Annotated in this window: 52 protein-coding genes (1 of these 52 running past the window's edge); 40 read left to right on the top strand and 12 right to left on the bottom strand. The window is 37.7% G+C overall.

The genetic code is table 11. From position 1 onward, the window contains the following. The 4 genes from clpX to lptB form a co-directional block, all read right to left on the bottom strand. Nucleotides 1-847 carry the 5' portion of an ATP-dependent Clp protease ATP-binding subunit ClpX gene (clpX, locus tag OCV82_RS09255; protein ID WP_154044163.1) on the bottom strand. The gene continues 404 nt to the left of window position 1, outside the view, so 847 of the gene's 1,251 nt are visible here — the first part of the coding sequence; its start codon is at nucleotides 845-847; the stop codon falls past the left edge of the window. 51 nt (nucleotides 848-898) lie between these two features. Beyond that, on the bottom strand, nucleotides 899-1,570 hold the full coding sequence (gene clpP, locus OCV82_RS09250; RefSeq protein ID WP_154044162.1) for an ATP-dependent Clp endopeptidase proteolytic subunit ClpP: 672 nt from the start codon (nucleotides 1,568-1,570) through the stop codon (nucleotides 899-901). 156 nt (nucleotides 1,571-1,726) lie between these two features. After that, nucleotides 1,727-3,073: a trigger factor gene (tig, locus tag OCV82_RS09245; protein WP_154044161.1), complete on the bottom strand. Its 1,347-nt coding sequence runs from the start codon at nucleotides 3,071-3,073 to the stop codon at nucleotides 1,727-1,729. Between the two features lie 140 nt (nucleotides 3,074-3,213). Next, on the bottom strand, nucleotides 3,214-3,969 hold the full coding sequence (gene lptB, locus OCV82_RS09240) for an LPS export ABC transporter ATP-binding protein (protein ID WP_154044198.1): 756 nt from the start codon (nucleotides 3,967-3,969) through the stop codon (nucleotides 3,214-3,216). 204 nt (nucleotides 3,970-4,173) lie between these two features. Here lptB and OCV82_RS09235 point away from each other — a divergent pair, with 204 nt between their 5' ends. Further along, on the top strand, nucleotides 4,174-4,917 hold the full coding sequence (locus OCV82_RS09235; protein ID WP_154044160.1) for an MlaE family ABC transporter permease: 744 nt from the start codon (nucleotides 4,174-4,176) through the stop codon (nucleotides 4,915-4,917). Beyond that, nucleotides 4,914-5,684: an ABC transporter ATP-binding protein gene (locus tag OCV82_RS09230; protein ID WP_154044159.1), complete on the top strand. Its 771-nt coding sequence runs from the start codon at nucleotides 4,914-4,916 to the stop codon at nucleotides 5,682-5,684. The genes OCV82_RS09235 and OCV82_RS09230 overlap by 4 nt, the downstream gene beginning before the upstream one ends. 67 nt (nucleotides 5,685-5,751) lie before the next feature. Here OCV82_RS09230 and fucP read toward each other — a convergent pair whose 3' ends face one another. The 7 genes from fucP to OCV82_RS09195 all read right to left on the bottom strand — a co-directional run bounded on the left by fucP (nucleotide 5,752) and on the right by OCV82_RS09195 (nucleotide 13,631). Then, nucleotides 5,752-7,050, bottom strand: coding sequence for an L-fucose:H+ symporter permease (gene fucP / locus OCV82_RS09225; RefSeq protein WP_154044158.1), 1,299 nt, complete (start codon nucleotides 7,048-7,050; stop codon nucleotides 5,752-5,754). Nucleotides 7,051-7,100: 50 nt separating this feature from the next. Then, nucleotides 7,101-7,487, bottom strand: a complete 387-nt coding sequence (locus OCV82_RS09220; protein ID WP_375338127.1) for an L-rhamnose mutarotase — start codon at nucleotides 7,485-7,487, stop codon at nucleotides 7,101-7,103. 12 nt (nucleotides 7,488-7,499) lie between these two features. After that, nucleotides 7,500-8,849, bottom strand: a complete 1,350-nt coding sequence (locus OCV82_RS09215) for a rhamnulokinase (protein ID WP_154044156.1) — start codon at nucleotides 8,847-8,849, stop codon at nucleotides 7,500-7,502. Beyond that, complete coding sequence (locus OCV82_RS09210; protein ID WP_154044155.1) at nucleotides 8,846-9,484, bottom strand: class II aldolase/adducin family protein; 639 nt, start codon at nucleotides 9,482-9,484, stop codon at nucleotides 8,846-8,848. The genes OCV82_RS09215 and OCV82_RS09210 overlap by 4 nt, the downstream gene beginning before the upstream one ends. Continuing rightward, nucleotides 9,481-10,635: a lactaldehyde reductase gene (gene fucO / locus OCV82_RS09205; protein ID WP_154044154.1), complete on the bottom strand. Its 1,155-nt coding sequence runs from the start codon at nucleotides 10,633-10,635 to the stop codon at nucleotides 9,481-9,483. The genes OCV82_RS09210 and fucO overlap by 4 nt, the downstream gene beginning before the upstream one ends. A 107-nt stretch (nucleotides 10,636-10,742) precedes the next feature. After that, a complete protein-coding gene (gene fucI, locus OCV82_RS09200) occupies nucleotides 10,743-12,515 on the bottom strand; it encodes an L-fucose isomerase (RefSeq protein ID WP_154044153.1) in 1,773 nt (590 codons plus the stop codon). 129 nt (nucleotides 12,516-12,644) lie between these two features. Further along, nucleotides 12,645-13,631 carry a GntR family transcriptional regulator gene (locus OCV82_RS09195; protein ID WP_154044152.1) on the bottom strand — a complete coding sequence of 329 codons (987 nt, stop codon included), beginning with the start codon at nucleotides 13,629-13,631 and terminating at the stop codon, nucleotides 12,645-12,647. A 358-nt stretch (nucleotides 13,632-13,989) separates the two neighbouring features. Here OCV82_RS09195 and OCV82_RS09190 point away from each other — a divergent pair, with 358 nt between their 5' ends. Then, on the top strand, nucleotides 13,990-15,174 hold the full coding sequence (locus tag OCV82_RS09190) for a mechanosensitive ion channel family protein (protein WP_154044151.1): 1,185 nt from the start codon (nucleotides 13,990-13,992) through the stop codon (nucleotides 15,172-15,174). 63 nt (nucleotides 15,175-15,237) lie between these two features. On the opposite strand, the gene OCV82_RS09185 is transcribed toward OCV82_RS09190, so the two are convergent. Beyond that, on the bottom strand, nucleotides 15,238-16,836 hold the full coding sequence (locus tag OCV82_RS09185) for an aspartate:alanine exchanger family transporter (protein WP_154044150.1): 1,599 nt from the start codon (nucleotides 16,834-16,836) through the stop codon (nucleotides 15,238-15,240). A gap of 407 nt (nucleotides 16,837-17,243) precedes the next feature. Here OCV82_RS09185 and OCV82_RS09180 point away from each other — a divergent pair, with 407 nt between their 5' ends. From OCV82_RS09180 to tnpC (OCV82_RS09000), 37 genes are all read left to right on the top strand, one after another. After that, nucleotides 17,244-18,467: a site-specific integrase gene (locus OCV82_RS09180; RefSeq protein ID WP_154044197.1), complete on the top strand. Its 1,224-nt coding sequence runs from the start codon at nucleotides 17,244-17,246 to the stop codon at nucleotides 18,465-18,467. A gap of 20 nt (nucleotides 18,468-18,487) precedes the next feature. Next, complete coding sequence (locus tag OCV82_RS09175; protein WP_154044149.1) at nucleotides 18,488-19,837, top strand: site-specific integrase; 1,350 nt, start codon at nucleotides 18,488-18,490, stop codon at nucleotides 19,835-19,837. A 20-nt stretch (nucleotides 19,838-19,857) separates the two neighbouring features. Continuing rightward, entirely contained in the window at nucleotides 19,858-20,829 is a 972-nt protein-coding gene (gene traN, locus OCV82_RS09170; protein ID WP_154044148.1) for a conjugative transposon protein TraN, read from the top strand. A gap of 2 nt (nucleotides 20,830-20,831) precedes the next feature. Beyond that, a complete protein-coding gene (locus OCV82_RS09165) occupies nucleotides 20,832-21,404 on the top strand; it encodes a conjugal transfer protein TraO (RefSeq protein ID WP_154044147.1) in 573 nt (190 codons plus the stop codon). A gap of 6 nt (nucleotides 21,405-21,410) precedes the next feature. Then, nucleotides 21,411-22,289, top strand: coding sequence for a toprim domain-containing protein (locus OCV82_RS09160; RefSeq protein WP_154044146.1), 879 nt, complete (start codon nucleotides 21,411-21,413; stop codon nucleotides 22,287-22,289). A gap of 33 nt (nucleotides 22,290-22,322) precedes the next feature. Next, the gene (locus OCV82_RS09155) at nucleotides 22,323-22,826 is read left to right on the top strand and encodes a DUF3872 domain-containing protein (RefSeq protein WP_032944587.1); all 504 of its coding nucleotides are present in this window, start codon (nucleotides 22,323-22,325) and stop codon (nucleotides 22,824-22,826) included. A 13-nt stretch (nucleotides 22,827-22,839) separates the two neighbouring features. Next, complete coding sequence (locus OCV82_RS09150) at nucleotides 22,840-23,352, top strand: glycoside hydrolase family protein (RefSeq protein WP_154044196.1); 513 nt, start codon at nucleotides 22,840-22,842, stop codon at nucleotides 23,350-23,352. A gap of 71 nt (nucleotides 23,353-23,423) precedes the next feature. Next, nucleotides 23,424-24,632 (top strand): tyrosine-type recombinase/integrase, encoded by a 1,209-nt coding sequence (locus OCV82_RS09145; RefSeq protein ID WP_154044145.1) that lies wholly within the window; start codon nucleotides 23,424-23,426, stop codon nucleotides 24,630-24,632. 272 nt (nucleotides 24,633-24,904) lie between these two features. After that, nucleotides 24,905-25,516, top strand: coding sequence for a UpxY family transcription antiterminator (locus OCV82_RS09140; RefSeq protein WP_262543359.1), 612 nt, complete (start codon nucleotides 24,905-24,907; stop codon nucleotides 25,514-25,516). A 181-nt stretch (nucleotides 25,517-25,697) separates the two neighbouring features. Continuing rightward, entirely contained in the window at nucleotides 25,698-27,017 is a 1,320-nt protein-coding gene (locus OCV82_RS09135) for a hypothetical protein (protein WP_154044144.1), read from the top strand. Continuing rightward, the gene (locus tag OCV82_RS09130) at nucleotides 27,017-30,214 is read left to right on the top strand and encodes an acetate and sugar kinases/Hsc70/actin family protein (RefSeq protein WP_154044143.1); all 3,198 of its coding nucleotides are present in this window, start codon (nucleotides 27,017-27,019) and stop codon (nucleotides 30,212-30,214) included. The genes OCV82_RS09135 and OCV82_RS09130 overlap by 1 nt, the downstream gene beginning before the upstream one ends. 50 nt (nucleotides 30,215-30,264) lie before the next feature. Next, nucleotides 30,265-33,381: a V-type ATP synthase subunit I domain-containing protein gene (locus OCV82_RS09125; protein WP_154044142.1), complete on the top strand. Its 3,117-nt coding sequence runs from the start codon at nucleotides 30,265-30,267 to the stop codon at nucleotides 33,379-33,381. 233 nt (nucleotides 33,382-33,614) lie between these two features. After that, nucleotides 33,615-34,799: a hypothetical protein gene (locus OCV82_RS09120; RefSeq protein WP_154044141.1), complete on the top strand. Its 1,185-nt coding sequence runs from the start codon at nucleotides 33,615-33,617 to the stop codon at nucleotides 34,797-34,799. A gap of 18 nt (nucleotides 34,800-34,817) precedes the next feature. Beyond that, nucleotides 34,818-35,369 (top strand): hypothetical protein, encoded by a 552-nt coding sequence (locus OCV82_RS09115; protein WP_154044140.1) that lies wholly within the window; start codon nucleotides 34,818-34,820, stop codon nucleotides 35,367-35,369. Nucleotides 35,370-35,388: 19 nt separating this feature from the next. Beyond that, on the top strand, nucleotides 35,389-37,008 hold the full coding sequence (locus OCV82_RS09110) for a hypothetical protein (RefSeq protein WP_154044139.1): 1,620 nt from the start codon (nucleotides 35,389-35,391) through the stop codon (nucleotides 37,006-37,008). An 11-nt stretch (nucleotides 37,009-37,019) separates the two neighbouring features. Beyond that, nucleotides 37,020-40,451, top strand: coding sequence for a hypothetical protein (locus OCV82_RS09105; protein WP_154044138.1), 3,432 nt, complete (start codon nucleotides 37,020-37,022; stop codon nucleotides 40,449-40,451). 10 nt (nucleotides 40,452-40,461) lie between these two features. Next, nucleotides 40,462-41,238 (top strand): hypothetical protein, encoded by a 777-nt coding sequence (locus OCV82_RS09100; protein ID WP_154044137.1) that lies wholly within the window; start codon nucleotides 40,462-40,464, stop codon nucleotides 41,236-41,238. Between the two features lie 11 nt (nucleotides 41,239-41,249). Beyond that, entirely contained in the window at nucleotides 41,250-41,765 is a 516-nt protein-coding gene (locus tag OCV82_RS09095; protein ID WP_154044136.1) for a hypothetical protein, read from the top strand. Between the two features lie 10 nt (nucleotides 41,766-41,775). Continuing rightward, a complete protein-coding gene (locus tag OCV82_RS09090; protein WP_154044135.1) occupies nucleotides 41,776-42,837 on the top strand; it encodes a S1 family peptidase in 1,062 nt (353 codons plus the stop codon). Further along, complete coding sequence (locus OCV82_RS09085; RefSeq protein ID WP_154044134.1) at nucleotides 42,824-43,507, top strand: hypothetical protein; 684 nt, start codon at nucleotides 42,824-42,826, stop codon at nucleotides 43,505-43,507. Before OCV82_RS09090 ends, OCV82_RS09085 begins: the two co-directional genes overlap by 14 nt. Further along, a complete protein-coding gene (locus tag OCV82_RS09080; RefSeq protein ID WP_154044133.1) occupies nucleotides 43,498-44,196 on the top strand; it encodes a hypothetical protein in 699 nt (232 codons plus the stop codon). Before OCV82_RS09085 ends, OCV82_RS09080 begins: the two co-directional genes overlap by 10 nt. 40 nt (nucleotides 44,197-44,236) lie before the next feature. Continuing rightward, on the top strand, nucleotides 44,237-44,731 hold the full coding sequence (locus OCV82_RS09075) for a hypothetical protein (RefSeq protein WP_154044132.1): 495 nt from the start codon (nucleotides 44,237-44,239) through the stop codon (nucleotides 44,729-44,731). A gap of 26 nt (nucleotides 44,732-44,757) precedes the next feature. Next, on the top strand, nucleotides 44,758-45,903 hold the full coding sequence (locus OCV82_RS09070) for a caspase family protein (protein ID WP_154044131.1): 1,146 nt from the start codon (nucleotides 44,758-44,760) through the stop codon (nucleotides 45,901-45,903). A 192-nt stretch (nucleotides 45,904-46,095) separates the two neighbouring features. Next, a complete protein-coding gene (locus tag OCV82_RS09065) occupies nucleotides 46,096-47,178 on the top strand; it encodes a PrsW family intramembrane metalloprotease (protein WP_154044130.1) in 1,083 nt (360 codons plus the stop codon). Between the two features lie 82 nt (nucleotides 47,179-47,260). Continuing rightward, nucleotides 47,261-48,061: a BACON domain-containing protein gene (locus OCV82_RS09060; RefSeq protein WP_262543352.1), complete on the top strand. Its 801-nt coding sequence runs from the start codon at nucleotides 47,261-47,263 to the stop codon at nucleotides 48,059-48,061. 129 nt (nucleotides 48,062-48,190) lie between these two features. Continuing rightward, nucleotides 48,191-48,556 carry a hypothetical protein gene (locus OCV82_RS09055; RefSeq protein ID WP_154044128.1) on the top strand — a complete coding sequence of 122 codons (366 nt, stop codon included), beginning with the start codon at nucleotides 48,191-48,193 and terminating at the stop codon, nucleotides 48,554-48,556. Next, on the top strand, nucleotides 48,550-48,882 hold the full coding sequence (gene tnpB / locus OCV82_RS09050) for an IS66 family insertion sequence element accessory protein TnpB (protein WP_154044127.1): 333 nt from the start codon (nucleotides 48,550-48,552) through the stop codon (nucleotides 48,880-48,882). The genes OCV82_RS09055 and tnpB (OCV82_RS09050) overlap by 7 nt, the downstream gene beginning before the upstream one ends. A gap of 90 nt (nucleotides 48,883-48,972) precedes the next feature. Then, a complete protein-coding gene (gene tnpC, locus OCV82_RS09045; RefSeq protein WP_154044126.1) occupies nucleotides 48,973-50,820 on the top strand; it encodes an IS66 family transposase in 1,848 nt (615 codons plus the stop codon). A 178-nt stretch (nucleotides 50,821-50,998) separates the two neighbouring features. Next, entirely contained in the window at nucleotides 50,999-51,592 is a 594-nt protein-coding gene (locus tag OCV82_RS09040; protein WP_154044125.1) for a sigma-70 family RNA polymerase sigma factor, read from the top strand. Continuing rightward, nucleotides 51,582-51,767: a hypothetical protein gene (locus tag OCV82_RS09035; protein ID WP_154044124.1), complete on the top strand. Its 186-nt coding sequence runs from the start codon at nucleotides 51,582-51,584 to the stop codon at nucleotides 51,765-51,767. The genes OCV82_RS09040 and OCV82_RS09035 overlap by 11 nt, the downstream gene beginning before the upstream one ends. Further along, nucleotides 51,760-52,062 (top strand): hypothetical protein, encoded by a 303-nt coding sequence (locus OCV82_RS09030; RefSeq protein ID WP_154044123.1) that lies wholly within the window; start codon nucleotides 51,760-51,762, stop codon nucleotides 52,060-52,062. The genes OCV82_RS09035 and OCV82_RS09030 overlap by 8 nt, the downstream gene beginning before the upstream one ends. Continuing rightward, a complete protein-coding gene (locus OCV82_RS09025; protein WP_154044122.1) occupies nucleotides 52,062-53,492 on the top strand; it encodes a M48 family metallopeptidase in 1,431 nt (476 codons plus the stop codon). The genes OCV82_RS09030 and OCV82_RS09025 overlap by 1 nt, the downstream gene beginning before the upstream one ends. A gap of 840 nt (nucleotides 53,493-54,332) precedes the next feature. Next, a complete protein-coding gene (locus OCV82_RS09020) occupies nucleotides 54,333-54,611 on the top strand; it encodes a hypothetical protein (protein WP_262543347.1) in 279 nt (92 codons plus the stop codon). A 231-nt stretch (nucleotides 54,612-54,842) separates the two neighbouring features. Next, nucleotides 54,843-55,418 (top strand): hypothetical protein, encoded by a 576-nt coding sequence (locus OCV82_RS09015; protein WP_154044120.1) that lies wholly within the window; start codon nucleotides 54,843-54,845, stop codon nucleotides 55,416-55,418. 236 nt (nucleotides 55,419-55,654) lie between these two features. Then, nucleotides 55,655-55,987 (top strand): IS66 family insertion sequence element accessory protein TnpA, encoded by a 333-nt coding sequence (tnpA, locus tag OCV82_RS09010; protein WP_235329819.1) that lies wholly within the window; start codon nucleotides 55,655-55,657, stop codon nucleotides 55,985-55,987. Nucleotides 55,988-55,990: 3 nt separating this feature from the next. Further along, nucleotides 55,991-56,353, top strand: a complete 363-nt coding sequence (tnpB, locus tag OCV82_RS09005; protein WP_154044118.1) for an IS66 family insertion sequence element accessory protein TnpB — start codon at nucleotides 55,991-55,993, stop codon at nucleotides 56,351-56,353. Between the two features lie 80 nt (nucleotides 56,354-56,433). Further along, a partial coding sequence (gene tnpC / locus OCV82_RS09000; RefSeq protein WP_154044117.1) for an IS66 family transposase occupies nucleotides 56,434-57,671 on the top strand: 1,238 nt, incomplete at its 3' end.

Below are 57,671 nucleotides of genomic sequence, written 5' to 3'. Positions count from 1 at the left end.
TCCTGTCAATCTTCACAGACTCTTTTACCGAATTATATCCTACTACATTCGTATTAAGTCTTTGCGCTATTTTACGTTCTATACCTTCGAATGCGCCACCGCATATAAACAGTATATTCTTTGTGTTTACCGGAATCATTTTCTGCTCAGGATGTTTTCTTCCACCTTGAGGAGGAACATTCACTATAGAACCTTCCAACAATTTAAGTAATCCCTGCTGTACTCCTTCTCCACTGACGTCTCTTGTTATTGAAGGATTATCTCCTTTACGGGCTATCTTATCTATTTCATCAATAAAGACGATGCCTCGTTCAGCTTCTTCCACATTGTAATCCGCTACCTGAAGAAGTCTTGTAAGAAGACTTTCAATATCCTCACCTACATAACCGGCTTCTGTCAATACAGTAGCATCAACAATCGTAAACGGAACTTTCAACAGTTTAGCTATAGTTCGTGCCAACAGAGTTTTACCCGTACCGGTACTTCCGACCATAATTATGTTGGATTTTTCTATCTCCACATCATTATTGTCCGATACCTGGAGCAAACGTTTATAATGATTATAAACAGCCACTGATAAATATCTTTTTGCATCATCCTGACCAATAACATACTGATCAAGGAATTCCTTTATTTCTGCAGGTTTTGGCAATTCATCCAATTTCAGATTGCCGTTTTTCCCTGCATGGGAATGCATATTGGCTTCCTTGACAATTTCGTGAGCCTGTTCCACACACGAATCACAAATACAGCCATTCACGCCGGTAATCAGAAAACCTACTTCATTTTCCGAACGTCCGCAAAAGCTGCATTTGTTCCTATTTCTAGTTGTTTTTGAATTTTCCAATGACTATAAATTTTAGTTCTTTAGTTCTTTTTGAGTTTGCAAGTTTTTAAATTACAAAGAAGGCTTGCGAGACATAACTTCATCAATTATACCATATTCCTTCGCTTCCTGTGCAGTCATCCAGTAGTCTCTGTCCGAATCCGCCCAAACCTTGTCAAAATCAGTATGCGAATGTTCAGCCACGATAGTATATAACTCTTTCTTGAGCTTCAATATTTCGCGCGCTGTAATTTCTATATCCGAAGCCTGACCTTGTGCGCCACCCAGAGGCTGGTGTATCATCACTCGTGAGTGTGTCAATGCAGAACGTTTGCCTTCCTGACCAGCCACAAGCAACACAGCAGCCATTGAAGCAGCAAGACCTGTACAGAAAGTAGCCACATCACTGCTGATAAACTGCATCGTATCATATATTCCCAAACCGGCATATACAGATCCGCCCGGTGAGTTTATATATATGGAAATATCTCTTCCTGAGTCTATAGAGTCAAGATACAGCAACTGAGCCTGCAATGTATTGGCTGTGTAATCATTGATTTCTGTTCCCAAGAAGATGATACGGTCCATCATTAAACGAGAGAACACGTCAAGCTGAGTAACGTTCAGCTGTCTTTCTTCAAGGATATAAGGATTAAGATAACCAGCCTGTGACTTTATAACATCATCAAGCACCATGCTGCTCATTCCCAAATGCTTGGTTGCATATTTTCTGAAATCATCCATAAGTTATATTTTTTATCTTTTAAAAATACAGAAAGAGACTTTTAGCCATTTCTTTTCCGAGTACAGGACTAGAGCTTGCACCAACCAGAAAAGCCTCGGTTAAAAGCCTCTTCCATTATAATAAGCCTCAGCAATTAACTTCAGCCTGGAATTATATTACTGAAACATTTTGTTGAAATCTTCTACAGATACAGCTTTGTGGTTCAATGTTACCTGACCCTTAACAGCTGCAGCAAGCTTAGATTCAATAGCTCTGTTTACAAGAGCTTCAACGCTTTCGCGTTTCTTAAGCATTTCTTTAGAGTAGTTTTCAAGCAATTCTTCAGGAACGTTGATCATACCGTACTGAGCGAACTGAGCACGAGTAGCTTCCTTAGCCATATCCTGAATGTCAGACTGTTCAATCTTGATGCCGTTAGCTTCAACAAGTTTTTCCTTGATCAAGTGCCAAGTAAGTTCTTCAAGGCTCTTTTCGTAGTTTTCGTTTACGTATTCTTCACCTTTTTCCTTGTTGTTGTCAAGCATGATACGTTTCATCAAATCGTCAGCAAATTCCAATTTACCAACCTTACCCATAGTGTAAGCACGCAAGTCGATAAGGAACTTATAGTCGCTGTCAGCTACAAACTGAGTAGAGATGCTTTCCTTAACCTGAGCACGGAATTCTTCTTCGTTTGAAGCCTTGCCTTCGCCAAGAACCTGGTCGAACAATTCCTGATTCAATTCACCCGGAATCATACGAGTGATTTCTTCAATCTGGAAGCTGAAGTTACCTTTGTAGTTAGCAACTTCTTCTTTCTTAACTTTCAGAAGAGAAGCAAGTTCTGCTTCGTTGTTATCGAAAGCTACAGAAGGATTGAACACCAATACAGTGTTTACCTTAGCACCGTTGAAGATAGCTTTCTGGTCGTCGTTCTTCATGTATGTAGGCATCATAACTGCACCTTCTACCTGAACACCGCCTTCTTTTGTATTTCCGTTTTCATCAAGCTCAGCCAAAAGACCTTTCAGCATATCCTTTTCCTGATAGTCTTCAACCTTGTCATATTTAGCTGTACGCTGTCTGTACATATTAACCTGCTGTTCTACCATTTCGTCTGTTACATCAATATCATAGTAGTCAACAGTATCATTGTTTGACAATTCTATAGAGAATTCAGGAGCCAAAGCGATATCGAAAGAGAATTCGAAGTTTTCGTCTGTTTCGAAGTTAGCGTTGTTTTCCTTTGGAAGTGGAGTACCCAACATGTTCACTTTGTTTTCGCGGATATATTCACCAACTTTTTCCTGCAACAGTTTGTCAACTTCTTCAAGAAGTACAGAAACACCATACTGTTTCTTGATAAGACCCATCGGAACCATACCTTTACGGAATCCAGGCATATTTACTCTCTGACGAAGTGTCTTCAACGCTTTTTCAACTTTTTCCTGATAATCAGCTTTTTCGATTTGCGCAGTAAGTACAGCACTTACGTTGCTTACATTCTGTAATGAAATATTCATTTCTTAATTGTTTTATATTAATTATTATTCTTATTTTCAAAAGTATAAACTTTTTGGGGTGTGCAAAAATAGTGTTTAATCTTGCAACTACCAAAAAGTCAGGACAAAAAAAATTTCAAACAGGTCTTCACACGATTTCATCAATCACGTTCAGGCTGTATCTGGAAGTCTTTTTTTCTCAACACAAAACTATTGCTCAAATACTTCTCACGCACAATTTTGTTTTCTGCCAACTCCTCTGGAGTTCCCTGAAAAAGAATTCTACCTTCAAACAGCAGATATGCCCTGTCCGTAATGCTCAATGTTTCCTGCACATTGTGGTCGGTAATCAGAATTCCTATATTCTTGTCTTTAAGCTTCCAGACAATATGCTGAATATCTTCAACCGCAATAGGGTCAACTCCCGCAAAAGGCTCGTCAAGCATAATGAATTTAGGGTCAATAGCCAGACATCTTGCTATTTCCGTTCTTCTACGCTCACCACCCGAAAGCTGGTCACCCAAGTTTTTTCTCACTTTCTGCAATCTGAACTCAGCTATAAGACTTTCCAGTTTTTCTTTTTGATATTCCGGACTTTTGTTTGTAAGCTCAAGAACAGAAGCAATATTGTCTTCAACGCTCATTTTTCTGAACACAGAAGCCTCTTGTGCCAAATAGCCAATACCCTTTTGTGCACGTTTGTAAACCGGATATGATGTAATATCTTCATCATTCAAGAATATATGTCCCTCATTTGGAACTATAAGTCCGGTTGTCATATAGAATGAAGTGGTTTTTCCGGCACCGTTAGGTCCTAAAAGTCCTACGATTTCTCCCTGTTTGACATTGATGGAAACATCGTTAACAACGGTTCGTTTACCATATTTCTTGACAAGATTCTCCGTACGAAGCACCATACATTCATTATAATCCGCCTGCGAACCGGCATCAACGGACTTACCTTCGTATTCTTTATCTTTCAATTCTTCCATATAGCTTATTTTGGGCACAAAAGTAGTAAAATTCTTGGGTTATATGGTCATTTACATTAAAATCATCCTATCTTTTATTATTTAATAGCTAAAAAACAGTACTTTTGCAACAAATTATTTTTTGACATCATGATAAAACCAATCAGTATTCTAGGCAAATACGTTATTCTCATGGGCAGAGTTTTTTCACGCCCTGAAAGAGTAAGAATGTATTTCAAACAATATGTAAACGAATTGTACCAACTTGGAATCAACTCCATCGGTATAGTACTCCTGATTTCATTCTTCATCGGAGCGGTTATATGTATCCAGATAAAACTGAACATAGAAAGTCCGTGGATGCCGCGATTTGTAGTAGGATATACCACCCGAGAAATCCTGTTGCTTGAATTTTCTTCAGCCATAATGTGTCTTATCCTTGCAGGTAAGGTAGGTTCCAACATTGCATCCGAATTAGGTACAATGCGTGTCACCCAACAAATAGACGCACTTGAGATTATGGGTATAAACTCGGCATCATACCTTATCCTACCTAAGATACTGGGACTAATGACAATGATTCCGTTTCTTGTCATCTTCAGTATATTCGCAGGAATTATAGGAGCATTCTGTACAGCATGGTTTGCGGGTATAATGAACGCCACCGACCTTGAATACGGTCTTCAATACTGCTTCATAGAGTGGTATATCTGGTGCAGCTTTATCAAGTCACTGTTCTTTGCATTCATTATAGCCAGCGTTTCGGCATATTTCGGATACACAGTTGACGGCGGTTCCATTTCCGTAGGTAAGGCAAGTACAAACGCCGTTGTTTCAAGCAGCGTACTCATTCTATTCTCAGATTTAATTCTTACACAACTATTAATGGGATGATACAGTTAAAATCTATATGTAAGTCATTCGAAGGAAGAACAGTCCTTGATGACATCAATTTCACTTTCGAAAACGGAAAGACCAACCTCATCATAGGTCAGAGCGGTTCCGGTAAAACCGTTCTAATGAAATGTATTGTGGGACTTCTGACACCAGAAAAAGGTGAAGTGCTTTATGACAACAGAAATCTCCTCGGTATGGGAAAGGTCGAAAAGAAAACTCTACGTAAGGAAATGGGCATGATATTCCAAAGCGCAGCATTATTCGATTCACTGTCCGTACTTGAGAATGTCATGTTCCCTCTTGATATGTTTTCGAACGACACATATCGCGACAGGGTAAAACGCGCACAATTCTGTCTGGACAGGGTAAACCTTCTGGATGCACAAAACAAATATCCAGGCGAGATAAGTGGAGGTATGCAAAAACGAGTAGCAATAGCCAGAGCAATAGCATTGAACCCGCAATATCTGTTTTGCGACGAACCAAACTCAGGACTTGACCCTAAGACATCTCTGGTGATTGACGAACTTATACACGACATCACCACAGAATTCAACATGACAACCATAATCAACACTCACGACATGAACTCTGTGATGGGTATAGGCGACAGCATCCTGTACATATATCAGGGACACAAAGAATGGTCAGGTACAAAAGACGAAGTGTTTACGGCAACAAATGAAAGGCTGAACAATTTCATTTTTGCATCCGACCTTTTAAGAAAAGTAAAGACTGAAGAAAATAAAAACAAGAACTTATAAAAACAAAATTTCCCTGCCGATATCTCATGAAAATATTGACAGGGAAATTTTATTTTTTATAAAAGATTTATGCTTCTTTTCTCATTTTATATCCGTAAGCCACTATTACAACAAAACAAATCAACGGAAGTATAAACGAAACATTCACGGCTGGCATTCCAAACAAAGTCTTGCAGTCTATAATGGATGCCTGAAGCGGTGGCAATACAGATCCTCCAAGAATAGCCATAATCAGCCCGGCAGCACCGAATTTGGCGTCATCTCCCATACCCTTCAATGCTATACCATATATAGTAGGGAACATCAGAGACATACAAGCTGAAACTCCGACAAGACAATACATTCCCAAAATATTCTCCAGACAGATAACTCCTGCAGTAAGTACAATTGCCGCTACGGACAAAACCATAAGCAACATTCCTGGCTTTACAAAACGGAGCATAAATGTACAGACGAAACGACTTACACAAAATATAATCATTGCCACTATATTATATTTCTGAGAGAGTACCTCAGCCGCTTGTTCTTCCATTCCCTGTGCCATAAACAGACGTGTACCGTACTGGATAATGAATGTCCAGCACATTATCTGAGCACCTACATAAAAGAACTGTGCTATGACACCATACTTATATCTTCGTCTTGAGAAAATACGCTTCAATGTAGGAATAAAATCGATAGAATGTGACTGATCTGCATTTCTCGGCATCTTCGACATCCTTATAACTATAAGCATAGCTATTATGACCAGACCAATCACCAGATAAGGAGCAATAAGAACAGACAAATCCGAGTCTCTGACTGCTTCAAATTCTGCCTGACTCAACTGTGCCCTTTCTACTGTATCCATTGGATGCAACTTATTCTGGATAAAGTTCATCGCAACATACATTCCCATCAGAGAACCTATCGGATTGAATGCCTGAGCCAAATTAAGACGACGCGTAGCTGTTTCTTCCGGACCCATTGAAAGTATATAAGGATTACAACTTGTTTCCAGAAAAGACAATCCGCACGTCATTACAAAATATGCCAATAGAAACGGATGATAGTCACCTGTCAGTTTTGCCGGAAAAAAAGCCAATGCACCGAGAGCATATAAGCCCAGTCCCAACAGTACTCCGGCCTTATAAGTATATTTCCTTATAAACATGGCTGCCGGAAAAGCCATAGCAAAATATCCGCCATAAAAAGCCACTTGCACCAAAGCTCCGTCGGTAACACTCATTCTGAATATTTTTGAAAAAGCCTTTACCATCGGATTGGTAATATCGTTTGCAAATCCCCACAATGCAAAGCACAACGTAATCAATACAAATGGGAACAAATAGCTTACGCCGTCTTTGCTAATAATAGATTGTTTCATGAATAATTTTAAAGTTTAGGTTAATGAATTAATAGAAAGGTATAAAAAAATCAATACAGGTAAAACATCCTTTCCATAGGCTGCCACTTCTCGGATGATGTACTTCCCGGTTCAGAGCACTGGAATATAGACATATAATCTTCCCACTCCTGCTGTCTTGGCAATACTGCCAGTTTTTCCATTGCCGAATCCCAATCAAAATCCAATGGAGTTTCCACAATCATAAAAAGCCTTGTTCCCAGAATATAAATTTCCATTTCCAATATGCCAACGCTGCGTATGCCTTCAAGTATCTCAGGCCATATTTTTTCTTTGCTGTGACGCAATTTGTATTCGGCTATCAACTCCGGATTATTTCTCAAATCCATTGTTCTACAGTATCTCTTCACATTACAGCCATGATTCTTTGCCGCATATCCAGTATTTTCCATATGTATTACCTTAATATATTATTTATCTAAATTTTGTACTAAAATATTTCCTATGGCAGTAGCCTCAACCGGACCGGCATCTACATCAAGTCCTGTAGCCAAAGCCGTCAGTCGGTTAAGATATTTGTTTTGCGAACCTCCACCAATTATATGTAATTTTTCAACAGAACGGGGCAATAATTTGTTCAATCCCTCTATTCCTTTTCTGTATCTGTCTGCCAATGACAACAATACACATTTCACAAATTCTCCCTGTGTCTGCGGAACATGCTGTCCGCTTTCCTTACAGTAAGAGATTATTGCTTCTGCCATATTCAGTGGACTGGTAAAGACATTATTGTCAACATCTACCATTGATGATATATCCGCTTTCTCTGCTTCAGGAATCAGAATATCGTATTCAGTACATTTACCTTCTTCAGCCCATTCGGACATAAGTTTCTGAAGAATCCACAGTCCGGTGATATTCTGGAGGAAACATATTTTACCATCCACACCACCTTCGTTTGTAAATCCGTTAACTCTGGCTTCTTCAGAAAGAATCGGCTCGTCTGTCACTACGCCAAGCAAAGACCATGTTCCCGAACTTAAAAATGCTGTCACTTTTTCGTTTTCATCAGCAGGAACAGCATATACCGCACTCGCCGTGTCATGCGATGCCACCGCTATAACCTTTACATCATAATCCAGCCCAAGTTCTTCCTTTATCTCAGGTTTCAGCACTCCTCTTTCCTGCCCAGGCATTACGATTTCGCAGAAGATATGTTCAGGCAATCCCAATTGGCGTATAAGTTCATAATTCCACTTACGCGCCTTGATATCCATTAGCTCCGAAGTAGATGCTATGCTATATTCATTATTTGCAACACCGGTAAGGAAATAACTGAACAAATCAGGCATGAACAACAACTTATCTGCCACAGAAAGCAACGGACTGTTTTCTTCTTTCATCGCATAAAGCTGAAACAGCGTGTTTATTGCCATCACCTGTGTGCCACTGACAGAGTAGTGTTCGCTTGGATCAATAATCTTAAAAACCTTTTCAGGCATACCGTCCGTACGACTGTCACGGTAACAGACCGGATTACCTATGAGATTTCCATTCTTATCTATAAGTCCGAAATCAACACCCCATGTATCTATGCCGATACTTTTTATTCTATATCCTTTTTCAACAGCCATACGTATTCCTCTCTTCATATCTTCAAAAAGAGAAAGGAAATCCCAATATATATGGCCACCCATCCTTACCTGCCTGTTCTGAAAACGATATATCGTATCCAGACAAGTTTTACCATCGGAGACGTAGCCGGCAATCACTCGCCCGCTACCTCCTCCGAAGTCTATTGCTAGTCTTACTTCTCTCATTTTGTCTTCTTACCTAAAACGTATGTTTCCAAGTCGTCTATCTCGGCATTTGTCAGTGTCTCATACTTTCCACCTGTAAGGATTATGATTCGGCAAGCCATTTCGAAGAACATCGCTCTTTCAAAAGCCTCGTCAAAATCTTTTCCACAAACCACCTGACCGTGTTTTTTCAGAAGAACAGAGTTATGGTCTTTCAATGCTGATATCACTCCTTCTGCCAACTCTTTTGACCCCGGTCTGTAATATGGAACTACCGGAATATCAGAGCCTACATGACATGGTACTTCTGCTGTAACATTATAATCTTCAGGCAACTCTTTCATACATGCAACTGCTGTTGCGTATGGCGACTGAAAATGAAGAACCACATTTACATCAGGTCTTTCTCTTAATACTCCAAGATGAAAACCGTTTTCCATTGATGGTTTCACCCCATTAAGCACTTCGCCTGTTTCAAGTTTGCATATTGCAACCTTTTCTTTTGGCAACGACGGCACCCATGATCCTGTACCTGAAAGAAGGACTTCATCACCTATTCTCCAGGAGATGTTCCCACTACTACATATTGTCAAACCCGCATCACCTACACGGTGAGCTTCCGAAATGAATTTTTCTATTTGTTCGTTAGTTATCATAATACTTTCTTATATAAACCCAAAATAATTTCTTCTGTCACTTCACGAGGATTTCCCGGTGTACATACATCTGCATAAGCAGCCTTGGCAAGACGAGGAAGGTCTTCTGCCTTGATTCCCAACTCTGACAAATGCTGAGGTATTCCTACACGTACAGACAGTTCCTTAACAGCCTTAACAGCAGCGTCCGCAGCCTCCTCTTTTGTCATTCCTGCTGAATAGACATTCATTGCCTTAGCTATGTCAACATACTTGTCAAGCGCTGCTGGAGCATTGAATTCCATGATTGTTGGCAAAAGCAATGCATTGGCAACACCGTGAGGAATATCGAAGATTGCCCCCAATGGATGAGCCATACCATGCACTACTCCCAAACCTACGTTAGAGAAGGCCATACCGGCTATGTACTGGGCTACTGCCATACCGTTACGGGCTTCGGCGTTGTTTGGTTCATTTACTGCTGTTTCAAGATAGCGTGCTATCATCTCGATTGCCTTGATTTCAAACATGTCACTCATCTCCCAGGCACCTTTAGTGATAAGACCTTCGATGGCATGAGTCAATGCGTCCAAACCTGTTGCAGCTGTCAGACTCTTCGGAAGAGTGTACATAAGTTCGGCATCGACTATGGCAATGGCAGGGATATCATTAGGATCGACACAAACCATCTTCTTGTGGTTTTCCTCATCGGTGATAACATAATTGATAGTAACCTCTGCAGCTGTTCCGGCTGTAGTTGGAAGAGCTATGATAGGCACTGACTTCTTCTTTGTATCGGCAACTCCTTCTAGAGATACTACATCTGAGAACTCAGGATTGTTGGTTATGATACCAATAGCCTTGGCTGTATCCATTGACGAACCGCCACCTATGGCAATAATGAAATCAGCTCCTGAAGCTGAATATGCTGCAAGACCTGCCTTAACGTTTGAGACTGTCGGGTTAGGCTTGATCTCACTGAAAACTTCGTATGGAATATTGGCGTTGCGCAAAACTGACAATACTTTATCGGCAACACCAAACTTTATCAAATCCTTGTCTGTAGCTACAAAAGCCTTTTTCAAGCCAAGACGTGATATTTCTTTTGGGAGAACTTCTCTGGCTCCGGGACCGAAGTAAGATACTTCATTCAATACAAATCGGTTTATCATAATAATCTGATTTTATGAAGTTACGAACAGACAGTGCAATATTCACCGTCTGTTCATAATCCTCAAAATTAACTATAATCTTATAATCACCAACAACAAATCATCAATTACTTGTAAATAGGACCATAATTCTGGCAAGCTCTATAATCTGCACCTTCCTTATCCATTCCGAATGCATTCCATGCAGCAGGACGGAAAATCTTATCATCGTCAACATTGTGCATACATACAGGAATACGGAGAATAGAAGCCAAGGTAATCAGATCCTGACCGATATGACCATAGCTGATGGCTCCATGGTTTGCTCCCCAGTTATTCATTACAGAATATACATCCTTGAACGCAGGTTTGTCGCACAAGCGTGGCACAAACCATGTAGTAGGCCATGTGCGGTCAGTACGTTCGTCAAGAAGTTTATGTATTTCAGGATCAATTTCCACAGTCCAACCTTCGGCTATCTGAAGCACAGGACCAAGGCCTTTCACCAAGTTAAGACGGCTCATAGTGACAGGCATACCACCTTTTGAAAGGAAGTTTGAAGAGAAACCGCCGCCACGGAAATAATCTCTATTTGCAGGATACCATGTAGTAGCTTCAAGACATTTTTCAACTTCAGCATCTGTAATTTCCCAAGCCGGTTTCATTGTAGGATTTCCTTCAGCATCTGTCTGCTGGCCAGTTCCGTCAAGAGTAGTTGCACCTGAATTGATAAGGTGTATGATACCGTTCTTTGCCAAACCTGTAAGTTCTTTTCCTGTCACACGCTTAACTGCTTCAGGACTCCAGTATGTACGTACATCAGAGAAGATCTGTGCACGGTTTGTCAACAAGTGACCGAATAGCATAGCTACACCGTTGCATGCATCGTTTTCTGTTGCCACAACAAATGCCTCACGAATACCGTTCCAGTCGAATGATGTATTAAGCAATGCTTCTGAATAGTCACCGTTTGGATAGAAGTCAGTCCACTGACGCTGTCCCTGGAAACCTGCAGCTATTGCATTATGTCCTAGGGCTTCTTCCTTGAATCCCATTTCCTTCAGTTTAGGATTACCTGTCATAAGATCGCGCATGATGATAGTCATCTTGACAATAAATTCCCAATCGGCATCCTTTTCTTCACGAGTCTTTTTCTTTACATCTACATTGAAATCATTGCCTTCGTTCTTCTTGCAATATTTCTCTGTCCATGCCATAGCCTTGGCAAATTCTTCCTTATCATATATGCCTTCAGTCATACGACGGATAATTTCAGTCAAGTCAACAGACTCATTACGCATTCCAAGGTATTCCTGGAAGAAATCCGGATTTACGATAGAACCTGCAATACCCATTGACACACTACCCATAGAAAGATATGACTTGCCGCGCATTGTAGCCACAGCCTGTGCCGCACGAGCAAAACGAAGTATCTTTTCCGCTACATCAGCAGGGATTGTATTATCTTCAATATCCTGTACATCGTGACCATAGATACCGAATGCAGGCAAACCTTTCTGTGCATGACCAGCAAGTACAGCAGCCAGATAAACGGCTCCCGGTCTTTCAGTTCCGTTAAATCCCCAAACAGCCTTTGGATAATAAGGATTCATATCCATTGTTTCAGCTCCATAACACCAGCAAGAAGTCACGGTGATAGTGGCACCTACACCTTCACGTTCGAATTTTTCTGCGCAAGCTGCACTTTCAGCCACACGTCCTATAGTAGAATCAGCAATTACACATTCAACAGGACTTCCGTCTCGATTTTTCAGATTAGAAGAAATAAGTTCTGCCACTGCTTTGGCAAGATTCATAGTCTTTTCTTCAAGGCTTTCGCGGACACCACCCTGACGTCCGTCGATTGTGGGACGAATCCCGATTTTCGGATAATTTTTCATTGTTTCGATAGTTTATAAAGTTTGTATTTAATATTTTTACTTACATATTCCGGCATGTCACAACTATGCTGAACTATGCTGATTTATCTGTATTAATAAAGGAACTACTGTAAATGAATAAAACTGAAATCATACCGAATTACGTAAATGCACCTCAGTATGGAGATAAGTCCGGACTGCCTCACCCGTAAGTATGAATTTTGCAGCCTGCTTTCCCATCTCATCCCAGTTTACACTCAAAGCAGTGATTCCGTCATCTATAACTTCGTATGCGGGCGTATCATTATATGCAATAATACCAAAGTCGCGTCCGCACTTCATCCCTTTTTCCCTACTTCTCTTTATTATATTCACAACATCTGTCTGACGAATAACTATATAAGCCACGCCATTCTCCACATCTGTGATGTCCTCCTGTTCGGATATTTCAGAAACCATGTCATTATCATGACAGTACTGTCTGAAGCTGTCAGCCGAGACTCTAGGATGTTTTGAATCAGCCGGAAACTGGAATACTATCTTACGGTATTTCTTCAGCCTGTCAGTAAGTTTGGTAAGAGCATTATAGAACTCATCATCAAAATTCTGGCATATATAGGAATAATTCTCCTTCTCGAATTTTCCGAAGTCAAGAAGCAACAGACGTGAAGGGTTTATCTTATTGAACAAAGGCGAGAATTTCTCATTGTCAAAATTCATCACCACATAATAATTGTAACGACCTATAGCTTCATGCAATATAGTATTGAATATGTGTTCATTATATTGATGAAACCACAAATCCACCTTATATGACGTAGAAAGTTTTCTTACGAAACTATTATACAGCGTATTTTTAAAAGGTGAATACTCATCAAGAAGAAGAAATATTTTCTCCTGGCGATTGGTCACATAATATCCCTTACCGGGAGTAGAATCGATAAGTTTCCTCTCGCGCAAATCAGAAAACGCCTTAAAAACAGTATCGCGCGACACATTGTAAGCCTTGCTAAGATAATTTATGGAAGGCAGACTGGTATCTGTCTTGTATTTTCCCATCATGATATCCTGTTCTATGATATCAGACAGTTGCTTAACCTTTGTGGACTGTTGTCCGAAGCTTACTTTATCTTTCATATGCAAAGCATTAACTGTGCTGAACTGTTCTGATGCAAAGGAATGAATTTTATTCTTCACAACCAAAAGAATACTATATGTTTAAAAACACCATAATACATTTTTCACCAAACAAAAAGCTTATTTTTCAAGCGTGCGCACGTTCCACTTAAAGCGTGCGTCCATTCGAATCTAAACGTGCGCACATTTTCCCTTAAACGTGCGCACGTTTTTTTTAACAGATATTTACTTCCAAAATTCATAAATATGTAATGAAATTTTCAACATTGAACAGACAACACATATTTAATGAAAAGTCAAATTTGCACAACTCGGAAAAAATCATTTATATTGCATTAGTTTTTTAATATCAGACAAAATGAATAACGATATAAACAAAGAAATTGCATTGCTGCTTCAAAATATCGGAGTAGAAAAAAATGACATTAATTGGGGGACACAGCTAACAATATTTGCCGCAATAATCATTATAACTTATGCCTGCACAAAACTGTTCAGACATATTATAATACCATTGATACAAAAAATTACAGCACGCACAAAAGCTAAATGGGACGACTATCTGTTCAACACCGAAATGATGAAGGCATTCAGCCGAATGATCCCGCCTATAATTCTTTATGTGCTTCTTCCATTTGCTTTCGGCAAATCGCCTCAATTACTCAATTTCTCGCTTAAGGTATGTCTTATATATCTGGATATAGTAAGTATCCTTCTTATTGGAACATTCCTGAACTCTCTTTACAATATATCCAGCGAGCACGAGAAACTGAGAAACCGTCCTCTGAAAGGTATATACCAGATGATAAAACTAATCACCATCACCATTGGTATAATAATACTGATAAGTATCCTCATGGATCAGGACCCAACTAGCATACTTGCCGGACTTGGTGCATCGGCCGCTGTACTTATGTTGATATTCAAAGACAGTATCCTGGGACTTGTGGCTGGCGTGCAACTCTCAGCAAACGACATGCTGCGTCCGGGTGACTGGATTACAATGACCAAATATGGAGCCGACGGATACGTGATAGAAGTTTCGCTTACTACTGTCAAGGTGCAAAACTTCGACAAGACAATAACCACCATACCACCCTACGCACTGGTGAGCGATTCATTCCAGAACTGGAGGGGAATGCGCGAAACAGGAGGAAGAAGAATAAAACGTTCCGTTAACATAGATATGAACACCGTACATTTCTGTACGCCTGACGAGATTCAAAGTTTCATAGATAAAGGATTGGTGGACAAGAAGACTGACATAAATGAAAAAACCGTAAATCTTGCAATCTTCAGGAATTATATTCTGAACTATCTGAACAATCATCCTAAAGTGAACAAAGACCTGATGATAATGGTACGCCAGATGCAACCGGCATCCGAAGGTATGCCTCTGGAGATATACTGCTTCTCCGATACACCTGACTGGATTCCTTACGAAGCTCTGCAATCGGAAATTTTCGAACATGTAATGGCTATGGTTCAGGAATTCAACCTGCGTATATTCCAGCGCCCGGCCGGTACAGACTTCAAGTCATGAGGTACAGATACATTAATCCCCGACAGTTTGACGAAAACAGACTGCCGGGGATTAATGTTTTTATTATACCACTACAAGTGCAATAAACTGTATGAATAATATCAGAAACACCATCGCTATAGGGTAAACCGTTGCATATGCTACTCCAGGAATATTACTATCCGTCATAGAATCGGCTGCAGCAAGACCAGGCGTACTGGTCATACCACCGGTGATGGTTCCAAGCAGATCAAGCATACTAATCTTGAAGACCAGACGGCCTACTATCGCCGCTACCAGCATAGGAACAATAGTAATCAAAGCACCTACACCGAAAAGCAGGAATCCACTCTCCTGGAATGTAGAAACAAGATTCTTTCCTGCCGATGTACCAACCTCAGCAAGGAACAACAACAATCCCAACTGGCGCAAAAGCTGGTTTGCCGGACCGGACATAGACCAAAGAATAGGCCCCGTCTTTCCTATTGCACTAAGGAAAAGAGCCATCATCAACACCCCTCCTGTAAGTCCCGGAGAGAACGACATTCCGCTTCCGAACGAGATATTGAGTTTACCGAACAATACACCAAGAACAATACCCATAGCTATAGGGAAGAAATCTGTGTCCGACAAACGTTTCTCGTCATTACCCAACAGACGACCTACAGCCTGGACACCATCCTGCTCGCCTACCACCATCAGTTTGTCACCAAATTTCAACGCCAGTTCAGGCGAAGGTGAAAGGTCGATACCGCTTCGTCGGATACGTGTAACAGTACATCCAAAGTTTTTCTGAAGATTGAGGTCGCCCAGCTGCTTGTTTATCATATCCTTCTTTGTCAGCAACAAAGATTCTATCACCTGAGTATTTATCAATGGCAACTCACCTTCCTCACGTTCGCCAAGCATTATTCCAAGATTACTCAAAGATTCCTCGCTACCTACAGCCTGGACTATGTCACCTTTGTTTACAACAACAGATGCTGTAGGAATCACTATCTCATCGCCAATCTTCAGACGAGAAACTACGGCACCTGTAATGGCACGGATATTAAGCTGTGCCAGAGTATGCCCGCATATAGCTTCGTTTGTCACATGAAATATACATGTTTTAAGTTCAGGGAACTGTCCGCGACGTTCTTTTTCAAGGCGCTTTGCTTCCTCATCCAAATCTACACGAAGAAGCTTTGGCAAAAGTTTCACAAAAAGAATCACACCAATAACTCCAAACGGATATGCTATACCGTATGCAATTGAAGCCAATGGTGACTGAGTACTGTCAATAGCCACTGCAAGACCTGGTGTACTGGTAAGAGCTCCTGCCACAAGTCCCACAACACTTGGCGTATCTATTCCGAAAGCATATTTCAGCCCTATGGCCGTAAGACATGCCGACGCAATGATAAGCACTGTAATAAGAATTAGAGTCTTGCCCTTGGTGCGGAAAGAATCAAAGAATCCGGGACCGGCCTGAATACCGATTGTAAAGATAAACAACACTAACCCGAAGTTTCCAAGTTCCTTTGGAATTGAAACTCCCCAATGGCCGAAAGCTAGGGCAATAAAGATCACGGCTGATACATCCAGAGATAATCCCTTTATCTTGATGCGTCCAAGCATAAAGCCTAGGGCAACAATCAGGAATACAGAGAAATAAGACGATTGTAATAAGTCGTTAAACATAAAAATTAAATTGTGATTAATAAGTACGCAAATATACGAAAACTCGCTCAAATACGGATGGATTTAGGAAGAATAATGTAAACTATTGGGTTTTCAGGGAGATAGGCAATATTATTCTACATTTGTAAATGTGTGCTTTGAAGCTGTTTTTTGAATAGTTAAGCAAAAAAATTGCTACCTATCCGTTGCCCATTCCAGTTGTCTGGAGTTGTTTGAAAATCCTTTCTGCTCCGACCATAAAGAACGCAGTTTCATCATTTTAGCTTAGCGAAGGTACTTATTTTTTTGAGATATGAAAAATATAGGTTTCGGAAGTCAATGGTGATAGCTTTGTCTATGTCTGACGATATTTTACATGCCGATGATTAACTCTGTCTCCGTTAATTTTGCAAACAATGGAACAGATTATGAATCAGACAGATGTAAAGGTTTCGTTCTACCTTAAAAAGAGCGAGGTGGATGCCAAGGGAAATTGTCCCGTAATGGCACGGCTTATTGTCGGCAAGTACTCTGAAACAGCATTCAGTGTCAAGCTTCGTGTGCCACAGTCTTTGTGGTTATCTGGACGTGCCTGTGGGAAAAGCGCTGCGGCCAGAGACATAAATAACAAGCTGGATGAAATACGTGCAGCCGCTTTCAGTATCTATGCGGAACAATCCGCAATCCGTGAAGTTGTTACTGCTGAAGAAGTAAAACATCAGCTTTTGGGAATGGCTTCGGAACAGGAGACCTTGTTAAGCTATTTCAGGCTTTTCATGAAAAATTTCGAGAAACGTGTTGGGATTAACCGGACAGAAAGCAGCTTGAACGGTTATCGTAATTCTTATGATCATCTGGTTCGTTTCTTACAGTCACAATACAAGTTGTCAGACATTCCTTTTGCAGCATTAGACCGTTCTTTCATTGAAAAATTCGATTTGCATTTGCGTACGGAATGTCATTTGGCTCCAGGAACGATTGTAAATCTTACTGTAAGACTGAAGACAATTGTCGGTGAAGCGATTGCGGACGGTATCATTACAGTGTTTCCTTTTGTGGGTTATGAACCTATACATCCGCAACCGGAACAAAAATATCTTACAACAGAGGAATTGAACAGAATCATGACCACCCCTTTGCATAGTCGTACCCTTTATCATGTACGGGATTTGTTTTTGTTTTCCTGCTATACTGGTATTCCTTATAGCGATATGTGTATGCTGACAAATGAGAATCTTTCCCTTGCTGAAGATGGCACTTGGTGGATCAGGAGTTCACGCAAGAAAACAGGTGTAGATTTTGAAATACCGCTTATGGAATTGCCGCTTCATATCATTAAAAAGTACCGGGATGTGGCTCCTGAGGGAAAACTTCTTCCTATGTATTCCAACAGTTCGTTGAACCATTATTTGAAACAGATAGCCGTACTTTGTGGTATAGAACGCAAGCTGGTCTTCCACACTGCCCGTCATACCTATGCGACCGAAATCACCCTTTCTCATGGTGTACCACTTGAAACTGTCAGCAAGATGTTGGGGCATAGCAGAATTGGTACTACACAGCTTTATGCAAAGGTTACAGACAATAAGATAGATACAGACACAAAAGCATTGGATAAAAAAATTGCCGAGAGGTTTTCTGTAGTTATTTGATAATGGCAAAAAATAGGATTATGAAAAGAAATACTGATAATATGGAAATCAAACGTCGCAGTACATTTGCGATACTGTTTTATATAAACCGTACCAAAATCCGTAAAGACGGAACATGTCAGCTGCTGTGCAAGATAAGCATAGATGCCAAATGGGAACAGATAGGAACGAAAGTGTCTGTCAATCCTGCCGTCTGGAATCCGGAAAAGGGACGGGCTGACGGCCGCAGTGAGAATGCTATTACCGTCAACCGGGCCATTGATGATCTGACAAAAGAAATCAAGGAGCATTACAGGCGGATTAAGAACAGTCTGGGATTTATTACGGCAGAGCAGGTAAAGAATGCCGTGATGGGAGTCGGTCAGAAACCGCTAACTCTGTTGGCTCTTTTCAGAGAGCATAACGAGGAGTTCAAGAAGCGTATCGGGGTGGACCGGATAAAGGAAAGTTATGATTCCTACTTGCGCTCATATAAGCACCTTTCGGCTTTTGTGCAGGAAAAACGCGGCGTAGAGGATGTTTTGTTACGAAACCTTGACCGTGTTTTTTATGATGATTTTGAACTGTTTCTCAGGACGGACAGGAACTTGAGCCCGAAGACCGTACATGAGCATCTTTACAGACTTAAGAAGATGACCATGCGGGCTGTCAGCCAGGGAACAATTCGCCGTGATCCGTACTGCCGCCTTCATCCTGAATTGCCCAAACGGAAAAGCCGTCATCTCAAACTGGAAGACCTGAAGACACTGCTTACAACACCTGTCGAGAAACCACAGCTTCAGTTTGTCCGAGACATGTTCATCTTCTCCACCTTTACCGGACTTGCCTATGCAGATTTGAAAAGACTGACTGTTAATGATATTACACAGTCAGAGGACGGTTCATGGTGGATTCATATCCATCGCCAGAAAACAGGAACATTGTCTTCTGTACGGTTGCTGGATATTCCGTTGAAGATAATTGAAAAGTATCGGGAACAGCGTCATGATGACAAGGTTTTCAATTTATACATACGTGAGTATTTCATTATGCTTACCCGTAAGTTAGGTGAGGTGTATGGTTTTGAACTCACATTTCATAAGGCGCGACACAATTTCGGAACTCATATAACTCTTTCAATGGGCATTCCAATTGAAACGGTCGGTAAAATGATGGGGCACATGCGAATTGAAACTACGCAGCTTTATGCTAAAGTCACCGACAAGAAAGTAGATGAAGACATGAAACGTCTGAAGGCAGCTGGTCTAAGCCAAACATCCGGCTTATATAAGGAGGATGTTATAGTAAGGAAACAGAGACGAAAATCCAACAGCCAGCTACACCTCAAATCAGGCTACAGACTGATGCTTTATCAGAACAACAATCAATAACCCATTAAAACAGTAAAGACATGAAAAAGATTCTTTTGATGCTTGCCCTCGCAAGCGGCGTTGCAAGTGCACATGCACAGTCGGCTGATACCACGGCCGTAAATGATTTGACCCTGAAGGCGGATATCTATCCGCAGCAGGAGGATGGCGACCTCTATCACGGGCTGTCCAGAAAGCTCACCTTTGACCGGATGATTCCGCCTTACGGTCTGGAAGTGACGTATGACAAGACGACCCATATCATCTTTCCCTCGGCTGTCCGTTACGTGGATCTCGGTTCTCCGAATCTGATTGCGGGCAAGGCAGACGGTTCAGAGAATGTAATCAGAGTAAAGGCTACCAGAAAGAACTTCCGTGAGGAGACCAACATGTCGGTGATTACCGAAAGCGGAAGTTTCTACACCTTCAATGTCAAGTATGCCGACGAGCCCCTGCTGCTCAACATCGAGATGGCCGATTTCATCCATGACGGCAGTGAGGTGAACCGCCCGAACAATGCCCTTGACATCTACCTGAAGGAACTCGGCAGCGAGTCGCCCAAGCTGGTACATCTTATTGCCAAGGCTATCCACAAGGATAACAGACGCCACATCAAGCATATCGGAAGCAAGGCGTTCGGCATCCAGTACCTGCTGCGCGGACTCTATACCCACAACGGACTGCTCTATTTCCACACCCAGGTGAAGAACACGTCGAACGTACCTTATGAGGTGGATTTCGTGACGTTCAAGATCGTGGACAAGAAGGTACTCAAGCGCACGGCCATCCAGAAGCAGGTGATATTTCCGCTGCGTGCCTACAACTATGCCACGGCTGTCGCCGGAAAGAAGGACGAGCGTACCGTCTTTGTCTTTGACAAGTTCACCATTCCCGCCGACAAGATGCTGGTGGTGGAGATGCACGAGAAGAGCGGAGGCCGTCACCAGACATTCACCGTGGAGAGTGAGGACATCGTGAGAGCGAGGGTTATCAATGAACTTAAAGTGAAATGACCATGAAGAAGTATCTGTTTCTTTTTGCAGTATGCGTATCGCTTGCCCTGTCATCGGGGCAGGCATACGCCCAGCGTTACCTTCCGGGAATGAAGGGCGTGGAACTCAGGGGAGGCTTTGCCGGAAACCTGAAATCACCGGTTGACTGGTACACGGGCTTTGCCGTGTCGGGATATACGAAAAGGTCCAACCATTGGGTGGCTGGCGTGGAATACCTGCTGAAGAACTACGGCTATCGCGGGACTTCCGTTCCACGGGCCCAGTTTACTGCGGAGGGTGGCTATTATTTGAAGTTCCTGTCCGACCCGGCAAAGATATTCTTCCTTTCTGTAGGCGGTTCTGCCTTGGTGGGATATGAGACGTTGAACTGGGGTGAAAAAGTTCTGTATGACGGTTCCATGCTTTCCCATCGGGATGCCTTTGTCTATGGCGGAGCCCTGACGCTGGAGCTGGAAAGCTATGTGACTGACCGTATCGTGCTGCTTGCCCATGTGCGCGAACGTGTGCTATGGGGCAGTTCTCTGGGAAAGTTCACGACACAGTTCGGGCTTGGAGTCCGTTTCATCATCAATTAGATGCCTATGGATATAGAGATGATCAGAGGCATTCCCATTGAGGAATTCCTGTCCCGTTTGGGATATGAGCCCGTCAGAAGGCACGGCGACGAATGCTGGTATCTCTCCCCGTGCCGTGAGGAAAGGACACCTTCGTTCCATGTGAATACCCGTAAGGGTGTATGGCATGACTTCGGTACCGGGCATGGAGGCGACATCTTCACCCTTGCGGGGGAACTTTCAGGAAGTGACGGCTTCATGGCGCAGGCGAGGTTCATCGCCGGAGTATATGGAGGAACAATACCTGAATATGCCGGACAGAAAAGAGAAAAGGAAAGTGTCAGGACAGAAAGGCGCAAGGAGCCTTCCCGCTTTGAGGAGGTGGTTTGCGGTCCCTTGCACTGTAATGTCCTGCTCGGCTATCTGAAGGGACGCGGCATTCCCGCCGAAATCGCCCGTACGGAGTGCGAGGAAGTACGGTTCCGTCTGTACGGCAAGCGGTATTTCGCCGTCGGTTTCAGGAATATGGGCGGAGGCTATGAGCTTCGGACCAGATTCATGAAATGGTGTCTGCCGCCCAAGGATATTTCGGTTATCCGCAATGGCTCGCTTACCTGCAACCTGTTTGAGGGCTTCATCGACTTTCTTTCATGGAAGGTACTCGGCATCAGCCGCGGTGAGGATTATCTGGTCCTCAATTCGGTGGCCCTTCTTGAACGGTCGTTCCCTTATCTGGACAATTACGGGAAGATCCGGTGCTACCTGGACAATGACGATGCCGGAAAAAGGACGCTGGCCGTCCTTCGGAAACGCTACGGTGACAGGATTGACGACTGTTCCGACCTGTATGCCGGATGCAAGGACCTGAACGAATACCTGGAAAGCAATTTTCCACCTGAACAGTAATTTTTTTATAAACCGTTAAAACAAGAAATGAATATGAAACCTAATATGAACAGAAAAGGGCTGTATGCCCTTGTATGCGCCCTGATGGGCCTGACCTTCGGTATACTGACCTCATGCAGCGATGACCTTGACGTGCAGCAGTCCTATCCCTTTACGGTGGAGACGATGCCGGTTCCCACACGTATTGTGAAGGGTGAAACCGTGGAAATCCGTTGTGAACTGAAACGGGAAGGACGGTTCTCTGATGCCCGATATACCATCCGTTATTTCCAGCCGGACGGCAAAGGCAAGCTGCGCATGGACGACGGGATGGTGCTGCTGCCCAACGACCGTTATCCTCTGGACAGGGAGGTGTTCCGCCTTTATTACACCTCAGAGTGTGAGGACCAGCAGAGCATTGACATCTATTTTGAGGACAACAGCGAGCCGGCACAGCTTTTCCAGCTGACCTTCGATTTCAACAATGAGACGGAGGACGAGGATACCGTGGTTACTTCCGGCGGCAAGGAACTGCCTGTCGTTATCGTATCACAATGAACCTGACCTGCCTATGGGAATAAGAGCAAAGTTGTTTGCGGCGTTTTTCGCCATAGCCTGCTTCGGGAGCATACCGTTGCGGGCGGAGAATCCGGTAAAGGAGAAACAGGACAGGTTCAGCCTTGCCGTAGAGTGTATCAAGCGGTTTGAGGGCTGGCATTCTTCCTGGCATTACCCCTATGTAGGTTGGGGTCATTGCCTGCAACCCGGGGAAAAGTATTCTGCCCATACCATGACAAGGCAACAGGCTGATGAACTTCTCAGGAAGGATTTGCGCAGGTTCTGCGCCATGTTCAGGCAATTCGGAAAGGATTCTTTGTTGCTGGCCACGCTTGCCTATAATGTCGGTCCGTACAGGCTTTTAGGCAACAAGAAAATACCCAAGAGTACTCTTGTCAGGAAACTGGAGGCAGGTGACAGAAATATCTATAAGGAGTACATTTCTTTTCGGTGTTACAAAGGCAAGGTAGTGCCGAGCATTGAACGGAGAAGGAAAGTGGAGTTTGAACTCCTTTATATACTGTGATTAAATTATTTATAAGCCTTCCTTTGAAACTAAGAGAAGGCTTTTTTCTTGTCAAAGTAAAATTTATAAGTATGATATCAGTAAAGGTAAAGTTTAGACCGTCAACCGTTGATGGAAAGGAAGGTAGCTTATACTACCAAATAATATATAAGAGAGTACCTCGACAATTTGTAACAGATTATAAAATAAAAACTACTGAATGGAATATATATAGCGGTAATCTGGAATTTAGCCAGGCGGATATGCCAAGATATAATTACTTGTCAACTGTCATACAGAAAATAGAATGGGACAAAAGAAGATTTCAGCAAATTTTTAACAGACTGTTATCTTCTAATAAAACATTCACTACAGATGATATAGTACAGGAGTTTCAGAATCAAGCTTCGGAAATTACGTTATTCAACTATATGCGGAATATGATTGGCAGATTCTGGAGACAGGGACAATACCGGACGAGTGAAACATATTCATCTACCCTTAACAGTTTTTCCGAGTTCAGAAATGGAGTTGACCTGTATTTTGAAGATATGGATTCCGATTTGCTGCTTTCATATGAATATCATCTGAAATCCAAGGCTCTTTCTCCTAATACAATATCTTTTTATATGAAACGCCTGAGAGCAGTTTACAATAAAGCGATTGATGACGGATTTATTGAAAATAAAAATTTGTTTAGGCGTGTTTTTACGTCTTCCGAGAAAACGGTTAAAAGAGCCATTTCACTAAAACATATCAAAAGGCTGAAAAGTTTGGATTTAAGTTATTCGGCATCCAAAGAGTTTGCCCGTGACATGTTCCTGTTCAGCTTTTATACCCGAGGAATGTCATTCGTGGATATTGCGTATTTGCAGGAAAAGGATTTAAAGGGCAATGTATTGACTTATCGCCGGAAAAAGACAGGGCAGTTACTGAACATACAATGGGAACGTTGCATGCAGGAAATAGTCAACAAATACTCTTCTTGTTCCCACTCTCCTTATCTCTTACCCATTATAAAGAACCCTGAGATTGATTTGCGAAAACAATATCAGAATGTTCAGTCATTGATTAACCGCAACCTCAAGAGTATCGGAATGGATTTGAAACTTCCTATGCCGCTTACAATGTATTGTGCCCGCCATTCTTGGGCAAGCATTGCACGGAGTGAAGGTATCCCGATTGCTGTTATCAGTGAAGGGATGGGACACGATTCGGAGAGTACCACCCAAATCTACCTCGCTTCTTTAGAAACACAGGTAATAGACAAAGCCAATCGTAAAATATTGAAGTTGCTGTAATTCAAGATTGTACAAGGGAGTCGTTTAATGGACTCCTTTTTGTTGATGTGTCAAATTGTTTAGGTAAAATATGTATCTCCTTGTAGGAGATAGGTATATATACGCAAAATTAGTTATTTTGCATCAAACTAAATCTTTTTTGAAGATTTTTTTCATACTTAGACAGAAAAAACTTTCTAATATCCCTGTTTGTGTGACAAAATCCATACGAATACATACATAATATCATAATTATCAATTATATAATAGAAAGTACAATCTCCTACAAGGAGATGGATAAAAATAACAAGAATATGGGTGTCCAAGATGTATACCATAAGAGAGAAAAATCGTTTGCCAATGGGACAAACGACCGCGAAGCGCACCAAAAACGTTGGATTGCCGTTCTTGTTCAAATGAATTGTGAGAAGAAAACAGCTACCCAATTGATTAAGGCTGGTTACGAAACTTATATTCCCACACAACAAGAAATACATCAATGGAGTGATAGGAAGAAAAAAGTAAACAGGCTCATTATGCCAATGGTAGTGTTTGTTCGTGCAACAGTAAATGAAGAAGAATGGTTGCGCAGTCAATCGTATATCTTCAAGCTCTTAGCCTTACCTGGCAGTGATGAAGACAAGCGAAAATTCGCGACACCTATCCCAGACTATCAAATAGACAGATTAAAGTTTATGCTTGAAAAAGCAGAAACAGAAGTTACAATTGTAAGTGATTTTAATGTAGGCGATCCCATTTCTATAATAGATGGTCCTCTGAAAGGGCTTGAAGGGGTAGTAAGCGAGACAGATGACAAACATTCTATTTGTGGAGTTCTAATTGATGGATTGGGATATGCTTGTGTGCAAATATCAAAATCCTGCTTAAGTTATTCATTAATTTAATAGAACTTGATGTTTATAGTACTCAAATAAAAAATAACATCTGAACTTTTAAAAGTCTTCGTAGTTCTGATTTGTGAATCTAAAAGAAAATATTATTTGAATTTCAAATAGATAGCATTGGTTATGCGTTTGTCAAAATAGGCAAAGCTTCTTAATGCGTCAATTATAATTGCAATACTTTATGTATAAGAAAAGAGATAAATTCACTGCAAAGTTTATGGCATATAAAAATGTTAGTAGCTTGTTACTATTATATCTTTTATTAACATCATCACTTACACATGCCACTGAAATTCCAAATCATTATATTATTGCATTCGATCGTTCAATAGAAAGTAGACGTACATTTTATGAATCAAATGAAATATTAAAGATAATAAATAATACACTTCTAGATAATGATTTTCAAACAGAATCTGACTATATATCTATTGTAGGTTATACAATGGAATATGGGAATCCTAACATTGAAAGATATGCTAGATTATATAATAGCAAGGACGGCCCTATAGCGTGGTATCAACCCAAAGGGAAAACACTTCTAGAATTATTCCCAGATTGGCCAACAGGTGAACCAACATTAGAATATTATAATTCGCCTTTTGGATCAATGCAATCTTTAGCCAAACCATTTGCTGTAATTGAAACAAAAAGGGATGATTCATCTTGCGAGTTAGCAAATCGAACCTTTTTGTATGTTATTACAGATGAGGTCGTAAATGGAACAGATGATAATTATAGACAAGAATGGAGAAACGCATCATCATGCTATGGTTCAAATTGGTCACAATTTGAAAAAATTTCTAACCATGTATTTAATACACTACAATTATTTAATGAGGAATTTAAGTTTATTCAGATTAAGCTTAATAAAGGTAATGCAAAGTTTGACAAATTACCCATTTCTCCTGATGGGGTGTATAAAATAGTACCTTATGAAGTTGTGTCAGTTGAACGACCGTCTATACATGCTATAACAAACATACCATCTCCTCTACCTATTCAGAGAGTTAAAGGAGGTTTCTCGTTAAAATTTGATTCACATTCATATTCACAGAAATATAAAATAATTAATATAGAAATATCAGACACTAAAGGTGCACTGCTCGGTTCAACAGATTCTGGTAAATTAGACGTTTTTTTACCTTCTGAAAAAATTTCCGTTGGTGATTCTATTCGTTTATCATTAACCGTATCCCTTAACGATGGTCATTACAATGGGGTAATTATATCTCCAACTAATCCTCGTTATCGTGATGGCATGACAGTTAATCAACTTATAAAGATTCAAAATGAAACAAAAATCTTAGGTGTTTTACCCTTATCCGATTCTTTTTGGTGGTGGTTCCCCAATGATATCTTTTCTGCAATATTAATTTGGGATTTGATAATAATATTAGCATTCATAATCGTAATAGGATATATTTTTTATAGATGTTTTGTTAGAATTAATACTTATAAACCATCTAATGATAAAATAACAATTAATAAAACAGAATAATGCAAGTCAAAATAAACTTAAATAATCCTCCTACTACAGATAAAATTAATGTAGATCTGCAGTGGCGTGTACAAGTGACAAGTCCCAAAAAAGGATTTTTGCCTAAACTTTTTCGTAAACACAATCGTGTTACACGTGATTTAAAAATATCCGTGTCAGATATTATTGTGCCAGAAGAAATAGTATGTAATAAAAGTAATCTTTTCTCGATATTATCAGGAGACACTCTTTATTCTCAATCTCAGTTTCCTGTAAATATCCAGATGACAGATATGACAATGCCATTCCAACTTCTTTTTCATCAAGGAGAAATTAAGGATTGCGTAAGACAACAAGATGACAATCCTCGTTCATATACAATACTCTTTACTGTTAATTTAACAGATTTAAAAGATAATTTGATAGATTCCTCAAAAGAATCTATAGAAATAATCTTTGATCCGTTAGGAGTAAAACCTAATTTTGCAATTGATATTAATGAGGAGGAAATTCAGTATTCTGCTTCATTAGGAAATGAAAGGATTGGAACATTTGCTGCATGGCTCAATGAGGAATTTCAATTCACTCCAAGTCAAGTAGCTGATATCTCCCTAAAACTCTATAAAGGTACAACAGAACTTCCTGGCATAATTTTCTTAAATAATAATAGCAATACTTCCACTGTTTCAATTAAAGCCGGGAAAAGAAATGTTGTAAAACTACCTATATTTATAGATTTTACAACCATACCTAATCCAATTTGCGAAGAAGATGATTTTACAATCGAATCTCTTATAGTTTTATCTGCATCCTATAGTCCAGAAGTAAAAGAAACGATTTTAAAGCAAACGCATTTTAAACTACTCAAAGATCAACAAGGAACAGAACTACGGGTTTCCATTCAACTTCCTGAAAAAGAACCTGTACTATGCGATAACGAACGTTCATATCCAGCGATTCCTATGAATTTTGTTCCTAGAAGTAGACTAATGGGACAGGTAGATGTTATTCTACAAAATATTGCTACTGACAATTCTAATAAAAATTCAGGCTTATATATCAAGAATCTTACACTGACAGAAGAACTTGTAGGTGAAATTAAAGTCATAGGTGAAAACAACTCGATTCTTAATCGCTTTATCTCAATTGATGGCTCTGGCGTAGAAGAGATGAACAGTCCTGATGGTTTGTTTATTCCGAATGGTCCTAGTTCCAATTCAACTATCCATGTATCATTCAATCCATCTAGCATTGTAGATATTGTTAATTCAAAAAATTACGATTTTAAAATACAATCTACATTAGCCTTCGATTATTGGGAGGACAAAAATGGATTAGGAGATCTTAATGAAGAATATAAGAAACGAAAGAGTATTCCCATCATTTGGCAATTACATTTAGAACCAAATCCTGAATGGTTATGTGTGGATTATGGTTCCTCTGCTATTGTTTGTAGATATGATAATGAAATACTTGATTTAAAGAGACAAAAAGATAGTATTTTTAGAATAGCAGAAGATGGAAAATTCAGATTAGACACTATTGAAGGAAAAACTCCATTCTTGTCTTCTGATATAGTACTTCATACAGTTCGAGACACCGCTCAAAGTACACTATGTAGCCAGCAAAACAAAGATGAAAATACTCCTTACCTTAATTTATCTGTCTGTTTATCACCAACATCTAGTTTAATTAAAAATGATGTAAGAACTCAGTTACCTTGTCTTAAAATCCTTGTTGGTAATGAATATTTACCATCAAAACCAGACTTCCTCACTTTTAGGTATGCTAGAAAAGATTTAAATGGCAAAGTTGAAACTATTGAGGCTAAAGATGCAATGTCTAAGAAAGAGGAATCATGTATATTAAAAATTTCATCAATTTTTAATGAAGCATATTCAGCACTATTTAAGTATTTTATATTTCCTGAAACCAAAGAGAAAACTATTAATAAACTAGTGCTTACATATCCAAATACATATACACCAGCACACTTGAAAGTTCTGGAGAAGATAGCTCACGAAACTTTCCCCAAGGTAAGGGATGGATACCTGAAATTTGTGAGTGAATCTGATGCCGTTTCTGCATATTATCTTCAGAACTGGGATTCTTTTAATAAAGGAAGAAATATATCAGAGGATGAGACTGTATTAGTATATGATATGGGAGCAGGAACGCTAGATATAACACTATTCAGTAAGCGTAAGAATGAGAATGGTAAAATAGAAGTAAATATTCTTGGAAAGATCGGAACAGGAAAAGCTGGTAACTATCTTGATTATATAATAAGTGAAATTATTAATGAAAAAGTTCCTGGCGCAATTAGAGGTCCAAAGACTGTATCAACTACGTCTGTACCTGACGTCCAAACTCTTAATGAACGCTTAGACTTAAAACAAACGGTTAAAGATATTATAAAACCTAATTTGAAACCAGATGTAGAGTTATCTTGTGGACCGAGCAAGTTTAATAGCTCTATAATTTTAGGGGACAATCGTTTTGTTGAATTCTTGGACCAAGTAACATATGGTATTATAACACAATTACTTTCTTATATTAATGATAGTAACTTAGTTATTAATACTGTGCTGATGTCTGGCCGTAGTTGTCGTTTAGAAACCTTACAGAAAGCACTCAAAAACACGTTAAATAAAATCGGATGCCCTGATGCTAGAATTGTAAAATTCAAGAGTAATGGAGATAAAGAAAAGACTGTAGTTGTTGAAGGTGCAATGGCAAGAGCGTCATTATTTAGTTCCGCAGAATCTCCAGTTCAAATCCGGTCTCGTCGGCTTTATGCGTCTTATGGTTTAGTATATCAAAAATTAGGTGGTACTTATAAATACACAGAATTATTAAAAAGTTCGGATTTGCCATTTATATCTGATAATACAAATCTTAATGATTTTGAAAGTAATAATGTTGAAGTCGTCGGTACTGCATCTGCTGGAAACATTAAATTAATACAAACATATCTTTCACCAGAAGACACTGAATTTGCCTATAATAATAGGGATCTTGAATTTATATCAGAAATGGAAGAGTATGATATGGCTGATTTTGATGGTAAAGATAAGTTAAATGTAAGATTAAAGTTAGATTATAAGAACAACATCTCTCTTTATGTAAATGGTCGTATTTCTATTGGTAGTTCACCTAAAGGAGTTGATCTTTCAAGTGAAATTACAAAACGAAGCGTTTGGCCTGTGACAATATAAATGATTTGATATTTAAATATACCTTACCGGAAAATAGTTTATATAAATATATGAAGAAAGTAATTTTAGCATTACTAATGTTGTTTACACACAACCTAGTATTTGCACAGTTAGATGGAGAATTGGGGGTGCTTGCTCCGAATGGTCATTTCGTAATTGATGAAGAAGAAATTCGTATTGAATCATCAAAACAAATTATTTGTAATGATAGAAGAGATTCTATATATGTAGCGTTTGGTAAATCAAATTGGATTAAACTTCAGCCAAAGTTTATTAAGAATAATATAACACGTGCTAAGATAGAAAATAGGTTAGAAACAGATAGAAACATATTTGTTCAGATTGGTGCTAAAAATAATGGAACTGATTTCTTAAGTAACGAAATTAAATATTTAGCCAAACAATCTGGAAGTGGAGCAGCTGATAATTCATACGTTATCATAAATAAGAAAGATTTGCCTCTTACTCTTTTTATAGATGGCAGAGAAATTACTTTAGTCGAATTTTTACCTACAGACCAAACTCACTGTGACCTACTCCGTAAAAAAGTTAATGCATATACAGAATTACCAAATTGTAAATATGATACTTTATCGATTGCAGATTTAAAAAATACAGCTTTCGATTTATTAGACTTAAATCCGTCTAAATATTGGAAGTCTTCTGCTGTTAAATACTTTATAAATGGTCATGAATATTCTGTAACAGAAGAGAAATTCACAATCCCAGATAGTATTTATTCTAATTTGAACGCAGGTGATAACATAGCTTTATCATATAAAATTGAATTTAATCACGTTGATGGTTTTTTCAATCATTTTAGAGAGGGAAAACTTGTTGACATTCACATAAAAGAGTCTGATAATAAATCAGTATTATGGCTTTTATTACTAATTCCTGTTATAATATTAGTTTACTATTATAAAAAAAAGAAGCCATGTAATAATGGAGAACAAGATCCAACAGGTTCTATTGATGGCTCTGAACAAGTTCAACAAGGAAATGAGGAAACCATCAATGACGTACCACAGGAAAGTGAAGATATTTCCTCTAAAATTTCAGAAGTAAAACAAAGCACAGATGTAGATCATGTATTGAATTCTCTTATACCCAATCTAGAAGAATTAAGTACAGAAGAAAAAATTGGACGTATCAAGCAAGAACTTTCTTCAGGAAATAGAGCTAAAGAAAAGATTTTAAATCTTTTTAAAGAGTTTAATATATCAAGTAATAATTACAATGATTTAGTAAGCTATATTAAATCACTTATCGAATCTATTGAAAATATAAAAAGTGAACAGAACAACTCCCCTGAAATGATTTCGGGTCAAATTCTCTCTTTAATGATTAATAAAAACAGTAAAATTTTATCGTCATTAATAGAGAAAGCTAAATCAGAGTGTACTAACTCTACAAAGCCCAATTATGAAACCTTGCAGAAATTAATCAACCTGCTGCCTATTAACCTTAAAGATTTCTCAAAGCCAATCGTAGTAGATAATAGTTCCAGCCTTGATTTTACAGAGCAACAAATGAGCACAGCTACCAATCGCCGTAAGATGATGGTATGGATGATAGATCAATTAGAAATCAAAGGTTACAAAGGGCTCAATAGGAATGACAATATTGATAACAATTTTACTAAATTAGTAGAATTATTATCGACAAAACCACAAGATGAAAATAATATATCTCTTGAAGATGCTATTGATGAAGCAATAAACAATGATAAATTTACTAGTACTCAAAAAGCTAAATTGCTAGTTACTCTTATTGATCATATTAATTCTACAGTAAATGATGATTCATATCTTATTGATACATCGTTAGCATTGGATGATTTTATTTCCTTTATATCTGAAAAAATTCAGTCTCCAAACAATTTTGAAGATGCTCAAGAAATCATTAAAAACAATAATTTGAATGCTATTAATGGAATCTTAGAAAGTGATATTAAAGATTTTGATCAAGAGTCATTAAAAACTGCTTTAAGAACAGCTATTGTTAAACTACTCAATAAACATTTAAAAGGTTTTGAGGCAGAAAACATTGAAGAAGCGTTCAAAACAATCAATACTTCTCTTGCTAATTCTGAAGTATTAAAAAATACTCTAAAAGAAAACGAAATTAACGCAATTGATGAGCTTCCATCTAAGATACGAAAAAAACAAACAGAAGAAATAATAAGTTCTGTTAATCAAAAAGTTAAAGAACTATTCCCTGATAAATATTTTGACTCTATTCAAAAGCTCATCAATGCTTTACTGGTATTCTCTACAAATGCAAAGGATAATGAACTTTTAATCGTTGATGAGCTTGAGGAAAAGATAAGTCTAAGAGATTCTTCATATGTTTCCTCAGAAGAGAAAAATATCATTAAACTAATTAATGTCTATAATAATCTTATTACTGATAATGAGAATAAACTTAACACGGACATTGCTGAAAAGAAAAATAAAATATTAGAATTAGAAACTGAAATAACTAATAAAGAATCTGAAATTTCAACACTAAGTGCAGAGAACAACTCTTTAATGATTGAATCTGTTGTAATGGTTGATAATTTGAGAGATTGTGCTGAAGAGATAATTAGTTCATGTAAGACTATCCTACATCCTTGCTCTGATAACGATGAAAGTCAATGTGTCGATATTGAAGATCGCTTATTTGCAGAATTGTCTAATTCTATAAATAAAATAAAAAATCTTCCTGTTGACAAAGACTCTACTCCTGTTGAAACTCGTAAAAAAATTCAATCAATCTTAATTGAAGAATTGATGTCAGATAACAGTCCAATCAATACAATATGTAGATATTTTGCATACAGCCGATTACCATTTATGACTGATACATCCAGAGAATATGGTATAACATTCAACCGTAAAAACATGTACGAACTCTTTAATACAGTTGAAACTATGTATGTAAGATTTGGCATCAATTTCAATATCCCTGATTTATTTGTAGCGGGATATAATGAAGGAAATTATGAAAATCTTACAGGGAAAACATACGGAGATCTTGATAATTTATGCCAAAATTCAAGAAATCACTTTGATAACATAGACTCAAAAGTTAAACCATCAGATGTGATTGTTGATATGATAAATGTCGGTTTTTCTGTCGATGGTAAGGTAGAAAGAATAACATCAGTATTAACATATTAACTCAAGTTTCGCAAGTGCGAAACTTGCAGGAGTTAAAGGAGTTAAATGAAGTTATCGCCCACCAAGGTGGGCTTAGGAGTTAAAAGTCAATAGACTTGTTACTGCCAGTTTTCTCTTTGCAAGGCTATCGGCTCTAACTTCTAACAAAGCAAAGCGGAGCGATAACTTCTATAACGTCTTAACTTCCAGGGAAATATTACATGCGAAACTTAAAATATTAATATAATTTGTGTATGAGAAAAAACATTTTTATCGCAATCCTCGCTATTGTAGGTATCTTGATTGTCGTAAATCTAATAAGAGATAATGGAGGAGGGAAAGAAAAAAATAATATGTGGGTAAATAATAAAATAAGTGCAAGTTTTAGTTCAAATACAATCAATGAACCAATTGGTGAAATACCTTCAACCGCAGAAATTTATATTGATGCATCTGGAAGCATGAAACCTTATTTCAAAGCAGACGGAACATCAATGATAAATACATTATCAGAAATAAAAAATCTCAATCAATCTGGTACCTCTATTTACTTTTTAGATAATAAAAAACCATATAAAGGACTCGTAAGAGATATTATTACTGATATCAACAAACAGCCAAATAATTCAAATACACTTTTCCATGATTTTTTCGATAAAGCTGCGTGCAAATTGGATACTACAAATACTATTATATATCTTGTGACTGATGGTATTATGAGTATCCATGATACTTCAAAAGATATGTCAACTGCTTTATTAGAATTAGGAGGAAAAATAACAAATTCTTTATCAAGACATCAAAACATTGCAGGTGCAATTTTTAGATATACTGGAGAGTTTAAAGGAACGTATTGGAATTCAAAAAGTAAACCTGTTGTTTTAAAAGAACAAATTAATCGACCTTACTATATTATAGCTTTAGGACACAAAGAATCTATTAGAAAATTACAAACTATTTCAAAAGACAAATTAAATAATCCTGAAGAATTATATATGGGATTACACGATTTAGGTGGTCATAAAGGAGCTACATCAGTTTATGGAGACAATGGAGTTATAGAAAATTTGAACTCACCTGTTACATTGATTCTAGATTTACCTAATTGTCTTCACAATGTTGATGAAACCAATGCAATCCTTACAAATGATAATAATAAATTAAATATTCCTGTTGAAAAAAAGGATAATAGATTGGTTGCGGTTATCCCTCCTACAACACCTCTCAGACCAGATAGCGACGGACGCATCAAAATCAATTTATCAATCAAAAATCAAATACCCACTAAATGGGTTCTAGATTGGAACTGCGATAATGATATCAATGGACCTGACGCCATCACAACATACGGTCTTGAAACATTGGTTAAGGGAATGTTTAATGGGTTGGAAAACGATACGATTTTATTAAGTGTAGATTTTATTTATAAGAGACAATAACATTTAAAAATTAATAATATGGATTTCTTTTATTTTTTAGTAACAGGTTCTGATTCATGGGAACCACATTATCATGAGAATTTTTTTAATATTCAAGGAGGATTCTTATGGGGTTTTATAGGTGCTCTAATTCTAGGAATTATTGTTGCCAGTGCATTCTATTTTGGATGTTGTAACAGTTCAAAATCATGTAAATCAGCAAACATTGGAGTCTGGGCTATTTCACTTTGTATTTGCGCAGTGATGTCCTATTTCTATGCAGACTTTGTAGTTATTGGAGATTCTAATACAACTGACAACACATCAGTATTTAGAGCGCATTCATTCTATAAGGCTAATGATGATTATTTTATTCAACAAACAAGTGTTCCTGGTGTTTCGCAAACATTTATTGACGACTTGACTCAAAAGAGAAATGAAATTAAATACAACCTCGACAAAGGCGGAGATGTTCGTTTTGAGTTTGATATAACAACAGCAATTTTGGCTGCGATTTTCTTTTTCATTACAAGTATTATAGTTAAAAGGTTTACAATCAATGGCAAAACTATTCCATTTGAAAGACCATAATAATTAAATTTTAGAAATTATGCCTAAATTATTTATTTTTGCTATTGGAGGTACCGGTGAAAGAGTATTGCGCTCATTTACTATGGTGCTTGCATCTGGTGCTCCTACTTTTGATAATTACGAAGTATTTCCCGTAATAATTGACTACGATACAGACAATGCAGATAAAGTCAGAACCGTTGAATTACTTAAAAATTATTCTGCTGTTCATGATTCTGCATTCACAAGACATAGTGCCACGAGTGACTTGAAAGGGCAATCTGGTCAATTTTTTGCAGCAAAATTGAGGAATTTGAATGGTTTGGAAAATTATGTTTTCCCATTTTATCCTGCTACTGATAATGAAAAATTCCGTGAACATATTGGATATGATCAATTGTCTGGTAATACAATGGGTACTGCTGATCTCTTAACAAGCCTTTATGATGAATCAAAGCGTGCTGATACGGAACTTAATCTTGATATGACTGTTGGATTTAAAGGCAATCCAAATATTGGTAGTGTAGTTTTTCACTCAATTAATAACACAACTGAGTTTGCAGCTTTTAGAGCACGATTCCAACCAGAATCGGGAGACAAAGTTATCATAATAGGTTCTTTATTTGGTGGTACAGGTGCATCTGGAATCCCAGAGATTGTTAAATCCATTGATGCTATGAAAAATGGTGCTAAAATTGCTACTATTCTTGTTTTACCATACTTCGCCCCTATGGAAAAAAAAGATGGTGCGATTCAAGCGTCTCGATTTAATTCAAAAACGAAAGCTGCTCTAAGTTTTTATAAGGATTCTGGTCTAATGACAAAAATTGATAAGATCTATTATGTTGGTGACCCATATCCTACTGTTGTGCCATATAGCGAAGGAGGTAAAAATCAACTTAACAACGCCAATATAGTTGAGTTGATTGGAGCTATGATGATAGAACATTACGTTGCAGGACGAGATTCTAAACAGAAAGAATTTAAATTTTCTCCTAATGCCAATATTGTAGTTCGTCAAGGTCAAAAGAATGGTCAACGATTATTTATAAAGGATTTTGATAATATTTCAGTTTCGTTTGTTCTTAACCATTTAGTTGAACTAGCTATTGGACTAAAATGTTTCCACGATGAAATTTATAGTGGCAAAGCGGCTTCAAAGGATTTTTACAAATATTTATTGCTAGATAAAGCTGTTTCAAAGGAAGATAGTGTTGATGAAACAAATAAATTGAGAAATCTGTGTTCGGCTCTTGAAAAATTTTATTTTAAATATCAAGAATGGTTAAAAGAAATTGACTTCGAAGGTAATGGTGATGCAATACCCGCAAATTCGCATAGAGTTGGTATTTGCGATATGACTCGCAACTATTCTGAAATCATTTTAAATGAAGCAATCAAAGCTGATGACGCTGAAAGTGCCTCTATCTTCTCACGTGCAAAAGATTACATTAATGGAAAAAGTAATAAAGATTCATTGACTGACGACTTTTTACTTACTCGATTGAATTGGCACATTCGAGATGATGCCAAGGGAAATGGACATTACGATACTGCATCTAACTCCATAAGAACTGGCCATGAACCAGAATGGGTGTTTGCAGATATTCTTCATTTAGCTTCAGTTGATGGATTTAAAGAATTAAAAATCACTAAATAACGAACATAACTATGCCAGATAATAATAAAACAGTTAAGAAGAATAGCAACTTCTTTACAAATGAAAATCCTACAATAACCGTAAACTCCTCAGGCAGTTATGGAATTATAAATAGTTCAATCGAACCTACTCACATAAATGATGGATTAACCGAACGTGGAGCTGGATTAGGTAAACTTGGGTCTTCCATGCCTTCTCCTTTAGCACGTTTGTTTTTATTCTCAGCAGCATTAAGAGAGGTCAATGATTTAGAAGGACGTAATCCTGGTGATGGTCACATCGGCAAAATAAATGATGATGGCAACATAGAACCAACTCCTTACCATGACCTTGTTGGAGAAATGCTAGACATGCTTGAATTTGTATTTAAATATGGAGATGAGCCTGATTTTCATGTAAAAAGATGGGACTTAGGAATTGAATGCGACGCATTAGAAAAATCATCTGTAAAAGCTCATACACAATTGGCATCTGCATTACGTTCTGCATTTGAATTTGGTGTTTTACAAAATCAACCTATTTACCTTTTTAAGTGGAAAGATAAAGTTATCGGGGGTACCTCTCCTATTTCACTTGTTTATACGTCTGCAAATCTTAAAACCGCTCTTAATAAGTTTCAACCTACTGGAGATGCAGCAAATGTTCTTTTCTCAAATCAAGCAGTCCCACTTCATCTAAGAGATAAAGCCTTTAAAGAATATCTATATCGTTTGAAATTTACTGATTTATCTGCAATAGCAACAAACGAACCGCTGTATCAATTATCTAAGTATATTCAAGATAGTGGTGCGAACTATGATCCAGATTTGTACCATAAAGTAACTGCGAATCCAACTGATTATAAAAATGTAAAAAACCTACAAACCCAAGGAGCTAATGTAAAAGTAGCAGGTGTTCAACTCCGTGTATCAGATCATACAATTTATATTAATCCTGATACCTCAGATTATATTCTGAAGCCATCTGTTGATATATATAAACATGGGAATGTGATGACGAAAACTCCTATGGTTTTAACTAAGTATGGAGTAGATGGTCTCAAGTATGCTGCAGGTCGCCCTTGGCAACCTAATAGCGATCGGATTGATAAGGTTCTTATCAAAGATATTAATGATCGTAAATTACCTGGATTTGGTCAAGTAAAATATCCTTTCTTAACTGTATCTGATTTCTTTGAAGATAAAGTTATTGAAGTTAGTTATGAGATTAATAAAGATAGATTCTTTACAGGATGTACAAAAGAAATAAATTTCCTTTTACCGCTTAAAAAAGTATTTTTCGAATATTTCTCTCTTAATGACCTTGTTGATGCTAATGGAAATTATACTGACATGCTTGTTGTTGAGTATAATGAAGAAAGAGCAAAATTAGTGGTACAATTAAATCTACCCTTAGTAAATGGGCATCAGATATGTTTACATAAAACCTATGATACATCTGAACAGAGTCCGGAGAAGTTAGATTGCTATGATAGTTCGAAAACTTTTGATTTTGCGATATTCCCTTTCTATAGATTAGAACCAGACACAAGCCATAATATTTATAATATAATGGTAGGTAATACTATAGATGGCATTTCTTTTAAGTTTTTTGAGCCAGAATTAAATAAAGTAGATATGTCTTGTAAATCTGAAACAAGGCATCGAACACTTAAAGGTAATAATTCTCAGCTTTCGACTGACCATATTCGAGTAAAATCATTTTCATTTATGGAACTTGAAATACCTTCAGAAGGTAAAGAGGTTAGAGCCTTGATTTTACCAATTTTCAAAAAGGTAAATTCAAATCCTGCAGCTGCGACAGAAGATTTTACATTTAGTTTAGATTTTGGAACTACCAACACTCATGTAGCATATGCAAAAGTAAAACATGGTATGCCATTTGGTCATGCACAAATTCAAGCTTTTGATTATAATGATAATGATACTCAGATGGTTATGTTCAATAATAAGGAAGGAGCAAGAGAATTTGGTGCTTTCGCCACTGCTTTGAAACGAGAGCTTGTCCCTGCTGTATTGGGCGATGTAATAAAATTCCCTATGAGAACTACAACTTATCAAGTTGCAGGAAGACCCGGACGCCTTGATATGTTTTATAATACTAATATAGGCTTCAACTATGGAGAAGACATATCACGTTCAAGTGACTACAAGACAAACATCAAATGGGATAGATTTGACGGTAATGCTAATGAACGCATGAGTACATTCTTTGCTCAAATGCTTTGGATGATGAAGAATAAGAGCATTTTGAATAATGGATCAGATAAATTTATATTAGTTGTTACCTATCCTATTTCAATGCGTCCAAATGATTTAAACAATTTTAAAACAGCATGGGTTAATGCGAAGAATGAAGTGCAATGTAATGTAGATATTCGTTACAGAACTGAAAGTGTTGCTCCATATTATTCATATTTAGCTCAATTACAATATGGAGAGCCATATGCAAATATGGATATAGGCGGTGGAACTACTGATATTCTTTATGTTAATCCATTTAGTGGAGAAACTAGTGTATTTTCAGCTTTCTTTGCTGCAAACGATTTGTGGAACGATGGAATAGATCGAGTTAATAGAGCATCAAAAGCCAATGGTTTTGTAAGATTCTATAATTCCGTTCAATCAGGGATGCTAGGTGATAAACGTTCAGACGTAGATGCTGTTATCAATAACGCATCTTCATCGGCAGATATTATTAGTTATCTATTTGCTAATGATGATTGGTCAAAATTATCGAACACAATTCGACGTTCACCGAAAATGATGCAATTGCCGGTAATCCATTTTTCTGCTCTAGCTTTCTACATGGCATATGCATTACATATGGCAGAAGTTGAAGTTCCGAAGAATTTATCATTTACTGGAATGGGTAGTAAATATATTAAATTGATTAGTAGTGCAGAATCTGATATATCCATGTTGGTTAATGCAATCTTCTCGTATGCAGGTAAAGTTTTGAATAATACAAAGTTAACAGAAGCTTCAGTAAAAGTATCTTTCGCTCCAAATCCAAAGGAAGTAACTGCAATTGGTGCACTGATATCATTAAATTATAATAAGGCTATCAATCCATCAGAAGACACTTACTTCGGATTCGAAGAAGAAGAACCTGGAAAGGTTATGCATTATCAGGATGTCACACAAGAAGTCCAAGACTCTGTAGTGAAGCTTTTTAGAAAGTTTACATCAATGTTCAGCGATTCAGTTGTTTTAGATGTTCTTAGTGATCTTGGATATAGCGTAGATTCTGATATCACAAATAAATTAAGTCAGTATGCTGTGCAAAGTCTTCGTCAAATGAAAGATAGTTCCTCAGAAGGTCAAAAAACAACAGATAAACTAAAAGAACCAATGTTCTTTTGGCCTTTAAAGAATTCTCTCTATATACTAGGAAAAGAACTTACTGATAGTGCTATAGAAGAAGTAAATGGTGTAAATTAATAATATACAGATGAATAAAGATAATCAAACCAGTTCAGACTCTATAAATGCATATATACCAATATCTGCTAATAGTTCAAATGATTCAACAACTGAAACATTTGCCACTATAGTACAAGAAACAACATTACCTACTACTACCACTGAAAAAGGTGGTAGTAGTGGTATGATTTCCTTTATATGTATTGGAATTTTAGCTTGTATTTGTTTTTATATTTGGAAAATAGTAAAAACAATCTCAGCAAGCACTCAAAAGATGCAAAATTTGCTTGTAGAGAATCAAAACCGGTTAAAAAATGCTGAAAAAAAAATAGAAATACTCAATAACGAAATAAAATCACTCACGAGCAAAGTATTTTCTATTTCAAAAAGCTCTACACCTAAGAATATTAACACGGTTATAAGAGAGGAGCAACCTATTTATCAATATACAGATAAAAAGGAAGAATCTTTTGAAAGTAATCAAGTTAAATTTGCGACCTTACAATCGCCCGATGAAAATGGTATTCTTCGTTTCTCTGAACGTTCCATGGTAGATTCCCCTTCCTCTCAAAAAATGTTTCTTTTGGAAATTGACTTAAAAAGAGGTATAGGAACATACAAAATTAATCCATCTGCAATTAATTTTATTTTGGGTGATTTGCAGATGTTTAAAGATTTTGTAAAGCCGTTCACATTTAGTGGAGATACCAATAATGTAACAATACAAGATAAAAGACCTGGTAAAATTTCCAAACAAGGAAATTACTGGGTTGTAGATGAACTTTTAGAAATAACAATTCGTTAAAAATAATTAATATGGCAATAGATATAAGAAGTCAAGAATTTGCTAACGCATGGAGAACTGTTTCAGAAGCTTTATTAGCATATTTTCAAAATGGAGAATTAGGAACATCAGTCGTTAGTCAGAGTAAGTCTGAAGAGATCAATCATATTGTGATTAATGAAAGTAAAGCAGATACTAATTCTGAAGAAGGTAAGACTATTCAGGATGTAAGGTATGCTGCTTGTCCAGTAAAACAAGTTGATGGTTCATATACTTTTAAAAACTTAAAAGAAGAACGTCAACAAGAATCTACGTATAAAATTACACGTTACGTAGGCGGTTATTGCGAATTTGAATTGTGCGACCTTCAAGGTGAAGCTAGACAAATTTTTAAAGATAATCAGTCTGATAGAATGCCATCTTCAGTAGGGACATCAACTGGAGAAATTACTGCAGATAATAAAATTCTCAACATTAAACTTGGAAAAGGAGTGATGGATGGCCGCTCTGTAAAAATCACAGAACCTCTTGCAGTAGAATTTAAATAATATCCTTAAAATGAAGAAAATTCTGTTATTTGCTGCAATTGTTTTTATTGGTATAATGTGCATAAAAAAATGTGATAGAGGAAATGTTACATCTGGCACACCAATAAATGGATATGTAGGAACAGTAAAGTCTGTTTCTGGGAATGTTTTAACTCTAACTTCTGGACTTCAAGCCCGTTTGCTTGGTGTTGAAGCTAATCGTACAGATGTTGAAATGTTCCTACGTTCTCAGTTTCTAAATAAAGAAGTAACATTATATGCTGATTCTCATAGTAAAACTCAATATATCATATCACCTTATGATATAGTAGATGTATATGTCGTTCAGAATGATGTTAGAACATACTGTATAAACAGACAAGTGGTAAGAGAATATCCTAATTCATATCATCAGTCTGAAACTTTTGATTCTCTTGGTTGGATTGGGCCAGCACGAATTCCTGTTGAAAAGAAAAACCTTGCGTTATATATGAAACAAAGGACTTTTCTAATACAAACACCAGAAGGTATAGGTACAGGATTCTTTATTAATGAAGACGGACTAGCTGTAACAAATTGGCATGTTCTTAAACCAGGTCAAGAAGGTAACTCTTTAGCAGTTTTATACCAAGATGATCCTAATGATAGTCAAGTCTATTCTAATAACAAAAGAAACTTTAAGAATATTAAATGGTCTTCGGATGTCAATGGTCTAGATGTAACAATTGTTTCTGTTGAATTAGAAAATGGTGAAAAAGTTCCATTCTTTGATATAGCAAGACAACGTCCTAATCAAGGAGATGCAGTAGCTACTTATGGAAATCCACATGGCTTGACCGCATCATTTACTAAAGGGCATGTATCTGCATTTAGAAAGGATCCTTTCAATCCTAATAGGAATGTGGATTTGATGCAGTACGATATGACGACAAATGGAGGAAATTCAGGTGGACCAGTTTGTGATATATATGGACAGATTGTAGCTGTTCATGAACTTGGTGATAAGTCAATGCAAAACACAAACTATGGAATAGATGCTATGCAGTTAAGAAATGTTCTTGACAAACTTGGCTTAAATTATGGCGGTAAGTAATATTTTACTCAAAACGATTATAAGAAAGTGTTGTCGAACATTATCGTATGTAGAAGAAGAACAGTTTTTTACATTCCCATTTTATCCCTATATATCAGATATTTGGGATAATATAAGAGGAGAAATACATTCTGAATTTCCAGAATTCTATCTCAAGGATTTTAATAATATTCTTCATAATTTAAGTGATATAGATAATCTATGTGAAAGGAATGAGGTCTCTCAGATTGCAGATTCATTAATACTAAATGGAGAGGTTCTTGAAATTTTCTTAGGAGGAAAAATTCACCCTCTTCGTTTAGTAAAAATGAAAGATGGACAATATCTAAATGTAAATACAGGGAATGGTTACGTTTTTGGTACAAAAAGTGAATTCTCTAAAGAATCACTTTTAGTAACATCTGATGGAAAAAATCTGGGAAAAATTAAATCTATTTCCCTTTTATATCTATCTTGTGAACATATTGTTTTAAGTAAATTATTTATAGGAAATTATTTTAATAATAAAGTTTCTGATTCACTTTGGCCAATTTTTGAAAAAGTAGTAAAAGATGGACACCCTAATAGCGACACAGATCTGTCTATTTACTTAACATTAGCAAAACAGATGGGGATTAATTCTTATACCCTTATAAATATTCTTAATGCAGGATCCCATTTATGGAGGTAAGTAATCAAATTCTAAAAATTGTAGAACAAAGAATAAGCAAAGACTCTGAATTATTTTTTATTGACACTGATATATATTGTTCACAATTTGGACTCAATATTATTAAAAGAAAAAAATTATTCGGAGTGTCACTTAATAGCGAAATAATATTACCAACTATATATGATGAGATTATTCTATTAACTTGTTCCGTGATTGCCACTAAAATTGATAATAGATATTCGCTATATGACATAAATAAACGAGAATATATAACAGAGTATGATTACATTTCGTTAGAACCTATTGAATCCTTTTGGAAATTAACAAATCCTCATGGCAAATCGATTATTCTGAACACAGTAAATAGTGTTTTATACTTGAATGAGAACTGCTATGAAGAATTTAATCTTAAACTGAATTATACAGAATATGTTTGGGCAAGAAAAGGAAATTTTTTTTATTACATTAATAGAAAAACTGGGAAACACATATCACTACCATGTATAGTTATGGCTTATGACACCCAATATGGAATGTATGGTAGGGATACAAACAATAAAGTTTTATATTTCGATGAATCTGGTGTAGAAGATGGAATTATGTTGCGTAAACAAGTTATTGATGCAGGTGGCTATCTTAAATTAACAAATTATACCTATAATTTAGAAGATATCATTGATGTGTACGGAAATATTTTGAACGTTTAACATGTATATTGTACAACAGTAACTAATAAATTAAAATCATATGAACAGTAAATTTGGAGATTGGGCAATAAGAATTTTCGCCATACTTTATGGATGTATATGTATTGGCTTGATAATTTACGATTGCACAATGAATAAACAACCCCAAAAAGAAAAAGAGTGTATCTTAAACATCGTTTTCGAAAATCAAACTTCATATAAGGATATTACAATATGCATGATTGAAAAAATCAAGCAAGATGGTAATCCAGATGTTCTTGATGACTATATCTATAATAAAGAAAATAAGCTCAGTAAAAGAAAATTTAAAGAGCTTATGAATGCAGATTTTTATATAGAAAAAAACGAGAATATAGCATTAGGTTTATTCCATCCAAATGTAAAATTAAGTTATAAGGATGAATTAAAAAACGAGTATTCTATTGTTTATTCCTTTTTAAATGCTGAAGTTAGATTCTATCTCAATGATAAAATCCATAAAGTAATGTTGATGTATAACCCAGATAAACTATCTGAATTACTTTATAATCTATAATTTAGTTATATTCAAATTATCATTATATGAAGAAAAAAAATTTACTTTTATTCGTATTTTCTTTTTTCTTGAACAATGCCATTGCTAATACTCAACTACATATGGTACTATTTGGCAATACTACAGATGGTAGTATTGGCCAATCAATGATGATAGATGTATCTTATTATGATTATCTATACTCTGAGTTGAAGATGGTTCTTGCTAACGAAGGTGTTGATGTAAAATATAATCGTTTTATCGGTAACGACTGTTCTCCACAAAATGTTAATAATTATTTAGACAATTTATCATGTAACGGAGATATTGTCTTTTTTATTTACACGGGACATGGAGGACGTTCGTATAGTGACACCTCAAAATTCCCAAGAATGTGTTTAGGAAGCAATTATGCTGACGAATGGATAAAAGTATCAAGAGTTGTTGATATAATCAAGTCAAAAGGAGCCAGATTTCAGATAATAGTAGCAGACTGTTGTAATTCTTATTATGATAGGCCTACACGACAAAACGCGGAAGGATTTGCTGGAAAAACAGGAATAATATCAGCAAATGTCATAAAAAAATTGTTTAATGAAGTTAACGGCAATGTGTGTATTACAGCAGCTTCTCCAGGAGAATATGGGTGGTGCAATAGTAGAGACGGGTCATTTCTTTCTTATTATTTCATCTCAACACTGCAGAATACTAATGAATCCATAACTTGGCAAGAGCTCTTTGAGACTATCTCAAATAAAACTTTTGAAAAGACTGACGTAATGTACAGAGATAAAGCTATTTCAAACTCACAGCGGCCTGTTTTTGATGTGTTTGTCAGTGAGAATAACACAAATGATGACAATCTTACAGATGACAACAACGGCAATGATCATACAATCGTTGATGACGATAATGTGAGGGATAATCCTGATTATAATTTTGATTGGGATTCTGATATCAATGACGGAAATCATAATAACAATAATGACAATTCGAATGTAAATGACTATGATTATGGTCGTGAAAAGATTAATAGCACAGCAATCTTTACATCTATTATTTATATTATAATTGGTTATTTCTTATTATCAAAGGTTCCTAATTTATTTAGAAATAGCGGAATATTATCATTTGCTTTTAAACTACTAGGTGTCCTTTCAATTATAAAAGGATTATTAGTATTATTTCCCTAGATATATAAATGTAACAATAGTATGTCGGTATTATTATATGTAGCCGTGAGAATCATTATCGGCTGGATTCTTATTGATAAAGTGCCTGTTTGGCTTAACTTGGATGGAATTATAGAGAAAATTGTTAAAGTAATAGGCGTTTTGATGATTATTAGCGCTTTGCTTAATTTATTATAGAATAAAATAATTTAAATGAAATATTGTGGTAATTGCGGGCATTGCAACGATGACAATGCAAAGTTCTGTGGTGGATGTGGAAAAGCATTTCAAATGACATCAACATCTTCACAGAATACATCTAATCCATCTTGGGTTGATCACATAAATGATTATGTGGGCAATGATAGACCTGCTGATCTGAACTGGAAAGTGTTATTTACTGATGTTCTAAAGAAACATTCCAAATCTGAGGCTGAGAATATATTTATATGTGGAACAAAGACAACAACACCTACCTTAGATAGCGTGTCTCAACAATGGCCACATCCTTGGCTATATAGTAGGGTGTTTTTTATGTTTGCAGTAGCCTTTTCTTTACTATATGTCTGCTGTGCTGTATTTGGAAACACCAATGCCATTCCTGGATTGATTGTTGTTGGGGCTTTTACTGTTCCATTATCAGGCTTAATCCTTTTTCTTGAAGTTAATGCCTATAGAAACATAAGTCTGTATGATATTGCTTTGATATTTCTTGTTGGTGGCTGTGCGTCCTTGGTGGCTACACTATTTTTGTTTTCTATTATTGGAGTTAGTGAACTTGATTTTATAGGAGCATTATTGGTGGGGCTTATTGAAGAAATCGGCAAAGCGGTAATTGTATATTATTTTATCAAGAAACTTGCCCGGCAAAACATTCTGCCAGGACTACTTATAGGTGCAGCTGTAGGTGCTGGCTTTGCGGCATTCGAATCCGCTGGTTATGCAATGAATTATTTGTTGGCAGGTGGATGGGATATGATGCTTGATGTGATATTTTTACGAGGATTTCTAACTCCAGGTGGTCATATCGCATGGGCAGCAATAACAGGAGCAGCAATGGTTATTGCTGCAAAGGAATGTGGCGAGACATCTAGTAATATATTGACAAACGGGAAATTCTTGCGATTATTTGCAATTCCTATCTTGTTACATGCATTGTGGGACTCTCCTTTGTCAAATATTGGAGCAGACATTTATCTACTACCTATAATTTTAACCTTTATAGTATGGGTGGTTGTTCTCATCCTGATTAATATGGGACTATCTGAAATAGCAAAAAATAAGATGAATTATTAACATGAAGCGTTGCGAGAACTGTAAGATAACTTTTTCTGATTCGGTTAATTTCTGTACCGAGTGTGGACAAACTTTGGTGTATGTGCCAGATACTCTCCCATATGATTCGGAAGAGAATCGGCAGAAGCCTAAAAGAAAGAAAAAAAGATCAATATGGAAAGTGATATTGATTACTCTTATCGTCATAGTAATCGGCTTTGTTGTTCTGCTTAACTATATCATGAACGCTGCTACATATCTGAGAGTGGAGCCTAATATGCTTGTGGCGGACAAGAATGGTGGTGAAACAGTTGTTGATGTCGACTATGATGGTTATGTATGGGTAATTAACCATATCCCAGACTGGATTGAGGTTGAGGAATATGAACAAAGTTTCAACATTAAGGCTGAGGAGAATCTAACAGGGCATAATAGAGAGGGCTCCATAACAGTTCAAAGTGGAGATTTTCTTGCTCAGGTAGTAATACTGCAGAAAGGACAAGCAACTTATATAAAAACATCTAAGACATCTCTTCATTTTGATGAGGACGGAGGTCGAGAAACAATTACAGTAGACACTGATGGTTGTGATTATACAGTAGAATATTCTGATTTTCTTTCCGTATCAACAAATGATGATGAAATAAAGATTAAAGCATATAGCAACTCCGATGAGTATCGTAGCGGATATGTGACTATTTCAGAAGATAATATAAGAACTCGCATACATATTACTCAGGGTGGAACTTGTAATAATTGTCATGGATCTGGAAGCGTTTCTTGTACCCAGTGTATGGGGCAAGGTGGCTGGGGATACGGTATGTTCTACTCTCAATGTTGGTTGTGTCTTGGTTCAGGCTCTTTGCAATGTGGAACTTGTTACGGAACAGGTGAAAGAGAGTAATTATTTCTAACCTGCGTAAACAAGGACGCTGCTATGTAAAATTTGAGAAAAGTAAGCTTCCAAAATTGACGTATTGACTAGTATGGCTCTTTCCCATACCTTCGTGCTAAACTTAAAACTTGAAAGATTATGTTTAGCGAAAAAGATTTTGAAAGACTGTGGTTCCTCTACAAGACCGAGGGCGAACCCCAAGGAGTTTCCATCAACTCATTCTGCATCAGCAACAACATTCCTTACACGGCATTCTATGACTGGTTCAAGAAGACACAGAAAAAGGTTGTACCTGTAGAGGTGGAAGGGATTCCGGAAGAGGTGATTCGGACAGGCAATGAAGAACGGCAGGATGTTGCTAAAGACACCCCCAAACGTACATCTCCCCATAGAGGAAGCATCATGGTAACGATAAGAACCCGTGAGGGCTTGTGCATTCAGAAGAAAGGCTTAGACTATCAGGGGCTGAAAACACTGGTAGAGAAACTGGAGGGCTTATGCTGAGCATAAACGGCCTTCACAACTTCTACTATCTTCCTGAACTTCACGATATGAGATGCAAGGCCCGGCGTATAAGTGAGATAATCCGCGGCAGGTATCACCGTGATCCGTTGAACGGCGATGTTTACATGTTCATGTCGAAAGACCATCGTAAGGTCCGTATGATACACTATGAGCGCAATGCCTACTACCTTCATGAGAAGTCCTTCATAAAGGGTTATAAGTTCATGAAAATAGAACGTAAGGACGATGTAACAGTATATAAGATAGACTGGAAAGACCTGGTCACGATACTTGAAACTCCGGTAATAACTAGCATAAGAATTTAATGATAAAACTCTGAAAATCAGCGATAAAAGTTCTCTGAATATTTGTATGTCTCACTGAAAATGAGTATCTTTACATAAAATTTAGAGAACATGGAACTGGAAGAACTCATAGAAAATACACTCAGACGCAAGCATCTTGAAGAGATGATGGACAGACCCGAGAAGGAGCATACACCCCTTGAAGGTATGGATAATGAGCAGATAAGGAGGTTCGCCCTGTTCCTGTTTGAGGAGAATCAGAGCAAGAGCAGGCAGCTTGATGAAATGATAGCACGACTTGATGAAATAGGAAAAGACCTGAAGGAGGCCAACCGTAAGATTGACTCCCTTACAGATGCCCTGCTTAAGGCAAACAGCAAGGCCGAGAAGGTCTCTCTTGAATATAAGATACAGCTGAAGGAATACAGAAAGCTTGAGAAGAAGCATAATGCCCTTGTCGAGCGTCTTTCCCTTATGAACGCCCAGACATACGCTTCATCCAAAAGTCTGAAGGGTATAGGACGCAAGAAGGTTCTGAAAGGAAAGCATGACGACAAGGATGATTTTGACGGAACTCCCACTGCTCCGACAACCGAAGTCCCACAGTCAGACCCTGCCGCATCATGCGACACGCGGGATGCTCTGGCCACTCCTCTTTCCAAGGAAAGACCGTATAGAAGAGGAATGAGATACAACAAGGATTGTGTAGGCACTCCGATAATACACAGGTCCGATTATACGATGCTCCCTAAGGGCTCTGTAGTGATATCATCAAGCTACCGTAAAATAAGAAATATCGTGAGCCACATTGAAGAACATCACTTTGAGGTGCTTAAGGTGAAGCATGCCGACGGCAGGATTGAAAGCATGTTCCTTCCCATGAAAGATGACGCCCGGGCTGACCTCTACAATGAGATAGTACCGGGTACAAGCATTACGGCAGACATGCTCTCGTATCTTATGTTCAACCGCTTCCAGATGTCAACACCTGCATACAGGGAGGCAAAGAACCGTCTGTCGGATATGGACTGGAACACTTCTGTCCAGAACCTGCTGAACTGGACCGACAAGGGTGCAATGCAGCTCAACAAGCTGATACCCGCACTCAAGAAGATTGCCCTTCAGGACGGTGCGAACGTGAATGTGGACGAGACATGGCTTCGTTACCGGAGTTACGACTGTAAGCGCAAGACGTACATGTGGTGTCTTGTAAACAGGAAAGCCCGTATAGTCATCTTCTTCTACGAGGATACAACGGATGATAAAGGCATGCAGAAACATGGAGGCAGGAACCGGAACGTACTTAAGGATTTTCTTGGCGACTCTAAAATCAAGTCGCTGCAGAGCGACGGCTACAATGTCTATATGTATCTTGATGATGAACTTGTTGATGTGGAGCATCTGTGTTGTCTGGCTCATGCAAGGGCAAAGTTCAAGTATGCCTACGACCAGGGAAGCCTGCAGGCAAGAATCTTCCTTGAACTGATAGCAAGATTATACGGCATGGAAGATACTTACCGCCGGGAAAAACTCACTGCGGACGAGATTTACCGCAGAAGGAACAGTAAGGAAACGACGGAAATCATCGACAAGATAAGGACGGAACTTTATGATCTGCTGGCAAATCCGGATGAGAGCCGAAGCGAACTTATGAGCAAGGCCCTTAACTATCTGAAGAACTTCTGGAACCGGATCTTCGCCTACAGAAACGACGGTGAATACTCCATAGACAATATGGCGGCGGAAAGAGCGATAAGGCCAATCACTGTCCAAAGAAAGAACAGCCTGCTTTTCGGAAGTGTGAAGGGAATACAGAACTCCGCAATCTATAATACCTTTATAGAAACATGCAAACAGGCAGGAGTCTCCTTCAGGGATTACTTCTGCAGGCTGCTCAGGGAATTAAAAAAGGGAAGAACGGATTACGAAAACCTTCTTCCCATGACAATATGCAAATAATAATCGTTAAATTTGTGGACTCTTTTTTTGACGGGTGCCTGCTGGTGCCCGTCTAAAAGGGGGCACCCTAAAATTGGAAGCTTACTTGAGAAAAGCAAAAGCACTATCATATCACTGTACGCTAAACATTTGTCTGAATAATTTAAATCAAGAGTTGCAATATGGTTGAATAATAATTATGAAAGATCAACAAATAGTAAACAATTTAATCATTGGCAATCACCGCACAATAAAAGATTTCTTTTTTGTGCGGTGTAAACCGATGTTGATATATATTGGACAATATTTCTGTCAGTATAAACAAACGCCAGAGGAACTTATTGGAGAATTCTATGAGTTCCTCTCAGCCGATGATTGGCACAAGTTAAGGATATTCAAATATACCTGTTCTTTGAATTCATATGTGACAATTATTGCTTCACGCTATTTTCAACATAAGCGTGATAAGGAATTGTTGCCGTTGGATGAGAATATTACTCTTGTTAAGAATTTACAAGATGATAGTAATGGCGATTCGTTATTTATGGAAGATCTCAATAAGATAATTAAAAGGTTACAACCATTTGATAGATTTCTTGTTCAGCGTATTCTTATAGATGGAGAGAAACCTAGAGATATTCTTGATGAGGCAAGGGTTGTTTTGGCAAGCGATCCCTCACTGACCACAGAAGCAAAGACAGAGGAGCAATTTGCTGGATATGTTTACACTCGTTACAATAGAGTGCGAAAAGGTTTACAAAAACAAATGGTTGCAATAGGATATGGAAAATAATTCAATTCAAACTAATAACTTTGAGTTACTAGGACGAGTTCTCGATGGGAACGCAACCATTGATGAGCGTAAGGACGTATTGTTTAATATGACTGATGCGCTTTTCGAGGAGTGTTTTTTGGTTGCGATGCGAGCAGCAACATTGTTTAATGAAAAAATAGAGGCTTATGGCTAAGTTCAATAAAATATCAGACGAAGAACTGGCTGCATATCTCGAAGGTATGCTTTCAGAGGAAAATTCAGCAAGAGTTGATGCTGCTATGGATATTGACACCCTGGAAGTGTTAAATGTATCTCGTAAGGCTCTTGATGAGTTTCCAACGGATAATGTTATCTCACTCCCTTCATGGGATAATGTTGCGGCAGCTTCAATACGACCAACGTATGAGTCATTAGCTATGGCTGGATTCTTAGGAGATAGTAATGCTGATGAAACAGCAGACGAGGAAATAGAAGAAGATGATGAATAATGAATCGTAAAGTCGAAGAATTAAAGCAAAGTATCAATAAGTCGGTTATGATTTACATAATCGGCTGTTGTTGTTTTGTATTAGTTGCTTTGGCTTCTTTATGGTTCGGATACTATGTAATCTGTTATCACAATGATCACGAATTACCACTTCAATTTACGGTTATTTCGTTGGCTGGAGGTCTGTTGCTGTGGGAAATGATAAAATCATTTCGTTTCAAGACCTCTTTACCAAAGACATTCAAACCTATAATAGAACAGGAATATCCTGCACTGTTCGCAATTATAAACGAAATTACGACATCTCTAAATCTGTCGCCTATTCGTAAAGTTTATATTTGTCCGGATGCTACTGCTGCGGTATTCATTCAGCCACAATTGCGAAATATACTTTTTGAACCAAAGAGGAATCTAGTTGTTGGTTTGGGGTTCTTAACACAGATGGATGATGATGAGATTCGAGCAATGCTCTATCACGAGTTTGGGCATTATGCTCAGGAGGAAATGAAGAATTCTATATCTGTTTATACAGTAGGACAATTCTCTCAATCATTTGTCTCCATTAAGGAAATGAAAAAAGAGAGTACATGGCAGCAGCAGTTGAAAGTACAGTTACTATTATTTACTTATTTTGTCATATGGATTTGTAATCGTATAAATAAAGCATATTCAAAACTGGCAAAACAAATGGAATATGAAGCTGATGATGTAGCGGCCAAATATGTTGGAGCTTCTACTTTACAAAGAGCATTACTTCATACTGCTTGCATACGATATAATTACGAAGTTATTCAATGGGGATTACAACAATTGCAGCCTCAGAAAATTCAAGTAGACAACATTTACCTGGCTCTGCATTTTGTTGGTAATTATTTTCGTCCGTCACGCAGACTTTTATCTTCTGAAGTTGTAAAACGAGTTGAAAGACTCGGAAAACTTAGATATGATAAACTCCCATTACAGTCTACGTGTAAGGTGAGGGAATATGCAATGCAGATTATTCCTTCACAATCTAATCTAACATCATCTTGTTCTGCATATCAATTTGCACAATGGCTACGTGAAGGGCTTATGATTTATATGCATCAAAGAGAACTTTCCACAGCTGTATTATTGGAAATTCATCTTGATAAGAAAAAGCATAAACTACCGTGGTTTGATGCCACATATAAGATTATGCTTGATGGTAAAGAAATCGGTTCTGGTAACTTCATAAAGGGTTATACACTCAAACGAAGAACATCTCCAGGCAAGCATGTTATTACAGCATATGCTCCATCAGGAATTATTTCAACTCCTTTTGAGTTTGAAGTGGAAACTAATAAATCATATAAAATAGAAATGGATTATAAGGTCTATCTCAAGGATGGGATATATGATGTGTTTGGATATCATATATTTAGCAAGTCAACTGAAAACGAACTGAAATAAAAATTATTTTAGCTAACAAAGGTATAAATGTGATATTGGAAACAGAATATCATGCATCTGTTGGGATAACATTTGAAATTGCCTGTGGGAATGCTTTTAGGGTAAACTGTATAACCGAATATGAACATAATAAAGTCTACATTTCGACAGAAAGTAAAGATGGAATACCTCGCCCCATAATACATCCTGGTGAAGATGGTGGTTTTTGTGAGTTTCATTTAACATCTCAGAAAAGAGGAGTATATACAGTCTTACATAAGCAGTTCTTCAGAGGCAGCCTTAAACGTATAAAACGATATTTAATAATAGTATTTTAAAAGGATTTGTTTTTGGCAGGATCAGTGATAGATTCTGCCTTTTTGTTACTCTAAATCTAAAAGTAGTAATATGATAAAAGAAGAATATAAAAATAAAGTACAGGGATTGATAATTGGTGATACATTAGACTACTCCGTTGAATTCATGAATTATTGTGAGATTGTTGCGAAGTATGGAGAACAACGAATCTACATATAGGAAAATCTACAGAAGGATTGGACGATGGAATCTATATCCACTGTTGGGGCAGAGTTGGACAAACAGGAACTATTGGGTTTACTTATACGTGTATCTGCTAAAAGGTAAAAGACTTTCAGCTGAGAGTATATATAAACAAGCAATTGAGAGTTTAATTTAAAGTTTTTATCAATGTCTAAAGTCTTCTAAACATCATATTTCATCTGAAACTGAAGAGAAGAAAAACTTTGTATGGCGATTTATCCCAAATGAATGTTTATAGCTTATAAATAGAGAATCAATGATATGAAACAGTTTTTATTTCTATTATTATTAACAATGTCTGTGTCTACATTTGCGCAGGATGACTACTATATCAAAAAAGCACAGAATTATCAACGTGAGGCGGAGTATTATCAGAAGAAGGCTGACGGATATCGACGTGAGGCAGAGTATTATTTGAAAAAAGCCGAAAGCTATCAGCGCGAAGCGGCATATTATACAAAACGTGGCGATATAGATCGGTCAAAGACACAAGCTCGATATGCTGAAAGTGCTTTAGATCATTACAAGACTCAGCTTCGATATGCCAAAAAGCTGATGAAAAAGCCGCGATGTATTTAAAATGGGCAGCTGACGCTTTAGGCAAACAATAAAAAAGGTATAAACTAATAAATTCAGAATTAATTGTAAATTTAATTAGTTTCTTTTGTTAAGAACAATGACTCGACAGACAATATGAATGTCTGTATTTATACAGAATTTTCTGATTGGTGGAATTTGAATAATGTAAAAGTATCTAAAGCTACAATAGTTACTAATAAATGCGATGTCAAACAAATTAAATAATGTAGTATGAAGTGGTTAGGATTATTCAGGAAAAAACAATTATTGAAAGAGGGGCCTAAAAATTCTGAGGCATTCAAGCTCTATAAGGAGTTATGTTCCGAAAGATTTACTATATATCCTTTTGAGACGAAAGAATTAGGTGAAGATATGATGTTAGTAAATGAAGTCGTTGCACAGTATTGGAAGCCTCGTTTTTTGTTAGACCAACGGATAAAGTGTGCATATGAGTTTATGGATCGTTGTGAGAATTTGTTGCATATTTCATTAAAGGACATTGATTGGGATACAATTCCTAGCGATGGATATTATTGTGCTAAAAACTTACGTGCATCATTTCCAATATCCATAGGCAAATTCGGGAACGGAGTCTGTTCGATTCGTTGGGAGCTTAATCCTGACGGACAATATTATATGGATGAAGATGGCTTTGGTATGATAGATGATGAGGAAATATCTGTATATGGATTCATTGACAGGCAGTTGAATGTGTTAGTGAAGTTTCGTTACATTAATGACGACTGGAAACAATTGAAAGAAATGCAGGCTGAAGCAGAGGAAATTGTAAAAAGACGGGCTCAATGATATAAATTAAAACGTTGAAGATAGAAACCGTAAGTCAATGCACTCTATATTTTGTCAAGCGACTAATATAGAGTGCATTTATTATGTGCATACTTGTTCCGATTAGAATATAAATTGTTAAATTAAAAAACATATCAAATGAAAACAAGGTAAGCATTCAGTAAACCCCGTCAGAACTCAGTCTTGATTCTTTATATTTTTGTACCCATAACCAATATTGTACAAAAATGAAGAATATGACATTAGACCAATTCAAGCAGACATACGAAGACTGGAAGTTGTCTGGTTTGTCTGTCCGGGATTATTGTAACAATACCGGATTTGACGAAGGTAAATTTTATTACTGGCGTAGGAAACTAACCGATTCAGCTCTTCCCGATACACAAGGATTTGTTCCTGTAAGAATGAACAATCTGAACGGTAAACTGAACATTACTACTGCTTCAAAAGAGATAGAATCTAAAAGCGATTCAGAATGTGAGATTATATACGCCAATGGTGTAACGCTTCGTATCAATAGTGCAATATCACTTGAGGTGCTAAAGTCATTAATCCTTTTATGCCAGTAAGCCATGTTTTGCCTCAGTGACTCAGATCGTTTTTTCCTTTACCCTTATCCGACTGATATGCGAAAGAGTTTTTACTCTCTGAGCGGAATCGTGACAGAGAAAATGGGTAAGGATGTACAGGAAGGCGATGCATTTATATTTATCAATAAATCATTGACCAACATGAAAATACTCCATGCCGAATACGGTGGGCTGGTGATATATAATATGAGACTTGAGAGTGGTACTTTCCGTTTGTCTGATATTGACTGTGAAGACTCTTCCGCTTCACTCTCCATCAACTGGTCAGAATTGACATTGATAGTGCATGGTATATCACTTTCAGAGACGAAAAGAGCACCACGCTGGTCTCCTAAAAAGGAGTGATCGTATAGTAAAATAATGTTCAAATCCTTCTGTATGTCAGGTGTTTTTCGTACCTTTACAGTAAATAAAAGATACGGAAAATGGCAGAAGATCCAAATTTTAAAATAGCACTTGAGGCAGTCCTTCGTGACCGTGATGACCTGTACCGACGTCTTATGCAGGCAGAAAGGAAGCTTAAAGAAATGTCTGACCTGCAGGCCATGAAAGACTCATACGAAGCCAGGCTGTCAGAGAAAGACAAAATCATTGAAGCTAAGGATAAAGCCATTGAATCCAAGGACAATCGTATTGCATCGTTGGAACGTAAACTGGAGTATCTTCAGAGGAAAGTCTGGGGAGCAATGTCTGAAAAGAGAAAACTCCCTGATGACCCAAACCAATTGAAACTTGACTTCGACAAGATGGATATGACTCCAGAGGAGGAAGAGGCAGCCCGCCAGGCCATAAAAGAGGTAAGCGAGTATAAGCGGATTAAGGTCAGGGAACACGAGAAAAAAGTTCCCGTCCGCCAAAAGCTGCCTGAGCATCTCCGCCGTGAGGAAGAACATATCTATCCGGAGGGCTATCTTGGTCATGAGGACCAATGGGTGCTGTTTAATGAAACGGAAACTTCCGAACATCTTGAATATAAACCGGCAGAACTGTATGTCCGGGTTACTGTCAGACACAAAGGCATGCGCAAGGATACAAACCGGATTATCACTGCTCCGGTGAAAAACGAACCGATACCTAAGAGTTATGCAAGTGCTTCACTGCTTACAGAACTTATGGTCGGCAAATATGTGGACCATCTTCCGTTCTACCGGCAGATACAGATGTTCAAGCGTATAGGTATCAGCCTGCCGCCATCCACTATTGAAGCCTGGTTCCATGAAGTGGCCGACCTGATGCGCCCCGCCTATTACCGGTTGAAGGAACTGGTTCTGTCTTCCGATTATGTCCAGTCTGATGAGACGACGATACCTATAATCAACAACGAGAAGCATCAGACAATAAAAGGATATCTTTGGCTGGTACGGAGTGTGATGAACAACCAGGTTTTCTTCTTCTATCATGACGGTTCCAGAAGTATGAAAGTGGCTCTGGAACTCTTCAAGGATTATCAAGGTGCCATACAGACGGACGGGTATGCCGCTTATGGTACACTTGAAAAGATAAAAGGTATCATCGTCATATGCTGTTGGGCACATGCCAGACGCTACTTTGAGAGGGCTTTGATGCATGACAAGGCCAGGGCGGAGTATGCCATGACCATTATAGGCATGCTCTATGACGTGGAACGTATAGCCGATGACGACAACATGAATGCACAGCAGCG

The sequence above is a fragment of the Bacteroides cellulolyticus genome (assembly GCF_025567135.1).
Lineage (GTDB): Bacteria > Bacteroidota > Bacteroidia > Bacteroidales > Bacteroidaceae > Phocaeicola > Phocaeicola cellulolyticus.
The sequence above is the reverse complement of the archived record's forward strand: the minus strand, read 5'-3'. Positions and strand labels throughout refer to the sequence as shown.

What these genes read in the sequence shown, in the direction of transcription:
- clpP (WP_154044162.1), bottom strand. Translation starts at nt 1,570, where the DNA reads ATGGATGATTTCAGAAAATATGCAACCAAGCATTTGGGAATGAGCAGC.
- tig (WP_154044161.1), bottom strand. Translation starts at nt 3,073, where the DNA reads ATGAATATTTCATTACAGAATGTAAGCAACGTAAGTGCTGTACTTACT.
- lptB (WP_154044198.1), bottom strand. Translation starts at nt 3,969, where the DNA reads ATGGTGCTTCGTACGGAGAATCTTGTCAAGAAATATGGTAAACGAACC.
- OCV82_RS09235 (WP_154044160.1), top strand. Translation starts at nt 4,174, where the DNA reads ATGATAAAACCAATCAGTATTCTAGGCAAATACGTTATTCTCATGGGC.
- OCV82_RS09230 (WP_154044159.1), top strand. Translation starts at nt 4,914, where the DNA reads ATGATACAGTTAAAATCTATATGTAAGTCATTCGAAGGAAGAACAGTC.
- fucP (WP_154044158.1), bottom strand. Translation starts at nt 7,050, where the DNA reads ATGAAACAATCTATTATTAGCAAAGACGGCGTAAGCTATTTGTTCCCA.
- OCV82_RS09215 (WP_154044156.1), bottom strand. Translation starts at nt 8,849, where the DNA reads ATGAGAGAAGTAAGACTAGCAATAGACTTCGGAGGAGGTAGCGGGCGA.
- OCV82_RS09210 (WP_154044155.1), bottom strand. Translation starts at nt 9,484, where the DNA reads ATGATAACTAACGAACAAATAGAAAAATTCATTTCGGAAGCTCACCGT.
- fucO (WP_154044154.1), bottom strand. Translation starts at nt 10,635, where the DNA reads ATGATAAACCGATTTGTATTGAATGAAGTATCTTACTTCGGTCCCGGA.
- fucI (WP_154044153.1), bottom strand. Translation starts at nt 12,515, where the DNA reads ATGAAAAATTATCCGAAAATCGGGATTCGTCCCACAATCGACGGACGT.
- OCV82_RS09195 (WP_154044152.1), bottom strand. Translation starts at nt 13,631, where the DNA reads ATGAAAGATAAAGTAAGCTTCGGACAACAGTCCACAAAGGTTAAGCAA.
- OCV82_RS09190 (WP_154044151.1), top strand. Translation starts at nt 13,990, where the DNA reads ATGAATAACGATATAAACAAAGAAATTGCATTGCTGCTTCAAAATATC.
- OCV82_RS09185 (WP_154044150.1), bottom strand. Translation starts at nt 16,836, where the DNA reads ATGTTTAACGACTTATTACAATCGTCTTATTTCTCTGTATTCCTGATT.
- OCV82_RS09180 (WP_154044197.1), top strand. Translation starts at nt 17,244, where the DNA reads ATGAATCAGACAGATGTAAAGGTTTCGTTCTACCTTAAAAAGAGCGAG.
- OCV82_RS09175 (WP_154044149.1), top strand. Translation starts at nt 18,488, where the DNA reads ATGAAAAGAAATACTGATAATATGGAAATCAAACGTCGCAGTACATTT.
- traN (WP_154044148.1), top strand. Translation starts at nt 19,858, where the DNA reads ATGAAAAAGATTCTTTTGATGCTTGCCCTCGCAAGCGGCGTTGCAAGT.
- OCV82_RS09165 (WP_154044147.1), top strand. Translation starts at nt 20,832, where the DNA reads ATGAAGAAGTATCTGTTTCTTTTTGCAGTATGCGTATCGCTTGCCCTG.
- OCV82_RS09160 (WP_154044146.1), top strand. Translation starts at nt 21,411, where the DNA reads ATGGATATAGAGATGATCAGAGGCATTCCCATTGAGGAATTCCTGTCC.
- OCV82_RS09155 (WP_032944587.1), top strand. Translation starts at nt 22,323, where the DNA reads ATGAAACCTAATATGAACAGAAAAGGGCTGTATGCCCTTGTATGCGCC.
- OCV82_RS09150 (WP_154044196.1), top strand. Translation starts at nt 22,840, where the DNA reads ATGGGAATAAGAGCAAAGTTGTTTGCGGCGTTTTTCGCCATAGCCTGC.
- OCV82_RS09145 (WP_154044145.1), top strand. Translation starts at nt 23,424, where the DNA reads ATGATATCAGTAAAGGTAAAGTTTAGACCGTCAACCGTTGATGGAAAG.
- OCV82_RS09140 (WP_262543359.1), top strand. Translation starts at nt 24,905, where the DNA reads ATGGATAAAAATAACAAGAATATGGGTGTCCAAGATGTATACCATAAG.
- OCV82_RS09135 (WP_154044144.1), top strand. Translation starts at nt 25,698, where the DNA reads ATGTATAAGAAAAGAGATAAATTCACTGCAAAGTTTATGGCATATAAA.
- OCV82_RS09130 (WP_154044143.1), top strand. Translation starts at nt 27,017, where the DNA reads ATGCAAGTCAAAATAAACTTAAATAATCCTCCTACTACAGATAAAATT.
- OCV82_RS09125 (WP_154044142.1), top strand. Translation starts at nt 30,265, where the DNA reads ATGAAGAAAGTAATTTTAGCATTACTAATGTTGTTTACACACAACCTA.
- OCV82_RS09120 (WP_154044141.1), top strand. Translation starts at nt 33,615, where the DNA reads ATGAGAAAAAACATTTTTATCGCAATCCTCGCTATTGTAGGTATCTTG.
- OCV82_RS09115 (WP_154044140.1), top strand. Translation starts at nt 34,818, where the DNA reads ATGGATTTCTTTTATTTTTTAGTAACAGGTTCTGATTCATGGGAACCA.
- OCV82_RS09110 (WP_154044139.1), top strand. Translation starts at nt 35,389, where the DNA reads ATGCCTAAATTATTTATTTTTGCTATTGGAGGTACCGGTGAAAGAGTA.
- OCV82_RS09105 (WP_154044138.1), top strand. Translation starts at nt 37,020, where the DNA reads ATGCCAGATAATAATAAAACAGTTAAGAAGAATAGCAACTTCTTTACA.
- OCV82_RS09100 (WP_154044137.1), top strand. Translation starts at nt 40,462, where the DNA reads ATGAATAAAGATAATCAAACCAGTTCAGACTCTATAAATGCATATATA.
- OCV82_RS09095 (WP_154044136.1), top strand. Translation starts at nt 41,250, where the DNA reads ATGGCAATAGATATAAGAAGTCAAGAATTTGCTAACGCATGGAGAACT.
- OCV82_RS09090 (WP_154044135.1), top strand. Translation starts at nt 41,776, where the DNA reads ATGAAGAAAATTCTGTTATTTGCTGCAATTGTTTTTATTGGTATAATG.
- OCV82_RS09085 (WP_154044134.1), top strand. Translation starts at nt 42,824, where the DNA reads ATGGCGGTAAGTAATATTTTACTCAAAACGATTATAAGAAAGTGTTGT.
- OCV82_RS09080 (WP_154044133.1), top strand. Translation starts at nt 43,498, where the DNA reads ATGGAGGTAAGTAATCAAATTCTAAAAATTGTAGAACAAAGAATAAGC.
- OCV82_RS09075 (WP_154044132.1), top strand. Translation starts at nt 44,237, where the DNA reads ATGAACAGTAAATTTGGAGATTGGGCAATAAGAATTTTCGCCATACTT.
- OCV82_RS09070 (WP_154044131.1), top strand. Translation starts at nt 44,758, where the DNA reads ATGAAGAAAAAAAATTTACTTTTATTCGTATTTTCTTTTTTCTTGAAC.
- OCV82_RS09065 (WP_154044130.1), top strand. Translation starts at nt 46,096, where the DNA reads ATGAAATATTGTGGTAATTGCGGGCATTGCAACGATGACAATGCAAAG.
- OCV82_RS09055 (WP_154044128.1), top strand. Translation starts at nt 48,191, where the DNA reads ATGTTTAGCGAAAAAGATTTTGAAAGACTGTGGTTCCTCTACAAGACC.
- tnpB (WP_154044127.1), top strand. Translation starts at nt 48,550, where the DNA reads ATGCTGAGCATAAACGGCCTTCACAACTTCTACTATCTTCCTGAACTT.
- tnpC (WP_154044126.1), top strand. Translation starts at nt 48,973, where the DNA reads ATGGAACTGGAAGAACTCATAGAAAATACACTCAGACGCAAGCATCTT.
- OCV82_RS09040 (WP_154044125.1), top strand. Translation starts at nt 50,999, where the DNA reads ATGAAAGATCAACAAATAGTAAACAATTTAATCATTGGCAATCACCGC.
- OCV82_RS09035 (WP_154044124.1), top strand. Translation starts at nt 51,582, where the DNA reads ATGGAAAATAATTCAATTCAAACTAATAACTTTGAGTTACTAGGACGA.
- OCV82_RS09030 (WP_154044123.1), top strand. Translation starts at nt 51,760, where the DNA reads ATGGCTAAGTTCAATAAAATATCAGACGAAGAACTGGCTGCATATCTC.
- OCV82_RS09025 (WP_154044122.1), top strand. Translation starts at nt 52,062, where the DNA reads ATGAATCGTAAAGTCGAAGAATTAAAGCAAAGTATCAATAAGTCGGTT.
- OCV82_RS09015 (WP_154044120.1), top strand. Translation starts at nt 54,843, where the DNA reads ATGAAGTGGTTAGGATTATTCAGGAAAAAACAATTATTGAAAGAGGGG.
- tnpA (WP_235329819.1), top strand. Translation starts at nt 55,655, where the DNA reads ATGACATTAGACCAATTCAAGCAGACATACGAAGACTGGAAGTTGTCT.
- tnpB (WP_154044118.1), top strand. Translation starts at nt 55,991, where the DNA reads ATGTTTTGCCTCAGTGACTCAGATCGTTTTTTCCTTTACCCTTATCCG.